The sequence below is a fragment of the Mycoplana ramosa genome, assembly GCF_041930185.1.
GTDB lineage: Bacteria > Pseudomonadota > Alphaproteobacteria > Rhizobiales > Rhizobiaceae > Mycoplana > Mycoplana ramosa.
On record NZ_JBHEEW010000007.1, the window covers coordinates 1 to 51,977 of the forward strand.

Genomic DNA, 51,977 nt, shown 5'->3' on the forward strand with positions numbered 1-51,977 from the left:
ATTTTTGACAGCCGATCCGGAATTTTTATTTTTCCAGTTTCTGCTGTCAAAATTCCGGAAATTCGCGGCGGGCTACACTGACAGCGCGCACGTCCGAACGCCAGGGCCGCATGATCGACAAGGACGAGGCCGGCTCGATGGAGAAGAAGAAGCGCGAGGGCTATTTCTGATGGAAACCGCAAACGTCTCAGCGGACAACATTGTTGCCTATCTGAATGCGCAGGAACACAAGTCGATGCTGCGCTTCCTGACTTGTGGCTCCGTGGATGACGGCAAGTCGACCCTCATCGGCCGCCTTCTCTACGACACGAAGCTGATCTTCGAGGACCAACTCGTTGCGCTCGAGAGCGACAGCCGGAAACACGGCACCGCCGGTGAGCTCATCGATTTCGCGCTTCTGGTCGATGGGCTGGAAGCCGAACGCGAACAAGGCATCACCATCGACGTGGCCTATCGCTTCTTCGCGACGGAGAAGCGCAAGTTCATCGTGGCCGACACGCCCGGCCACGAAGAATACACCCGCAACATGGCGACCGGCGCGTCCACGGCCGACCTCGCCATCGTGCTCGTCGACAGCCGGCAGGGCGTGCTGCGCCAGACGCGGCGCCATTCCTTCATCGCCTCCCTGCTCGGTATTCGGCACGTCGTGCTGGCGGTCAACAAAATCGACCTGGTGGAATACGACCAGACGGTATTCGACCGCATCGTCGCCGACTACATGGCCTTTGCCAAGGATCTCGGCTTCGAAACGGTTGCGCCCATCCCCATGTCGGCGCGCTTCGGCGACAACATCACGGCCCGGTCGCAGAACATGCCCTGGTATGCGGGGCCGGCGCTGCTGGAACACCTTGAAACCGTGCCGATCGACAGCGACGGGCTTGAAAAGCCGTTCCGCTTCCCCGTGCAGTATGTCAACCGGCCGAACCTGAATTTCCGCGGCTTTGCGGGTCAGGTGGCATCCGGCCGGATTGCCGTCGGCGACGAGGTCATGGTCGCCAAGTCCAGGCAATCGTCACGGGTGAAGGAAATCGTGACCCGCGACGGCAACCTTGATCAGGCCGTCGAGGGACAGCCGGTCACGATCGTCCTGGAAGACCAGATCGAGGTCTCGCGCGGAAATATCCTCGTCAAGCCGGAAGACGGTCCCCATGTGGCCGATCAACTGCAGGCGCATGTCATCTGGTTCGACGCCGACCCGATGATTCCGGGACGCAGCTACATCCTGCGCACCGAGACCGACAGCGTGAACTGCACGGTGACGACGCTGAAACACGAGATCGACGTGAACACCTTCGCCCGGGAATCCGTGAAATCGCTTCCGATGAACGGGGTGGGTGTCTGTAACCTTTCCCTCCAGGCTCCCATCGCTTTCGACACCTACCGTCAGAACCGGACCACGGGCAATTTCGTCATCATCGACCGCTATTCGAACGCGACGCTCGGAGCAGGCATGATCGATTTCCCGCTGCGCCGCGCCGAGAACGTGCACTGGCAGGCAATGGAGGTCAACAAGACGGCGCGCGCCGCACTGAAGCACCAGAAACCCGCCGTCCTCTGGTTTACCGGCCTCTCTGGCTCCGGCAAGTCGACGATCGCCAACAACCTGGAGAAACTGCTTCACGCCAATGGCAAGCACACCTACATGCTGGACGGCGACAACGTCCGGCTCGGGCTCAACCGGGATCTGGGCTTCACGCCGGAAGATCGCGTCGAGAACATTCGCCGCGTGGCGGAGGTGGCCAAGCTGATGGCAGATGCGGGCTTGATCGTGCTGGTCTCGTTCATCTCCCCGTTCCGCTCCGAGCGCCGGCTGGCGCGCGACATGATGGACGAGGGGGAATTCATCGAGATCTTCGTCGACACGCCCATCGAAGAATGCGCCAAGCGTGACCCGAAGGGGCTCTATCTCAAGGCCAAGGCGGGTCAGATCGCCAATTTTACCGGCATCAGTTCTCCCTATGAACGGCCCGAGGACCCGGATATCCACCTGCGCACGGTCGGCCACGACCCGCAGGAACTCGCCGTGCGGATCGCCGACTTCCTCCAGAAACGCGACGAGGGCTGAATTCCCGGTATGCGTGCGTTGGATGCAAGCCGCATCGACGCACGAGCCCATCCGCCATGAGTTCCTGGATGCTCTCCGACCCTTGACACGCCGTCCGAACTCGCCGATGACTGCGCGGTGCCATTCGCGGGTATGATGTAATGGTAGCCTGTCAGCTTCCCAAGCTGAACGCGCGGGTTCGATTCCCGCTACCCGCTCCAGCCTCATTTCTCAGGGCGTTGAGGGCTTTTTCAACCGGTCGTAAAATGCCCGGTTTTACAGCGAGTTTTACAGGTTGAGTTCGTGCTTTGATCCAGAGCGGTAGATGTGCATCGAGTTGCTGGGCCTTGAATGGTTCATTGGAGCGCCTATCTGTTGGCCAAAATGTCACATCCGCTTGTAGTAACTTTGGTGGATTGATATCTGAGTTGACATGTGCAACTCTTTTGGAAAAGAAGTCGCTGCATACTCGAATTACCCACGAATTTAACGCGGTGTTAACACGTTGGTAATGCGAAAAATGCCATCATTGTGGTGTGTTTGCCCGACAAGTATGGAACGCAACGCCGTTGGATCGCGTTTCCGCTCATATCTGCACCACGTTTCCGACGGGGGAGAAAGTATGTCAAGGATACCTCAGCCAGCTAATTACGGCTACGGGCACGATCGGCCGTGGAAACCAGTCGTGAATCCCTCAGACTACAGCGACGAAGTCACAGAAGAAGATATCGTAGCGCTCAAGAAGCTCGTGCAAGACGAGTGGTGCGAGGAAGACGCGCTGCTGGTAGATGGCCCCGCTTGGTGACAAGCCTTGGCGCTAGAATTCTATGCAGTTGCCACCTTGCCAAGCGCACTAGATATCGTTTGGTGTAGATTTCCAACAAATGAGATGCCCAATAAGCCCGGACCAAAATCAAGGCCCGGGCTTGTTCGTGCTGTGCAACTTCAGAAATCCCAGACGCAAGTCTGGGTGGAGATCGCATATGGCACGACAAAATATTCGCCATTCGACCGGCCGCTCGACCTGCATATCCAGAATTCATCAGAAATCGATAAATGTGGCCTCCTCCGCGCAACGTGCTTCATCTTGGATCGGGTAGTTTGGCTTCCATGGTCGCCGTTGTTTTTTGTTGTTCGTGAAGATGATGGGGTAGGGCCTATCGTTGGCTCCCTTTCCGATTCTGTGCGAATGCAGTTGGAGGCAGTTAAGGTCGCGCGGCGTAAAAACGGAGTTTGAAGGCTGATATTTCCGGCGCCGGCTTGGCGTTGACGCCGTCAGTCTCTGCGATGTCGTGCTTCATCTAGCTGCCGGATGACAGCATCGGTCGCTGCTGTGCGGCTCACATAGCGGCGAATAATCTTCGCGACGCTCTCTTCTTCCCATCCCAAAATCTCACCGATCACGCGCTCGGAAAGACCTGCCGTGTAGAACTTCGTTGCCGCCGTGCCGCGGAGGTCGTGGAAGTGCAGGTTGCGCTCGTCGAGACCGGCTTCGGTCTTGGCGTCGTTGAAGGACGATGAGAAGCCGTTAACCGTCCAGGGGCGCTTGCGGGTGTTCGTCAGGATCGTGACGGCTCGCTTCGGAATGCGGGTAAGCAGCTCCTGGAGGTCGGCGTAGAGTGGGATCACTGCTTCTCGTTTGTGGCCGCTCTTGCCGGTGGCGATGATGATCGCCTTGTCACGGACGTGCGTCCAGCTCAACCGGAACAGATCACCGGCACGCAGGCCGGTGTGCGCTGCCAGCTGGATCGCGAAGCCGACTTCCTCGGAGCTGACGGCAAGGATGGCGTCGATGTCTTCCTTCTCCCAGATGATCGCCGCGCGATCGTTGGTGTAGAGCTGCTTGATGCCCTCGCACGGGTTCGACGTGATCTTCGCCAACGGGTCGACCGCATAGGAGAGGATACGCGACAGCACCTGCATGCCGTAGTCTGCCGAGCGGGGCGTCGCCGCGTACTTTGCCCGCCATTTGCGGATGAGGGGGCGGATGCGCTCGGGACGATCGAACTGGGCAATACTGAGGTCGCCGAAGTGCTCGCTGATCCGGTCCAACCAAGGCGACCAATTCTTCTTCGTGCTGGCCGCCAGTTTCTCGTAGTCAGGACTCGCCCTGTAGAGGGTGACGAGCGCGCGGAACTTGCCGGCGTCGGGGATGCGGCGGTTCTCGATCGCCTCGTTGTAGGATGGCAGGAATTCGGGATCGCCTGGTGCACCCTTCAGCCGCGGGCCGCCGCGCCAAGCGTAATAATAGGTCTTGCCCTTGGCCTTGACCTTGTGAATGCCCTTCAGATCAACTGTAACCATGTTTCGCCTCGAACGCTGCCAGCTCCCGATCAAGATCGGATTCCGCGCTCGCGTCAACAGCGGGTTGCGAATGGTCGGGTGACACGCGGATAATCATGCCGTTGATTTCGAGCTCGACGCGAACGCCGTCGCGCTTGGCGACGGCCGCCAGCCGGCGCAGGTCGGACTGCCTAACGATCGCGGATGCGCTCATCGGCCGTTCCTCCAGTTGTCAAATTCCCCCCGCAACGACTTCCAGCGCTGGCGGGCGTCCTCGTCCGTGTTGACTTCGGCCATCGACTGGATGGCGAGGATGCTGCGGACGCGGGTCTTGACCCGCTCGGTGTCGGCGATGTCCGCGCCGTGCCGCTCCTGCAGGAAGCGAAGGAACGCCCGGTCGTTGGCGCACTTCATCGCGCATTCGGCGGCGTGGTCTTTCTGCTTCGGCGGCTTCGGCTGCAGCTCGCGGATGACGCGGAAGGCCTCGTCCAGGAGCGTCAGAAGTGCTGCGATGTAGACCGGAGCAGACTGCATCAGGCGCCGATCGTCATAGCTGCAGTCGGGCAGGAGGACCGCGATCGGCTCGACCTCGCCGGTGCGGCGATCGCGGGTGCAGATTTCTGGTCGGCCATTCGCGACGTCATAGCTCTCGCACCATTCGCCGCTGGCAAGTCCGCTCAGTTCGCGGATCTCCGGGAGCATGGCTTTTGCTTTGGCGAGGTCCATCACTGCGCCTCGACGCTCGGATGGAGGATGGCGAGACCAGCTGCAGTCGGCTTGTAGCCGGCACCGTAGGTTTCGCCATCCTCCGTGAAAGAGGATCGCACAAACTCGACTAGGCCTTTGCGAGCCAACCCGCGAACGGCGCGCCGTACCTTTGAGGCGTCGATTTCTGCGCGTGTTGCGATCGCTCGGAAGCAGAGCACGCCGAATTCCTCGGAGGCGTCCCGCCATGCCTGCATGGCCTTAGCTTCATAACCATGGAGTTTGATGTCCTTCATCGCCGCACCTCGTCGATGTTCTTCTGAATGACGGTGAAGGTGTAGGCGACGACCCAAGGGTTGGCGTTCCAGGCGCCGGCGCCATTAATCTCGTTCCAGAGATCCCGATACTCCTCACGCGGGCTTGGGTCCCATTCGTCAGGGAAATCGGAGTTGGGGCCGAGGCATCCGGTGCAGCCCTCGGCGATCGCGTCTTCCTCGCTGATGGCCTGCAGCCGCTCAATGCGGACGTTGGTGACGATCAGGGTGAGGCGAGATGCGCAGCGTGGCATGTGCATCGATGCGCGTAGCCGGCCGGGAGGGCTCTGCTGCCACAGATCGACGGAATGGCCGTCGCACTTTCTGTCGGCCTCATAGAAGGCCGGGCAGGATGCCGCCCCGTACTCGGCTTCGAACTCCGCACAGATTTCGGCGGGAGACTGACCGTCAAAGTGCTCCTGAGATCGCCAAGCTTCGCGAACCCAAAGTCGGTCACCCGTCGCGAACTTAGGGCGCAGCCAGTAGTGATGACCATCAGCGTCAATCGGCCAACGACGCAATGCACGCGGTGGCGTCTGCTCTTCCTCGCTCCAAGCCCACAGTCCGGAGGGCACCCACTGATGCATAATGTTCAGCGTCGACGGCTGCTGGCAGAAGGTTGCCCAATCTGGCGGCTGCGGATTGAGCGCGCGTCGCGTCTGCGTTTTACGGCCATCCAGCAATGCGCGCACCATCGGTGCGGAGAAGAGGATAGGGCGGTCCGTCACAGCAGCGATCCTCTCAGCTGGGCGGGCTTGCAGCTGGCGCAGAAGTGCAGCCACTTCGGGCCGCGTTTTGAGACGAGCCAGCCGGCGGCCTTCGCGTCGGCGATCATCGCGTCGAAGTCGTCGACGCCGTAGGTGTTCGGGTAGGAGGCGGGGCAGGCGTCGCAGACGACCTGGCGGTCGCGGCCGAGGGCTTCGATCGTCATGGCTCACCAGCCTCGTCTGCTTCGGCGGCCAGGACGCTCTTGATCGTGTTGTTGTAGGCGGTCAGGAGGTGCTCACGCATTTCGCGCCGAACCTTGCCGAGGCCTTCCTTCTGGAAGCCCTGAAGGTTCATCATCGCCAGAGCGATGCCAGTGCTGCGCCAGAGATGGACGAGGTTTGTCACCGGCGGCGTCTCGAACTTGTCTTCGCTGCGATTGAGGCCTTCGATCATTGCAACGCTGACCAGCCGAAACAGGAAGATCGACAGCCTTTCTTCGATCGGCAGGTGCTGCTGATCGCCGGCATACTCGACGAGTTCCTTGAACTGGGCGTAGCCATCGGCGAATTCGCCGTCCAGGAGGTCTGAGAGATTAACCGGCTTGCTCATCGGCGCACCTGCGGGAAGCCGTTGTGCTCGATGCCATCCAGTAGCCGGCCGGCTTCCTTCTTGGTGGCGGCAATCATGTAGCGGCCGTTGCAGTCCGATGTCGGCTTGTGGTTGCCCCACTGCTTGAACAGGAAGGGCACGTCGGCTGCGGCGCACTGGTCTCGCAGGCTCTCCGCCCATTCCGGCTGCATCGGCCGGGCGCCGGCGCCGCTCTCGCCACCGACGACAACCCAGTCGAGTTTTGGAAGGTGCCGATCGCACTCCTGATCGCCGCTGGCGGTGCAGCCATGGGCGCAGTATTGCGCGCAGGTGGGCAGGAAGTCGCGAAGTCTGAGTGCCCCAAGCAGTGGCTCGGCCGAGATCCAGCGGAGCGCGGCGGGCGTATCGAGCAGGACGGGGATGCGCTCGTCGGCGCGCCTCTGGTCCTCGACTGACACGCCGAGCCAGACGTTCGTCAGCGGCCAACTGCTGAAGGCAGCTATCGCGCGGGAGCGGCGCTTGCCGTTAGGCGCTTCTTTCTTCCAGCCCGGCAGATAGGCGTTCATGACGCCCGCCGTCACTTCCCATGCTAGATGGTTGCGCACGTCCGGCAGGCCGTTGCCTGCCGGTCTGGTGAGATATTCCCGCATCCGCTCCGGGCGCTTGGTCAACACCTGGAAGGTGTGCTGCGGGCAGAGCGCCATGACGGCGAAGACCTGGTCGATCCACGCGTCGGGCACGCCCTCGGCGAACAGATCGCCATGGGCGCAGACGAAGATCATGCGCGGGCGGCTCCAGCGCAGCGGCTGGTCGAGCCATTCGCTGTTCAGCCGCACCTCGCCGGTCCAGACCGGACCGGCCTTGCTGTCCTTCGTCAGGCCGACGCGGCTCGGATGATGCTTCAGCCGCGTTCCGGCGAGCTTCATGGCGTAGCAGTTGGTGCAGCCGGCGGAGACGACGGAACAGCCGGTGATCGGGTTCCAGGTGGCGTCGGTCCATTCGATCTTGGTGCCGTCAGCCATAGGTGTCGCCTCCATTCGGTACGTTGGCGGCGCGGGGCCATATCGTCACCGTCTCCCCATGCTCAAGCGCTTCTCGGACAAGCCAGATGATCTCTTCGTCCGCCTCAAATGGCGCGTGAGTGCGGCACAGATGGCCGTCAGCGTCGCGGGTTTCCGCCTGCCATTCGGCCTTACGAACTTGCTCGCTTGTTTGGAGAGTTATGGGGTTCGGGTTTTTCACTTACCGTCCTCCCGCATATCCTTCGCTGTGCTGGCGGGCTTCCGGGCCATGAGGTTTTCGCGGATGACGCTCATAGCCCCATCTCCGTCGAGATGAGCGCGGCTGCACCAAGTGAAACGACACCAAGGAAGAAAAAGAGCGAGGTGACTTCGCCATTGCCCATGGTGTGGTAGCCGCTGGACAGAAACCCGCCGGCCAAAAGGGTAAGTGCATATGACGGCTTCATTCTGCTCCTCCTTTTGTCTTGAGGTCGGAAGCGAGTTCGGGATTTGCTCTCAGAATCTTGATCTTCTTCACGAAGCTGCCGGGGCGGCGCTTTCGGGCTTCGGCCTCGGCCTGGGTGCTCGAGGCGGCGACGATGTCGAGGCTCTCCTCGTCCTCGTAGAAATGGACGCGGAAGGTGGGGAGGGTGTCAGACATGGCGATGCCTCTCTTCCAGGGCGCGGGCGTGCATGGTCACGTAAGGAAGCCGGATCGGCTTGATCGCCACGCCGCCGCTCTTGGTGACGAACGGCTGGTAGACGGTGAGCCTGCGGGACGACGCGGTGTCGTCGGCGGTGGCGGGGCGGGGGCGCCCCTCGGCCCGCCAGCGGCGGATGCGCTTGGAAACGAAGTTGTGCAGGCGCGTCCTGTCGGCGCCGAGGTCTTCGGCGATATCCGCGACGGTCTTGCCGGCGAGAATGCGGTTGCGGATTTCCGGCTCGAAGGCCGCGGGGACGTAGGCGGTTCCAGAGTCGCCGAACGGAATGGTGGGGTTCATGCGTGCATCTCCGCCGGAAGCAGGATCGGGTGCAGCACACCCATGCCGATCGCGGGGTCGTCGACGCGGCGGGCGAAGTAATTGGCGGCGGCTTCGGCAATCGCCAGCTCGGCCAGGTCCTCGATGCGGCGGTCGAGCTCGTCGGCTGCCTGGCGCAGCCGCGCCTCGGTGGCGGCATCGAGCGTGATGGTGATGTGGCTCATGTCAACTCCAGCAGAACGGAGAGGAGGATGGAGCCTGCGGCGATCGCCGGCACCAGCCAGTACATGACCAGGGTGCAGATACGGTCGGCGCGGGCGCGGGCGGCGCGCAGCCGGTCGATGTTCGACCAGTCGGCGTCGATCTGTTCGATCGGATAGCGGGGGAAGCGAGGGTGCCGCATCGGAACCCTCATGAAAAAACGAAGAGGAGGGCAGCGGCGAAGAAGGCGCACCCCGCGATGCCGAGGAGGCCGATGATCCGCCACTTGCGCTTGTCGGCGCGAAGGCGGGCGAGATCACCGGCGGTGCTGCGGGGGCATTCCGCATGGTCGCGGGGCGGCTGGAGCATGGCGGCCTCCGGTCAGGCGGCGCGGGAAAAGAGGTTTGCGGCCTCGGCCATGGCGGCCTCGCCCAGCGTCTCGATCTCGGCGGCGCTGTAGCCGCGGCGGATCAGATCCCGGGCGATCGCGCCTTCGCCGATATCGACGAGATCGCGCGCCATCGCGGAGGTGCGGGCTTTCTGTTTGGGGGTGCGGGTGTCTTGCATCGTCGTTCTCCGGTTTGGGGATGAGGCCGGGAAGGTGGGCCGCCGCCTGGGAGGAGGATCGACGGCGGCCCTTCGCGGCCGGAACGATGCGAATATATACGCATACGAATAATACACAACAACAAAAATACGTGTGTGTATAATTGCCAGCCGCGTGAATGCTGTCGGCGGGGCCGGCGTTCGTCAGCGATGGGTGGCGAAGATATGGCCGCTACGGCGGTATTTTAGGTGTCTGCTGTCCCGAGCAGGCGAACGGGTCGTAAGGGCGAGGTCGTCGCCCTGGAGCAGGCAGGTGACGAGCGCCGCGGATCAAGGTTGCCTTGCAACGTCAAGGCCGACAGGGCGAAAAGCCATTCTTGATGATGCCGACCTCAGTCGGAGATGACCAGCTCGATTCGGCAGGCCGCGCCCGCGGCGTCGGCTTGGAAGCTGATCGTTTTTGAGATCACTTCTTGACCCGGCGGGACTGCGTTCACAGCGCCACCGGTCGCATCAAATGGCGAGCCCGCAGAATCAAGAAGTGTGCAACCGTAGTTAGCATTGAAAGGTTTGCTGGAGCGGTTTGCAATCGCGACAACGACCTGTCGGTAGGAGCCGTCTTTCTCAATGCGTAGCGTCTTTATGACGGCGTCCTCGTTTGGTGAATAATCTGATGGAAAAAACTCGCCGGCCACTGCGTTTGAGCATAGAATCGCTGCAATTCCAGAGATCGTGAACCTGAGCATATTTCCTCCCTTGGTATGAAGCGCCGCGGACCAATGTCAGTATCGCCGCCATTCCTCGCGTGGGATACGGAATCGATAGGGCGCCGCCCACTCAACAACGACATCTTCAATGTCTGCCGCGTTAGAACTGGTGAGGGTGAATAGTCCCGGCGACGTGCCTCGTTTGATTTTTTTAATATACATGCGACCGTCGCCCAGGCGAACAACACACATCCGACCTATTAGGTCTGCAGGAGGACGACCCTCCTTGTGGTACCCGATCAAATCGCCGTCTTCAAAGATTGGCATTTGCGATTCGCCGCGAACGATCACTGCCCCAGTCCCGTCGGGAATGGGGAAATCGACTTCCACGGTGTCGAAGCCGTTATGTTCAACGTCGTTGAAGGGCAGAACTTCCGCCCCGGCGCCTACATATCCGAATATTGCCACGGTCTGCGTCCAGCCAGTTTCCCAGCCGGTCTCGGAGAGGTCGAACTCAAATTTGTGCTCATCGGCGAACGCCTTAAGCTTGGCGATCTGCTCGAATTCCGGCTTTGAGCCGGCTTCCCATCGAGACACAGTTGGTTGCGTCGTGCCGAGGGCCTCGGCGAACGCTTGTTGATTCATGCCTGCGAGCGTGCGCAGGCGGCGGATCGCAACCTTCAACTCCATACGCCAGCGCATATCAAGGGGTCCCTTAAAAGCAAAATACACGAACGCATATCCTCTTGCATCACTTCATGCGTATGCGTATAAATACGCCATGAGCATTATCGCCTTCATCCGAAAGACGGTCTTCCGCGTGAAACAGGACGAGTTCGCCAGCATTGCCGGCGTGACTCAGCCGACTGTCTCGCGCTGGGAGCGCGACGGCGGGGAGAGCATCACGCTGGAGCAGATGCAGCGCATCCGCGATGCGGCCGTCAATCGCGGTATTGCCTGGGATGATGGTTGGTTTTTCCATGTTCCGGAGGCCGCCGAATGAGCGCTGTCCTCTCGCACGTCCTATTTCTGCAAGGCGTCGTTCCCCTCCGGAGCGTCCCTCCCGGTCGCCTTGCCACCTGGGGCCGGAGCCGGCGGGCAATGCCTGCCGCTCCGGCCCGTTCTTTCCTTTCTCCGATCCGCGCGCAAATCCGCGCCGCGCGGTGCCCCGCGCCCGGCGGACGGCGGACCTCAATGTCCGCCGGGCGTCCCCGTTTTCGTTTTCGACTGGCATGCGGGCCTCCGTGAGTTTTTGTCCCGCCCGTAAGTGTCGCGCTCTGCGTTCACTGGCGGGTCCCTGGATGCCCTGAGTTTTCACAGTTTTGGACCCTTCCCGCCACGGGAAACCCCGACCGGATTTCCCGGCGCGGGAAAGGCTTTTTCTTGTCCGGAGGACAGCATGAGCGATGCAACGATGTACCGCCTGAAAGCAGCGCAACGCGACCTGGTGGAAGCGTGCGGCGGCGTGATGCGCGCGGCGGAGAAATGCGGATATTCGAAATCGAATGTCGGGCGCTGGTTCGATCCGAACGATCCGACCCTGATGCCCCTGCCGGCGGTCATCACGCTGGAGGCTGAGTGTCAGCGCCCGTTTGTCACTGCCGTGATGGCGGAAGCGAACGGCCGGCGTCTGGCCGATCCGCACCAGGAGCGCGCTGCCGACGTCTCGGTGCTGACCAGCCACGCCGAGGTGATGCGGCAGGCCTCCGAACTGATGAACGCCATGGCGCTCGCGATGGAAGACGGGCGGATCACGCCGGCAGAGGCGACGACCGTCGACCGGATCGCCTCGGCGCTGGATACGGCCTCGGCCAACCTGCGCAGCTCGCTCGCCACGGTGAAGGCGCGACAGGGCGCGGCGGCGCGCCTGCACGTGGTTGGCGGGGAGGGCGAGTGATGCGCTCGCTCGACGCTCTCAGTCTACCCGATATCGCCCCGGCGCCGGTTCCGGACTGGATGCCGGAGATCCGTCTTGTCGACCCGAAAACCCTCGTGGTCGACGAAAGCTACCAGCGCGCCTTGTCCGAGCGCTCGGTGCGGCTGATCCGCAAGATCGTCTCCCAGTGGGACTGGACCGCATTCAAGCCGCCGGTTGTCGTCGAGGTGGATGGCAGCCTCGAAGTGATCGACGGCCAGCACACGGCGATCGGCGCCGTCACCCATGGCGGCATTGTGCAGATCCCGGTGCTGGTCGTGCGGGCGTCGGAGCGCAAGAGCCGGGCCGGCGCCTTCGTGCGCCATAACCGTGACCGCATCCAGGTAACGCCGACGCAGCTGCACACCGCGCTGGTAGAGGCCGGCGACGAGGACGCGATGACGGTCGCGCAGGTCTGCCAGCGGGCCGGGGTGACGATCCTGAAAAACCCGCCGCCGATGGCACGTTTCAAGCCGGGCGAAACCATAGCTGTCTCGACGATCGGCGCGCTGGTCAATCGTCGCCACGCGGCAGGGGCCCGCAAGGTTCTCGAAATTTGCGTGCAGGGGGGGGCATGCCCCATTTCGGCCGACCTGATCAAGGCCGTCGAGCATCTGCTCCATGCCGCCGAATACAAAGGCGAGCTGCCGCCGGAGCGCATCGCGCTGCTGATCTCATCCCGCCTGTCCACCCTCGAAGGCGAGGCAAAGCGCTTCGCCGCGGAGCGGAAGTTGCCGCTGTGGCGGGCGCTTGCCTCGGTGCTCTTCATCAACCGCAGAAAGGCGCGCCATGACTGATCCAGCATTGGAACGCCTGCGAGACGAAGTGGATATGCTGCGGGAACGCGTCCGGCAGCTGGAAGCCGTTCTTGTGCCGGACGGAATGCAGATCCCGATCGAATGGAAGCTGACGGCCTCCGAGGCGCGGGTTTTCTCGCATATCGCTTCCCGAGACATGGCAACCAAGGATTCCATCCTGCTCGCCATGTACTCCGATCGCAACGATCTGCCGCCGGAGCCGAAGATCGTCGATGTCTTCGTCTGCAAGATCCGCAGCAAGCTGAAGCCCTTCGGCGTCGTCATTGAAACTGTATGGGGGCAGGGATACCGCCTGCTTGACCGCTCCCGCTTTTGCGAGAGGGCGGCAGCATGACCGGTCCCTTGCAGAAAATCCCCTATGCCGGCAAGGCGCCGCCGGTTGCTGCCACTCCACCGGGACCGATCGGGCTGCGCGGCGTGGCGCTGCTGCGCCGTGTCCGTGACGCGGCCGGCCCGTATCGCTGCGAGCGCAATGCCGATCACGCCGTCGCCTGGCGCTGCATCGAGGCCGGCATGGTTCGGCTCGACCGCCGCGATGACGACGTGCTGCACCTGACCGAAAAGGGCCGCGCCTATCTCGACCGGCTGATGAGGGCGACGTGATGGCGGCTTTGCAACAGATTAAACCTGGTTCCGATGTCAGCGCCTTACCTTCGATGATTGCCGCTGCGTCTGCTCGGTTGGCAAGAGCGAAGGAGCCCGCCGAAATCCTGATCGCGAGGGAAGCTGCTGGCGTTGTGTTCGATGCGGCGCGCCGAGCGGCGCGACTGGCGCGGGCAACGAAGTCCCATCACGAAATCGTGGACCTTGCGCGGCGAGCGCAGATTGACGCTCTTGAGATCGAGGCGATGGCAGATGCGCGCCTGGCTGATGAGGTTGACCAGGCGCAACAGGATGGCGGGTTCTGCCGCGGTCGTCCATCTGGTGATTCCCGCACGCTGGCTGACTTTGGACTTAGCCGAAAACAAGTCTTTGTGGCGCGCTCGATGCGCGCGTTGATCTCGAAACATCCAAAGGCGTTGAGAGCGGCACTGGAGGACCTGCTCCAGAGCGGCGCGGAGCCGACGCGCGCATATCTCCGTAGCGCGCTCAAAGGGCTTTCGCCCCGAAGCAACCGTAATGCGGCTCGTGGCGACCAGCCGTTTCGACTGCTGTCTGGCCGGGACGTGCGGGAGCTTAGCTTTGTTGAGATCGCTCAGCTGCGTCGCCGGGCTGAAGTCGAAACGGCGTTTCTGGCGCTTATCGAGGGCTATGCAGCAAACGTCGAGCCAGGCGAGCGGATCGGCGCTGTGATCGCCGACGATCGGCTGGCTGCAATGCTGGAATCCGTCTCACGATGTGATGGGGAGTCGGTCTGATGGCTGTCTCCCTCGCACACCTGAGCGCGGAGCAGCGGCGCGTGCTTTTGGCGGCTGCCGCAGATGGCACCTACCGTTGTTCCGGCGAGCCCGAGCAGGCCAAGGCCCGCAAGCTGAACAGCAAGGGGCTGCTTTCGCGCGATCCGCAAGACGGTTTCCTGTGGCGGCCGACCGACGAGGGGCGGCGGGTTGCGGCGGAACTCACCGGCGAGGCGTCGATCGGTCAGGGCGCGGAAGCATTGCCCACGGTGGATGCCGCGCCATCTCTGCCGGCGGAGGCGCAGCGCTTCGACGCTTCCGATCTGGCGGCGACCGTCGACCGGGCGCGGCAGCTGCTCGACGACGGCGACGTGATGGCGGCGCGGCTTCTGGCGGCCGGCGCCTACGACCAGGCCAAGGCTGCCGGCAACTTCGCCGCGCGCTATGGCGCGGCGCAGCGGCTGGTCGCCAAGGCGCGGCAGCTGCAGGGCGATGCGCTGCTGATCGAGACGCGGGCGAAGATCCGGATCGCGGACGAATGGGATGCGGCTCAAGCCGACGGCCGGGCGCTAAAGGGGCGTCCGAAAAGTATTTCCGGCGAAAATACTTTCAAGCAGCGCGAGGCAGGCCTTACCGCCCAAGATATCCACGACGCGCGCAAGCTGGCGCGGGCGGAGCAAAAGTCCCCGGGCATCGTCGAGCGCGCGATCGAGGCGCGGCTGAATGCCGGCCTGGAGCCGTCCCGCGCCTCGGTGCGGCATGCCATCGGCACGAAAACCGCGACGAAGGAAGAAAAGGGCGACCAGCTCTACGAGACGCCGATCGAGGCGGTGCGCACGCTGCTGGCGCTCGAAAGCTTTTCGGCGACCGTGAAGGAGCCGGCAGTCGGCAAGGGGGCGATCCTGCGCCCGCTGGAGGATGCCGGCTATGAGGTGATGATCGCCGATCTCGTCGATCGCGGCATTGCCACGCGACATGGCGAACTGCAGCAGGTCGGCGATTTCCTTCTGTCGGTGGCGGGCGGCTCGGCGGGCGTCGATATCGTCACCAACCCGCCCTATGCGGAACTTGCCAACGCATTTCCGGCGCATGCCCTGCGCGAGCACAAGCCGCGCAAGATGGCGCTGCTGCTGAACTGGAATTTCGCCGCCGGGTTCGACGATCCGAACCGCGTGTTCGTGATGGACGAGAACCCGCCGTCGCGGATCTACCTCTTCACCCGCCGCCTACCGATGATGCACCGCGAGGGCTGGGACGGGCCGAAGGCGTCGAGCCAGATGAATACCGCGTGGTTCGTCTGGGAGCGGAACGACGACGGCAGCTATGGCGACAGCTATCCGCGCCTGATCCGCGTCGACTGGAAGGATTTCGAGACCGCGCCGGCGCTGGCACCCGGCGCCGGCGGCAATGTCGCGCCGATGGGTTTTCGCAGCGCCCCGGAAGAGGACGAGTTTGCCCGCAGCACGCCGCGCAAGACGCTCGAGGAGCGCGTCGACGAGGCGCGGGCGCCGGGGCTGATCTGGATCGCCGAGCAGGACGGCTTCGATGCCGTGTCGCTGCGGCGGGGCATCGGCGTGCGGCCCTCGGTGGCCGAGGCGCTGATCGGCGAATTTTCAAGCCGCGGGCTGATCGTGCCCGCCGACGACAATCAATGGAGGATCACAGCTCAGGCGCTCGTGGCGGTGACGCTCACGGCGGCCGAGATTGTGATGGAAAGCGAGGCGGCATGACGATGCTCCGGAAGGGGCCATCCCCCAGACTCGACGCGAGGCAGGCGGAAATCTGCCTCGGGCTTTGGTCGACCAAGCAATACGACACGTTCGATATCGCCCGAATGCTCAAGGTCGGCGAGGACGCGGTTGCGAGGACCGTACAGGCATCGCGCGACGTCACGCGGCAGATGTATGCGGAGATGACAGCATGACGGAACTTCTCCCCATCATCGAGGAGCTTGCCAACGCCAGGTCCGACGCCGAGCGGGCGCGCTGGCTGCTGCGCTGCCCGCCGGGCTATCTCGGCAAGTACGAGATGACGATCCGCAATCGCCTGCGCGCCGCCGGCTTCCTGGCTGGCGTCGCGTATCTCGAAACCGAGCGCCTCGTCATCTGGATGCCGCGCAAGGGTGACGGCAGCCCCAGCGACAATGCGCTGGAACTGCTGCAGGGCGCCCGCGCCGAGATGATGGCGATCGCGGCGGGGGAGGGCTGAGGCATGGCGCAGCCTGTCAATTTCAGCGGCGCGAACATGCTGTTGCGCGCGCCTGAGGGTTCCGAGAACGTCAGCGACCTTGCGACCTACACCAACGGGTTCTGCTCGGTCTCCTGTTGGGAGTTTGACGCCGACGAGCTGGCGGAGATCCTCCGCACCGGGCGCGTGTTCCTCTCTGTCTTCAGCGGCAAGACGCAGCCACCGGTCTTTGTCGGCAGCGAGGCGTCTATGCGTTCGGTCGTCGTCGACTATGGCGGCGTGTGGAAGCGGGAGGAACGTTCCGATGGCTGATCGTTCCTCGCTTCGAATCCTCGTCGCCTGTGAGTTCTCCGGCACGGTGCGCAACGCCTTCCTGGCCGAAGGTTACGACGCCTGGTCGTGCGACCTGTTGCCGGCCGAGGATGGCAGCAACCGGCATATCCGCGGCGATGCGCGTGACCTGCTCGACAATGGCTGGGATCTGCTGTTCGTCGCCCATCCGCCCTGCACGCGGTTGTGCAATTCCGGTGTGCGTTGGCTCGACGAGCCGCCGACGAACGCGCCGGAGGCTGCAACCGACGAGGAAAGGAGCGCCTGGCCGATGCTTGGTCGCGAGGCGCGCCTTGCCATCATGTGGCGGCTTCTCGACGAAGGCGCCGCGCTGTTCTCCGCCTTCTGGAACGCGCCGATCGAGCGCATCGCGATCGAAAACCCGGTTATGCACCGACATGCAAAGGGGCGGATCGTCGACTTCCGGCCGCCAGCGCAGACAGTGCAGCCGTGGTGGTTCGGTGAGCCGTTCTTCAAGGCGACCGGGCTATATCTGCGCAACCTGCCGCCGCTGATCGCGACGAACCGGCTGACGCCGCCGTCGCGTGGCACGGCCGAGCACAAGGCGTGGTCGCGTGTCCACCGCATGCCGCCGGGACCGAACCGGGCAAAGGAACGCTCGCGCTTCTTCGCCGGCATTGCTGAGGCAATGGCGGCGCAATGGGGCGGGCATGCGTTTTCCCAGATCAGGAGGGCAGCGTGAGCGACGCACGTTTCTCGATAATCCCTGGCTGGATCGTAACCGATCCGCGCCTGAAGGGGCGTGACCTGCAGGTGCTCTGCCTGCTCGGCCGCCACACCAGCCGCAAGCATGGCTGGTGCCGCCGCAGCCAGGTGAAGATGGCTGAGGAGCTTTCCTGCGCCCGCTCCACGGTGCAGGCATCCATCGACAGGCTCGTCGAGATCGGCGGCGTGGAGCGCCGGGAGGTCATCAGCGAAAACGGTCGCGACAGCGCACACTGGTATCGCGTTGTCTATGACATCGAGACACCGGAGGCCGTATTCGACGGTTGGGACCGTTCCGACGCAGAGGAATTCAATCCTATTTCGGCAGAAGGAGAGGGGGCCACCCCTGCCGGTATACCGGCACCCCCTGCCGATATATCGGCACCCCCTGCCGGCTCTGGGTCGGCACCCCCTGCCGACTCTGGACCGGCACCTATTAACGACTCCTGTTTAACTCCTGATGATCTTCCGAGAGAGAAAGCGCATGCGCGCGATGAAACTGATGAGGAAGAAAGTCCAAAAGCACTTGAACGTCGATTTCGGCAATGGTGGTCCAGATGGCCAACCTTTGAGGCTGACGACGAGACGCGTACCAGGAGCGCCTGGAACTCGCTATCGCCACAGCAAAGACGGGAATGCGAGGAAAAGACGCCAATTTGGCTGGAGCGCGTGCTTGGCAAGGGCGGCAAGGGCGGAATGGGCCGCACGATGGTGAAGAAGGCCTCGACGTACCTGACGCAGCGGATGTGGGAGCGTGTGCCTGATGCGGTTTTGCAAGCGGCTACCAACCCTCCGACGCTGCATAAGCCATTCTCCAAGGCATGGCAGGGGCGCGTCTATGCCGTTTTGCTCGGCCCGGAGCGCTCACCACCGCCTATGACGAGGACTCTTGAGGCGGTCGTGAGGGGCGGCGGGCCAATGGCAGACCTCGTCCGCAAGCAGCATCGGCAGCAGCACGCCTGGCCGGATGTCGCGCGGATGTATGGAGAACGTCAGGGGACTGCCATCCCTGCCGACATCGTCGCTATTTCGGAGGACTTTCGGAGCTATCACGTTGGCTCTCCGGAGGTGGCCGCGTGGCGCCGCTTGCATGATCGCATGGGCTGGGCATGGCCAGACATGGGCAAGGCTGAATGGATCTGTCTGCCACCGACCAGTGGCGGCGATGACGATGCGGCGCTCGCCGCGCTGGAACGATACCGAGACAAGCTGAGAGAGGTGCGAGGCGATGAACATGCAGCATAGGTTCCGTGGATCGAAGATCGGATATCGCCCGCTTATCGAAGCCGAGCTTTCGGCAGGAGAGCGCGACCGGGCCTATGCGCGCCAGCAGCGAGCGGAGCAACGGGCGCGGATGGTGGTGCGCGATCTGCGCGCCGCATCGCGCTCCGTGACCGAATCGGCAGTTGATTCGGGCCGCTGGCTCTGCCTCCATGTCGAGACGGGCCGAGAATTTGCAGTGGAAAACATCCTGTCGGATGCGGATGTCGAGGCGCTCGCGCCACGCGAAAAGGGGCAATTCGTGATGCGCAGGGGCGTCCGCATCCAAGCTCCGGATCGTGCCTTCATCCCAAGCTACGTGTTCGTTCGCTGCCGGTTTTCGGCGGAGGCGTTCTATGGTTTGCGGCGCGTCAAGCACGTCTTTGACATCGTCGGCGGGGCCAATGGGCCGCATGTGATTCACGATGAGGATATTTCTGTATTCAAGCGGATAGCCGCTGGCCTGGAGGCGCCGCGCGTGGCGACCGACAAGACGTTCAAGGATGGTGACAGGGCCGACATCGTGCTGGGGCCGTTCGCCGGGTTCACCTGCCTCGTCCTGTCGGTGAAATGGTCACGACATGCGCGGGCGCGTGTCCTGATCAACGTGGGTGGCCGTCCGTTCGAGATCGACTCCATGCCTCTTGCGTTTCTGAAGAAGCTATGAGACGAGTTCCATCAGCGGACGAGCTGGACGCGACGCCCCTCCGATCCCTCGATGACCAATCGAGGCAGAGCAGGTAAGGACCTGCAGGGACCCGTCCACCAGCCCCCGCCCTGACAGCCTCGATCGCGAGGCACCGATTCAGGGCCAGTGCGCAAGCTATGATCTCTTGACTGTTGGTGGTGATGCGAGGTGCTGTTCCGGGATAGCAGCCATCTGTACGAACCTTGCATCTTGCGCGGCCCGGCGGTCGCCACGGTGAGCAGCGAGGCGGCCGAGAGGCCGCCTTTGTTGTTTATAGGGTATGGGAGCCGAACTTCATTTCGACGCATCCGAACTCGAACTGCTCGGGCGGGCGATTGCCCGTTTGCCGGGCGAGGTCAAGGCCAAGGCGTTTGCCCGGGCCATGAGCCGGATGCGGACGATGGCGCGAACACGCGTCGTCAAGCGCTCCAGCGAGCGGACAAAAGTTCCGGTTCGCATGGTGCAGGCACTGACAAAGGCGCACCTCAATGCCGGTGGTAATACGATCGAGGTCGTCGAGAAGTCGGGTTGGATCGGCCTCTACAAGCTGGGCGCCCGGCAGACATCAACGGGGGTGACGGTCAAGTCTCGCGGCTCCTACAAGTCCGCGTTCATCGCCAAGATGGCAAGCGGTCACACCGCCGTCATGATGCGCGATGGGAAGAGCAGGCTGCCGATCCATGAACTGTTCGGCGCCAACCCGGCCCACGACGTGACGAACAACCCGGACGAGTTCCTCGAGGTGCTGGCGGAGCTGATCAAAGACCACCTTGCACCCCGCGTCCTTCACGAGATCGAGCGCCTCATCGCCCGGTGACCCCCGGAGGGGTCAATGGGTCCTTCCCGGGCACCTCCCCCAAACGGGCCGGGGCGACCCCGGGGTTTTGCTAGTAACCGGGTCCGAAAAGCTGACCTGACAACCCTGACAAGGCCCTTACAAACCTGACGAGACCTGACGAGCACGAACGATGGATACCAACAGCGGGCCTGACGGCGTCTGGATCAGCGTTGCACAGCTCGCGCAGCAGAAGGGTGTGTCGCGGCAGTCGCTCTCCGAGCGCATTGACAGGCTCGAGCGAGAAGGGCGGCTGATCACCCGACGCGACGGCCGCAAGCGGCTCGTTGAGCTTGCGACCTATGACCGGATCGTCGGTCAGATCGGCGACGGCGCGCGGGAGATTGGCGCGGAGACGAAGCGGCAGGGGGCGGCGCCGCAGTCCATCAACGGCACGCTCCGCGATGCCCAGGCCGATCGCGCCCATTACGAGGCGAAGTTGAAGGCGCTCGATTTCGCGGAGCGCACCGGGCAGCTGGTGCCGCTTCGCGGCGATCACGGCATCGAGACCGCACTGATGAAGGTCTCCGAGCTCGTCGTGCGCGACCTTGGCGCGCCGCTGAACTGGGTTTCGGAACTGCTTGAGGCAGCGCGGGAAGGGGAACCGGCGTTGCGCCGGCTCCTCCGGCGCAAGATCCGTGAACAGCGTGAGTTGATCGCCGGCAGGCTTGCTGCCCTGGCGGGGGAGGCCGAGCAGGCAGAGAAGACGGGGATCCAGATCGACATCGATTTCGAGGACGAGGCATGAAGCTTTCGCTTCGCAAGTCCGCCATTGCCGTCATTGCGGCCGGGCTGTCATCGACGATCATGCCGGCCGAGCAGGTGTCGGCGGTGGAGTTCGCCCGCAAAAATCTGGTGGTTCCGGACGGGCCGCGCGCCGGCGAGCTGTGGGACGACAGCCTGACGCCCTACATCGCAGAGCCGCTCATGCTCTCGATGACGGAAAGCGGCATCAACGAGATCGCCGTGCGCAAGTCGGCGCAGACCGGTTTCACGACGCTGCTCCTGGCATCGGTGTCGCACTTCATCGCGATCGATCCGTGTCGCATGATGATCGTGCAGCCGACGACTGGTGCGCTGGCCGAGTTCAACCGCGAGAAACTGTCGGTTGCCATCCAGCAGTCACCGACGCTGAAGCGGCTCGTCAAGGACCAGACGTCCCGTTCCGGCGAAGGCTCGACGGCGCAGGCGAAGCGGTTCCCGGGCGGATCGCTGAAGCTCGCGATTGCGAACTCCGCGGCGGATCTCCGCTCGTCGACCATCCGAAAAGCTTTTCTCGACGAGGTCGACGAGTACCCGGACGATCTCGACGGACAGGGCGACCCGATCGGGATGGTGGAGGCGCGTCAGGAAAGCTTCCTGATGTCCGGCGAATGGCTGCGGATGTACATCTCGACGCCGACCGTCAAGGGCTCGTCGAAGATCGAAAGCTACTTCGAGGGCGGCGACCAGCGTTACTGGAAGATGCCGTGTCCGGGTTGCGGCGAGCCGTTCAAGTTCGTCTTCGACCGGAAGTATTTCAAGTTTGCCGACGAGTTCCCGCACGATCCGTACTATGCGACACCGTGCTGCGGAACGGTCATCCTGCCGCATGAGAAAATCGGGCTGATGAAGAAGGGCCAATGGGTGCCCGAGGCCTCGCGGCCGGGCGCCTATCCGTCCTACCATTTCGACGCCCTGACCTCTCCCTTCGTGCCGTGGGAGAAGATTGCATCGCGGTTTGCCGAGTGCAACGGCGATCCGCTCAAGCTGAAGGTGTTCTACAACCTGACGCTCGGTATGGCGTTCGACATGAAGGGTGACGCGCCCGATCACGTCCGGCTGATGGAGCGCCGCGAGCCTGACCTGAAGCGCGGGCATATTCCGGCCCATGGTCTCGTCTTCGTCGGCACGGCGGACGTCCAGATGAACGGCATCTGGTATCTGTTCAAGGCGTTCAGCCCGGATCGGCAGAGTTGGCGGGTGGACGCCGGCTATATCGAGGGGGCGACGGACGATCCCCACGCGGGCGCCTTCCTGAAGCTCGAGGAGCTGCGGACGAAGCAATGGCCGGATGCGTTCGGTCAGCGCCGCACGGTGGACGCCTTCGGGATCGACTCCGGATACCGGAGCCATGTCGTCTACACCTGGTGTCGCGGCAAGGCCGGCGTTTTCGCACTCGATGGTCTGGACGGCTGGTCCAGGCCGCCAATCGGCCAGCCGAAGCCGGTCGATATCAACTACAACGGCCAGCGCATCCGAAACGGCGTCATGCTCTGGGGTGTCGGCACCTGGTCGCTGAAGGGGGCCTTCTACTCGAACCTTCGCAAGGAGGGTAGGGCCGCGGGACAGGATACCGATCCGCCGGGGTATTGCCACTTCGGCGGATGGATGGACGAGGTCTATTTTCGGCAGATTACCTCCGAGTATCTGGGAACGGAAAAGTTCAAGGGGCGCAGCCGCCAGAAGTGGATACCGCGGGTCGGCTACGAGAATCACCTGCTTGACTGCGAGGTCTATGGCGACGCGCTCGGCGAATACCTCGGGATCTCGCGAATGACGCCGCAGGAGTGGTCGCAGCTGGCATCGATCCGGGGTGTTCCCGCAGACGCGATCGATGCCGACTTGTTCGCGCCGGCCCCGATCATCGCAACTCATCAGGTCCGGGCGGCCGCGCCGAGCACCGAGGCTGCCGAGGTGCCTGCCACCGCCGAGCCGCAGGACGCGGGCCGTGATGAAGGCTGGTACTCGACTGACAATTCATTCTGGGATCGTTGAACATGGCTTGGACGCAGGCAGACCTCGACGCGATCAACACCGCGATCGCGACCGGAGCGAAGCGCGTCCGGTTCCAGACGCATGAGGTCGAATATCAGAGCGTGACCGATCTCTTGCGGGCCCGCGACATCATCAAGGGCGAACTCGAGGGCGGCGCCAATGGTGGCGGTGCGATCTTCTCCGAATACCACGGCGGTTACTGATGAACGTCCTCGACCGGTTCGTTTCCTTCTTCAACCCGCAGGCCGGCGTTCAGCGCGCCGCTGCACGCCAGGTGCTGAGCGCCTGGCATCGCGACTATGCGGCCGCCCAGCATGGTCGCCGCAACCGAAGCTGGCGGGCGCGCGGGACGTCGGCCAATGCGGAAGTGGCAACCGGGTTCGTCACGCTGCGCGACCGCGCCCGGGATTTCGTCCGCAACAGCTGGGCGGGGCAGCGTATCCTCGATGTCATGACCTCGCATGTGATCGGAACCGGCATCATGACGGTCCCGAACACCGGCTCGGATCGTGACGACAACCGCTACAAGCTGCTTCGCGAAGAGTGGGAAGCACAATCGGACGTCGAGGGCGTTCTCGATTACGGCGGGCAGCAAGCCTTGCTGCTGCGCTCGATGATCGAAGGCGGCGACAGCGTCCAGCGGATGATCCCCATCAGTCTTGCCGATGCCGGCAGGGGAGTGGCACTGCGGCTGCAATCACTCGAGGGCGATTCGATCGATACCAGTCGAGATGCCGTCCCGGATGGAACGGTGCGCCTTGGCGTCAAGCTGGGCGACTGGGGTGCGCGGCAGGGGCTTTACCTGCACCGCTCGCACCCGGGTGAGACCGGGCTGGCCAGCATCGAGCCGTCGCAGTTCGTCGAGTGGGAGGACCTTTGTCACCTTTATCGACCGCTTCGCATCGGCCAGGTCCGTGGTGTCACCTGGTTCGCGCCGATCCTTCTCCCGGCCAAGGAGATACAGGATCTCATGGAAGCGGCGATCGTCCAGCAGCGAACCCAGGCGAGCTTCGCCGGGTTCATCAAGCGGCAGCCGGGCGGGGTGAGCCCGTTCGCGGCAAAAGCCGATAGCAGCGAGCCCGGCAGCAAGGTGACGCGCATCGAGCCCGGCCAGATTCAGGACATCGGGGACGCCGAAATCGTCTTCGCCAATCCGTCCTCACAGTCGGTATTCGGTGATGCCTACAAGGCGGGCCTGATGGCGATCGCCGCCGGCGCCGGGTTGACCTATGACCAGCTCACCGGCGACCTGAGCCAGGCGAATTACTCGTCGTTGCGGGCCGGCAAGATCGAATTTCGACGCATCGTCGAGCAACTCCAGTGGGGCGTGTTCGTGCCGATGGTCTGCCGGAAGGTGGACCGCAGGTTCGAGGAGCTGGCCGTCATGGCCGGTAAACTCCGGCCGCGCAAGGATGGCTACAGGGTCGACCATGTCATGCCGGCAGTCGAGCCGATCGATCCGAAGAAGGATCTCGAAGCGGACATTCTCGCCGTCCGCTCCGGCCGCATGTCCCCTCAGGAGTTTATCTCCGCCTGGGGTCGGGACTGGCGCAAGGTCGTCACCGACTTCGACTCTTTCTTCAGTTTCGTCGACCAGAACAGCGTTCCGCTCGACATCGATCCGCGGCGCCCATGGAAGGGCGGCGGAAGTGCAACGCCGGCAGTTCCGGCTGGGGGTAATCAGGATGAGTGAGATCATCAGGCTTCCGCAGATGACGCGTGACGCCGAGGTCCGTGCGGCCTCTTTCAATGAGGCGGACAATACCGTCGAGGTCGTCTGGACCGCCGGTGCCACCGTTCGCCGCGTCACGTGGATGGACGGCGAGTTCGACGAGGAGCTGATCGTCGATGCAAACAGCGTTCGGCTCGATCGCCTCAACGCCGGCGCGCCGCTGCTCGACACCCATGGCCGCTGGAGCCTGTCCGATGTGATCGGGTCCGTCGTCAAGGGGAGCGCGCGCCTCGAGGGGGGGAAGGGGTATGCCAGGGTTCTACTGTCGTCGGCCCCCGATACCGTTGATCGCGTCGCGAAGATCAAGGAAGGAACGGTCAGCAACATTTCGGTCGGCTACCGGATCTATGCGGTCGAGAAGATGGAGCGCGAGGGCAAGATCCCGCTGCACCGGGTGATCGACTGGGAGCCCTTTGAGATTTCCGCCGTTCCGGTTCCTGCCGATCCGGGGGCACAGGTCCGATCGGGTGCGGGCGATGCCCTGTACAGCTGCCGCGTCATCCATCCCGCTTCGGAAGGCAATTCCATCTGCCGCATGCGCATGAACCTCATGCAGCGGCAAGCCGAATTGGCACGATAGCGTCCGAGCTATCACCATATCCGCCATGCAGGCGGCGCCCGTTCCTGCCTGTGGGCTAGGCTCTTTCCTTAGGAAAACACGATGAAAAAGATGAACGTACTGGCGATCGCCTGCACGCTGGCTGTCGCTGCCCTCGCATTCGTCGCCATGGCTCCCGCCGTTTATGCGGCGGTGCCTGCTTCGCACGCTCCCGGTTTCTCGCTGGGCGACCTCCTGAGCAACAATGCCAACTACTTCGCCAGTGCGCTCGTCGCGATGCGCGTTGATCTCGAAGGGCTCATCAAGCGGGCATCCGACAAGATTGCCGAACTGAAGGACGACACGCCAGCGGAAGCGGCACGTGCCATCGAGGAAGACCACAAGAAGATCCTCGCCGACATCGAGAAGCTCCGCGCCGACATCGCCGCGAAGGAAGCCGAGGAGGCTGCGGCCAACAATTCGCCAGCGCAGCGGTCTGCAGAAGCAGCGCGTGCGGCCGATATTCTCGACGTCGGCACCCGTGCCGGCATGGACACCGACGCCATCCAGACCGCCATTCGCAACGGTGACAGCCTCGACGCCTTCCGGGCCCGCGCCTTCGACTTCATGGCCGAACGCGCCAGCGGAACCCAGACGAGCCCCGGCCGCGTGATCCGCGACGAAGTCGAGACCCGTCGCTCGGGTATGCTGACGGCGATGACCTTCCGCATGGGCGGCGCCGAGCAGCCGACCGGCGACGCGCTCTCCATGGCACGCGGCTTCATGGACAATCAGGACCTGGTCGACTTTGCCGCGGCATCGATCGGCCATCGCGGTTCCGTCCGGTCCGTGCGCGAGCGTGAAGAAGTCCTCACCCGTGCCTTCCACAGCGGGAGCGATTTCCCGGCCATCTTCTCCAGCGCCATCAACACGGTGCTGGAGCGCCGCTACGCGCTGGCCGAGCCGACCTATCGCCGCATTGCCCGGCGTCGGGATTTCGTCGACTTCCGTCCCCACTATGCGGTCTCCGTCGGTGAATTCCCGATGCTGGAGAAGCTGACGGAATCCGGCGAGATCAAGTTCGGCACGTTCGGCGAAAGCAAGGAGCAGATTGCCGTCCTGCCGTATGCCAAGGGTATCCGGGTTAGCCGTCAGATGATGGTCAACGACCGCCTCGGTGCGATCGGCGAAGTGCTGGGCGGCTATGGCCGTACCGTCGCCCGCTTCGAGGAGATCACCTTCTACGCGATGAAGCTCTCCGCCAACACGAAGCTCTCCGACGGCAAGGTGGTGTTCCACGCCGACCATGGCAACCTGGCCGGAGCTGGTGCGGCGATCACCGTCGCCAGCATCGGCGCGGGCAAGGCTGCGATGCGCAAGCAGAAGGGCCTCGACGACGCGACGCTGAACATCCAGCCGTCGATCCTCCTCGTCTCGCCGGACAAGGAAACCGAGGCGCTGCAGTACCTGGCGCCGATCCTGGCCAACGACTCGGTCAAGGTCAATCCGCACGTCGGCACGCTTGAGCCCGTCGTCGCGGCCGAACTGACCGGCAATGCCTGGTATCTCTTTGCCAGCCCGGATGAGGCGCCGGTCTACCAGTGGGGCCTACTCGACGGCTACACCGCGCCGCGTATCCGCATCGAAGAGCCGTTCGGAACGCAGGGCGTTGGGATGACCGTCGAGCACGACATCGGTTTCGGCGCCGTAGACTTCCGCGGCGGCTACAAGAACCCCGGCGCATAAGCCGGGGCGACCCCTTTCCATCGCTGTCCGATGCGACGGCAATTCAGACATCAAGAGGATACGGACATGAAAAACTTCATTCAGCCCGGAAAGTCGATCGACATTTCGGCGCCCGCCGGTGGCGTGACTTCCGGTCTCATCGTCGTGATAGGCTCTCTCGTCGGCGTGACGGCTGCCGCGGCGCTCGAAGGCGAGGCGGTTTCCATATCGACTGAAGGCGTATTCGAGCTTCCGAAAGTTTCGGCGCTGGCAATCGCGGTCGGCGACAAGGTTTACTGGGACGCCGCAGCCAAGGTCGTCACCAAGACCACCACCGGCAACACGCTGGTCGGCATCGCCGTCGAGGCGGCAGCCAATCCGTCACCGACCGTCAAACTCAAACTCGGTGCGACGACGGTCTAACATGGACGGTGTGTTTCAGAGGCTGGCGCGGGCAAGCCGCGCCGTTGTTGAGAGCGTTCATGGCGATGCCGTGAAGGTGGTTCCGCTCGTACGTTTGGGCGGCGTCAACGCCAAGGCGGAGCCAGATCTCGCGTCAGCCTTTGAAACTGTCGCCTGCTTCTTCGAAAATACCCTTTCCGAAACGGACGCGACACTGCGGCCGCTGACAGGGCAGGGCAGGATGCTGCATGCATCACCTGCCATCACTGCGTCGATCCGCGAAGTGGAAGGGCGGGAGTTATCATCCGAGACCGTTCTCGTCCGTCTTCGTGACGGGCAAGCGTTTCAGATTTCCAGTTCCAGGCCCGATGGCGTCGGAACGATCCTTGCCACGCTCAATCGCGTGCAGCCTATTGCGGAATCAACCTGATGCTCGCAGCTGAAGCCGTTCGGCTCGCCGCTATTGAGGTGCTCTGCCCCACTGCTGCAATCAAAGGCGGCGCCGGCTACCCTACTTTGGCAGGTGGACGGGTTTACGACAGTCGTGCTGTCCCGCTGCAGGATCTCTTGCCGCGCGCGCCTTTCACGCCGGTGCTCGCACTCTACTCGGTCGAAAGCGGGTCGCGCTTGCGAAGCGCATTGTCGGACGCTGCTGATCGAGAAGTCGACGCGGTTATCGATATCGTCGCGGAGCTATCGGTCGGTATGAACGATGGCGGCGAGCAGTTCACAGATGCACTTGCTGAAGATGATCCCGATGCGCGCCTGGTGCTGGCCGCGCTGACGTCGCAGGTGCGTTACCTGCTCGAACATGCGCCGTCTGGATCGCTGTTTCGCCGGATCGTGAGGGCCGTGACCAATGTCGAGGTCAAGACCTTCGCCGCGCCAGAGCTTGGGCTGCGCTGGCAGCGGCAGACGATCCGGCTGCACTGCGACATCCGTGACGACGATTTCGACGTTCCGGACGGCGAGCTGCCGGAGCCGTGCCGGACGCTGCTCAAGCACCTGCCGGCGCAATCCTATGCGCGGGCCAAGCTGACGGCGCTGGCGGCGCATTTCGCGCAGCAGTCCGTCCCGTGGCTCGAAAATGCCGTGATCCAGACGTCGCCTGACGTGACGGGCGAAGCCTTTCCGCAACCCTGATCCATCCGGAGGTCCGCGATGTCCACTCTCTATCGCCCGGCGCCCGGCCGGCGCGTCGCCGTGCCTTTCAGTAACTCCGACTGGCCGGCCGACGGCCTGCCGGTCGATTTCTCCAACCCCTACCAGGCGCGGCTCGTCAAGGACGGCGACCTCGAGCTGGTGCCCGATGATACGGTCACCCCGGCGGACCCACCGGCCGGAAAGCCGAAGAAGTAAACCCGTCACCCTCAGGAGCTTACAGCCATGAATATTCCGGCCAACCTGACCGCGCCGATCCTCGCCTTCGACGTGACGAGCGGCGGGCAATTCGAGAATGAGAGCCGCGTCATCCTGCTCGGCCATGCCAATACCGCCGGTGCTGCGCTCGCAGCCGGGTCGATCGCGCCCTGCAACAGTGAACTTGATGCACGCCTTCTTTGCGGCGCAGGCTCAATGCTGGAGTCGATGTATCTTGCCGCGCGGCGCAATGCGCCGGCACAGGAGATCTGGATCGGTAACGTCGCGGCGTCGGGCACGCCGGAGGTCCGCACGATCACCATCGCCACCGTGCCGGCTTCCGGCGGCCAGGGTACGATCCTCATCGCCGGCCGGCCGATCACGGTCACCATCGCCGCGGGTGCCACAACGACGGTAGTCGCCGCGGCGCTCGCGGCGGCGATCAACGTTTATTACGACCGGCTGTCGAAGCGCTCGCTGCCGTTCACGGCGACCGCGGCTGCCGCTGTCGTTACACTGACGGCGCGCCATCCCGGTGCGTTTGCATCGGGGATCGATATCTTCGTGCCGGTGACCGACGGGGTGAACGCGTTCGCCGGTGCCAATGTCACGTTGGCGACGACGACGCCAGGGGCCGGGGTGCCCTCGATCGCCAACGTGCTGGCGTCGATGAGCGACAATCCGTTCGAGACAATCATTTCTGCCTTCGGCGACACGGCGAACCTGACGCTCGCCTCAAGCTTCCTCAACAACATCGCCGGCCGCTGGTCCTATGCCCAGCAGCTCTACGGGCACTTCTTCTATCCGAAGACGGGCACCAGCTCCGATATCACGACCGCCGGTCTCGCCAGGGACGACTGGCACCTGACGATGGTGCCGCGGTTTACAGCGGGCGGCCATGCCGAGCCGGATTATGAGTTCATCGCCGCCGTCGTCGGCCGCGTCGCTCCCTGGTTTGGCGGCGGCGCCAATGGCGACGTGTCGCGCAACCAGACCGGCCTTGTCGTCGACGGTGTCACAGCGCCGCGCGACCGGGCCTACTGGCCGGACTACGCCACCCGGGACGCCTTCCTCAAGAACGGCGTTTCCACCTGGAAGGTCGACCGCACCGGCAGTGTGATGATCGACAAGCTGATCACGCAGCAGCAGACGACCAACGGCGCGCCCGATACGACGTTTCGTGACATCCAACGGCCGTATCAGCTGATGTACGCGCTGAAGAAGTTCCGCGCGGACCTGGCGGCGGAGCACTCCAACAAGGGGCTGGCCGACGACAACCCGGATAATCTCGAAGCGATCACGACGCCAAAGGATATCAAGGCGACACTGATCCACTCCTACATCGAGATGAGCGGGGTGCTGGAGAATGTCGACGCTGCGACGCAGGCGCTGGTTGTCACGCGTGACAAAGACAATCCGAACCGCGTCAACATCCACCTTGAACTCGACTTCGTCAACGCGATGGACATCTTCGCGGGGCTCGCGGTCGCCAACAGCCAGCTTAGCGCCGTCTCTGCGGCCTGACGCCGAACCGAACGAAAGGACAGGCACACATGGGCAAGAAAGATTTCGGCGGGCTGATCCGCATGAAGCTCTCCAGCGGCGAGGTGATCTCGCTTCGCGGCACACTGAACATGAACACCTCCGGCGTCTCCAGTGAAGCCATCGCGAACCAGGACGGTTCGGTTGACCGGACGATGACGCCGCAGCCCCGCCGGGCCGAATTCACCTTCGCCGACCGCGGACTCAACCACGACAAGCTGATGAAGTCGGATCGCTTCAACGTGACCTTCATCGAGGACACGACCGGGGTGACGCACTTCTTCACCAAGGCATTTCTGGTCGGAGATCCGCAGAAGAACCGCATCAACGGCGAGGTCACCGGCCTGTCGATCGCGGCCGAAGGTTATCGAAAGACCGAGGAGTAGACCGTGGCGAACGTCACCGTGAAACTGTCGCGCAGCTATCAGGCGCACGAAGGCGCCTTCGACAGCGTCACGCTGCGCGAGCCGACCTACAAGGACATCTTCATGGATGGCCTCGGCGAGCCGCAGCAGTGGCAGCCAGGACCGCACGGATCGGCGGTGCTGATCACACTGCCGGATGTCGTCGACGGTTACGTGCAGAAGCTCGCCGTCAAGCCGACGGCGGAGGAGTTGACGGGGCTAGGCGCGCGCGATGCGGTGGCCCTGCAAAAGGCGGTGCTCGATTTTTTTCGGGAGCCGCCGGAGCCCGCGAAAACGCCGACTGGCTCGTCTTCCGATTCGGCTGGGACGCAAGCCGGGTCGAGCAGATGACCGTGCGGCAGATCCTCTACTGGTCGAGCCGATTTCTTGAGTTTCGCGAAAGGGTGAGCTGATGCGCGAAGTCGAAGCCAGGCTGAAAATTTCGGCGGTCGACAGGACCGGCAAGGTGTTCCAGTCGCTGGCAGGGCGTCTGCAGCAGGTCAATCGCCAAGCGGCGTCTCTCAACCGCCAGCAGTCGATGGTCGGGCGCGGCGCGGCCTCGATGGCGGCAGCAATCGGGCGCTACGCCGCGCCGGCTGTGCTCGCCTACGGCGCCAAGCAGGCAATCACCGACTTTGCCTCGGTCGAGCGGCAGATGACGCGCATCGGGATTACGGCGGACGCGAGTGCGGATGAGACCGAAGCGGCCTTCACCCGGATGCAGGACGTCTCCAAGGACCTGGCGTTGCCCGTCCAAAGTGCGATCGACGCTGTTGACACTCTGGTTTCGTCCGGGCTGTCTTTGCGCGAGGCGATGGATTTTCTGCCGTCCGTTCTGGCGACTGCCCAGGCGTCTGGATCGGCAACGCAGGATATTGCCAACACCGCGATCAAGGCCGCGTCTGCGCTGAAGATCGAGACTTCGCAAATGCAGCAGGCCTTCGACGTCATGGTGACCGGCGGCAAGGCCGGCCAGTTCGAGCTGAAGGACATGGCGACCTATATCCCTGAGCTTGCGAACTCGTTCGCATCACTCGGCTATGAGGGCGAGGACGGCCTCAAGAAGCTGATTGCAATCCTGCAGACCTTGCGTGAAGACACCGGCAGTGCAAGTGGCGCGGCGACGCAGGCTCAGAACGTCTTCGACAAAATGTTCACCGCCGACACATCCAAGAAGTTCGCGGAATTCGGGATCAATCTCCGCAGGGAGATGGAGGCGGCGCGGAAGAATGGCGAGGACGCCGTTGCGGCATTTGTCCGGCTGTCGAAAGAGGCGATCAAGGGTGATCTGTCCAAGCTGCCGCTGCTGTTCACCGACCAGGAGTTCCGTCTCGGCATGCAGTCCCTGATGACGAGCGCCGACAGCTACAAGCGGTTCATCGATGCCGTCAACTCGTCTGAAGTCGAAGGAACTGTGCTGCGCGATCTCCAGAGGGTGACCGGCGACACGCAGGCCAGCATCGATCGCCTCGGCAACAGCTGGGACAAGCTGAAAAACAGCATCGGCCGTGGCGTCGCTGGCATGGGCGGCGTTACGGCCATGGATGCGGTCTCGAACACCGTCGACTATCATACCGCCGTAAACGTTGGGCTGGAAAAGCGCGGCCTGAAAGGTTGGTGGGAACGGACTGCGTGGGGCGTGACGAGTTCGCAGGCCGACAAGGACCAGGCCGCGATCGAGGGCGGATATAGCGACCCTGAATTCGTCCGGCGCCATCGCGCGCAACAGTATATCGATGGCAAGAACAAGACTTCCACCGGGCGGCAAGGGAGCCGGGTTGTCATTCCGGAGTTCCCGGGCAGCAGCGGGATGGGAACACCGGTTCCATTCTCGCGCCCGAACGACGACTTCCCGTCGATGCCGCAGCGCCTGGACGGCTTGCCTGTTGGCTTAAGGCCAGCACCGGCCGTCGCTTCCATGGGGCAGGTGACCGGGGATCTTTTCCGCACGCCGTCGAAAGCGGAATGGCAGGAGGCCCTCAAGATCGACGCCACCGGCCTGAAACAGTCTGGCGCCGAGGCAGCGCAGAAGGTCGCCGAGAGCGGTCGGGAGGCAGGACAGGCGATCGAGGACAGCGCCGCCTTCTTCAAGGTTGCTGGGGTCGACGTCGGCGCTGCGATCATGGCGGCTGCCGAGAAGCTGCACCAGGCGGCCAATAGGTTCAACAACGCGCAGATCACGGTTGCGAACGCGGCGGTGACTGGCAAGCCCAAGGTCAACGCGGATACCGGTCGCAGCATGCCTGAGGTCTCGGGTGCGACCGGCGGTGGTGGAGGCTACTGATGCGCGACTGGACGAAAACGCTCCTGCCGGCGTCGTTTCGCGGCATCAGATTTTTTGTCGAGCGCGAGGATCTCGCCGGCGGTCGGCGGGCGGCGGTGCACGAGTTTGCCGGCGGCGAGACCTCGGTGATCGAAGACCAGGGCCGGCGTACGCGGATCTTCGACGTCACCGCCTATGTGACGAGCGATCTCGTCGACGTGCGGGCGCATGCCCTGGCGAATGCGCTCGACGCGCCGGGGCCCGGAATGCTCGTGCTGCCGATCGATGGCGGCCAGATGGTACACGTGCTCGAATGGCGACGCATGCGCGAGCGCGATCGCAACGGCTTCATCGCCATCGACTTTCGTGCGGTCGTGCCCCGCCCGGGAACAGCGGCAGGGCTGACGATCGGCGACGTGGGGGCTGCGTTTTCGAACGGGCTTTCGCTTGTCAAATCCGTCTTCGGGGGACTGTTCTGATGGCCGCCGACCGGACTGCAATCCTGGCCTGGATTTCGGCGGCGGCCGCCGAGATCGTCACCGACGCGGATGATGCCGCCGATATTGCCGTTCGCATCGACGCCGCCGACACGCTGGGCGTCGCCGCTTTCGCGGCGGAAACCATCGACCTCGTCAGGATCATCGGAGAAAGCGTGCGCGACGGGCGCGGCTTCGCCGCCCTTGCCCTGCCGGAGACCGCCGGCGAGACGCGCGACGCGCTGGCCCTGCTTTCGGCCATCGGGCAGGCTCTGGCGATCGGTCGGGTCGCCTGGCCGTCGCGTCCGGCGGCGCGCGCGGCGCGAACACGGCTCGGCAACGCCGCCGAGCTAGCCTATGCGATTGCGGCGCGACTGGATGCCGGCCTTTACGCCTGGCTGCGGGCCCTGATGCAGGTCGCCATCCGGCTTGTGTCCGAAATCGCCGCCAACTCGACGCCGATGGCGCGGGTGACGACCAACACGTCATTGCCGTCGACGGCGTTGGCCTACCAGCTCTATGGCGACGCGACGCGGGCGGGGCAGCTCATCGACACGGCGGGATCGGCAACGCCGATGCTGATGCCGGGCAGCTTCGACGCGCTCGCCGGCTGACGAGTTTTAGGGAAAGGCAAGATGCTTGAAACTGTGACAGTCGCCGGACTGCCGCCGATCCTGACGGTGTCCGTTTCGATGTCGGTCGAAGAGGCGGTGCGGACGGCAACACTCAATGTCGTGCCGGCCGGTCTCGGCGTGCCGGTCTCGGTCGGCCAGCCTGTGGTCTTGCTGGCAGGCAGCACGACGGTTTTGACCGGCTATGTGCGGGATGTGAACCCGTCGCACGATGCGGAGACACGCGCATTGTCGGTGGCGCTCGTTTCGCGCACGGTGGACGCGACCGAATGCTCCGTGCTCCATCCGACCGGCGAAGTGCGCGACAAGTCGATCGCCGATATCGCCCGCGAATTCGATGGGCTTGGCATCGGTGTCGAGGATGACGGCGGGTTGCCAACCGAACCGGTGCACCGACTGCGCGTCGGCGAAAGCCAGTTTCATACGATCGAGCGGCGGGCGCGGGGGCGAGGCATCCTGATCCACGACACGGCCGAGGGCAAGCTGAAGCTGGCGACGCGGCCGGCGGGCACGCATGCCGGGGGGCTGGTGCGCGGCAGGAACATCAAGCGGGCGGCGGCAACCTTCAGCGAGCGCGGTCGCCACTCCAAGGTGCATGTGCGCGGGCAGGCGTCCGAGGGTGTCGACGCGCAGCAGATGCGCGGCCAGGCGGTGGCCACCGATCGTGGCGTATCGCGCGAGCGGCCCTTGGTGCTGCAGCACGAGGGGGAAGCCACGACCGAGCGAATGAAGGGGCGGGCGGAGTGGCGAGCGAAACGCGCCGCTGGCAATGCGGCCACGGCGGAAGTCACCGTCATGGGATGGCGGGATGATGGCGGCATCATCTGGACGCCGAACTATCTCGTCCATGTCCAGGACGACTGGGTCGGCATCAACGGCATGATGCTGATCAAGTCCGTGACCCTCGAGCAGGAAGGCAATGACGGAGACGGCACGACGGCGACACTGTCACTGGCCGATCCGCGCGGCTATGGCGGCGAGAACCCGCGCGGCCATTCCGCCGACGCCTACACGGCGCCGGGCAACATCAAGGCGACATGGGAACAGGAATAGACGCGGATATGAACGGTGCGCGCTTTGAGTTCGACGGCAAGATCGAGGAGAAGAACGGTCAGCAGTTCGTCGACGGTCGCGGCCGCTACGGCCAGGGCTTTACGCGGCTGCACCGTCCGGAGCCGCACGGCTTTGCCTCGCAGCCGATCAAGGGCGCCAAAGGATTGCTGGTTTTCCCGAATGCGGAGAGCGACGAGGGTTATGTTCTCGGCGGCGAGCATCCGGAAAAGCGGCCGGCCGGCCTGCCGGATGGTGCGACGGCGATCTACGACGCGAACGGAAACATCATCAAGCTGCTGATGTCGGAGGTGATCATGGACTTCGCGAGCCGGACCATCACCATGATCGGCGGCGAGTGGAAGATCTCCGGCAACGTGACGATTTCCGGCAATCTCGAAGTCGACGGCAATATCCACGCCACCGGGTCGATCATCGACGACGGCGGCAACACCAACCATCACAGCCATTGAGGCGCCTTCGGCGCTCAATCATGCCGGAGTACCGGCTCACCTCCAGCATGGTCCTTCGCAGCCGCTCAACAAGGAGAAGACACATGAGTGCACCCGTCGTAAGAGCAAAGTTCCAGTGCCTGTCGATCACCAATCACCATCAGCATGATCCGTCCGCAGTCCAGGCTGAGGTCCGGCTCATTCCGGTTTATGGCAACGGAGAGGCCAATAAACAGTGGTCGAAGTGGACACCCTCCGGTGAGCTGAAAATGCTCATCACCAACCCGTCGGCCGTCGACCAGTTCGAACTCGGCAAGGAATACTTTGTCGACTTCACGCCAGCTTTCTGAGCGTCATGCTGAGAATCGTACCGCTCGACGACGGCGAGGAGCCTTATCGCTCGCCCGATCTCGGCTGGGATGGGGTCGCCGGTGACCTCATCCTCAACAGCCTGTTGCATCCGACCGCGCCCGGTGACTTTCGCGCTGAACAGGGGCTGGCGACGCAGGTGCTGATCTGCCTGATGACCGATCGCCGAGTCGAGCCATACGAGCTGCGTGACGGCGACGTCAATCGCGGCTGGATCGGCGACAGCTTCGACCTCGGTCCCGGCGAAACACCGATCGGCTCGCGCCTCTGGCTGCTGCGTCGCTCGGCGCTCCATGAAGGAATCGAGACGCTGGTCGAGGCCTATGCGGCCGAGGCGCTGCAGCCGCTGATCGACCAGGGTGCGGCGGTTCGGGTGACGGCGACGGCCACGGCCGATCGTCCCGCGAGCCGGCTGACCCTCGACATTTCGCTCTACGGGCATGACGGCGCGCAGAGCTTCAACCGCAAATTTGAAATCCTCTGGAGGCAGATCGATGGCGTGGACCGTCCGCTCGCTCGCTGACATTTCCAGGCGCGTGCGCGGAGCCTTCCGCGAATACTTGCCGGGGACCGATTCAGCGCTCGCGACCAACTTCGTCACCGTCACCGCGAAGGTGCTTGCCGCGCTCGGGCACGAGTTCGAGCTGCGGATGGCCTACCTGACGCGGCAGCTGTTTCTTTCGACGGCGGACGCACAATTTCTCGTGCGCCATGCCGCCGATGTCGGAATTTACCGAAAGCCCGCGGCCTCGGCCGCGGGGCAGATTTTCGGTCAGGGTGAGCCGGATGCCATCTATCCCGCGGGAGTCCGGTTCGTCTCCGGGAGCATGACCTACACATCGACCGCGCCCGCCTCTGCCAGCCCGACCGGGGTGATTTCGCTCCAGGTGAGGGCCGAGGCCAAGGGGGCGGCGACGAACCGTGACGCCGAAGGCGTGCTGGCGCTGGCCGACCCGGTGCTCTGGCCTGAGCTTTCGACCGAATGGACTATCGGCGGCGATGGCCTTGGCGGCGGCGCGGATGCTGAGACTGACGAGGCTCTTCGCGCCCGGGCGCTGGTCCGCAAGCGAAATCCGCCGAGCGGCGGTTCGCTGACGGACTACGAGCAGATCGCGCTTTCGGTTCCGGGCGTGGCCAAGGCATGGGCGTTTCGCGACCCTGCCGCGCCCGGGTTCGTTGCGGTGCTGTTCCTTTTTGCCGAACGGCCGAACCTGATGCCGACCAGCGGCGACGTCGCGGTAGTGCAGGCGGCAATCGACGCCCGGCGGCTGATCCGCGTCGATGACAGTGTGGCAGCCGCCCCGATCGCGCGGCCGGTCAATCTCGTTATCGCCGGCCTGTCTTCCGACACGACGGCGGTGCGCAGCGCGATCTCCGAAGCCGTTGCGGCCATCCTGTTTGAACGCGGCAGGCCGGGCGTGCGCGGCGATGTGTTCATGCTGTCGCGGTCGTGGATCGAGGAGGCAATTTCCGGCGCGGTCGGAGAGGACCGTCACGTGCTCATGGAGCCGGCCGGCGACCTGATGCTGACGGAGGGCGAATATGCCGTCCTCGGGGATGTCGCTTATGTCGCGTAACCCGGTGTTTCACACCACCTCGCGCGGTTTTCCCGCGAACAGCGGCGTTGCGGTCGACGAGCCGTTTGACGCGCTGGCGCGGCCATCGAATGACGACCTGATCACCGCGGCGCTGTCATTGTGGCCGCAAGGGGCTGCCTGGGGCTCGCCCGATGGCGAAGCCGTGCCGCTCTCTTCGGTGCTGGCACGCTTCACCCGCGTGCTGATCGACGGGTTTGCCTGGCTCTACGGTCGCGCTTTCCGTCTGGCGCTCGAGGCGAGCCCGCAAGGAGCGGCCGAGCTGCTGCCGGAATGGGAGCGGGATCATGGGCTGCCGGAACCCTGCTTCACAGGCGACCGGTCGATCGCAGAGCGGCTGTCGGCGCTGGCGGAGATGGTTCGCGGCCGGACGGCCATCCATCCGCAGGATTTCATCCGCATCGCCGCGATCTTCGGTTTCGAGATCGAGATCGAGGAGCCGGCCGTGTTCGGTTGCGGCTTTTCCGAGTGCGGCGGCTATCACGAGACGGCCTCCGGCGATCAGGAGACTTACTGGGTCGTGCGGGTGCGCGATGCGGCGCTCGGCTTTTTCGAGGCGGCGACCAGCGAGTGCGGCTATGACCCGCTGTTTTCCACCGGTGAGGCGGAGCAGATCCTGTGCCTGCTGCGCAAGCTCGCGCCCGCCTGGACGTTGCCGATTCTCATGCCGTGGCGAACGCACGGTGTCCTGACCACAGAGACCGGCCAACTCCTTACTGACGAATTCGGCAACGTGCTGATCGTCCCCCTATAGTTTCATCTGCGAAAGGCGCACCATGAAATACAACCAGCCCTATGGCAACCCGGACGCAAATGCCGGCTATGTCGATCGCAATGCCGCGGGCGCCGTTGCCGGCTCCAGGGTACCCGCCATGGCAATCGAGGCACCGCAGCGCGAAATCATGGCGGTAATCAACGCGGCCGGTATCGCTGGCTCGAATTCCGACCTGACGCAGCTCCTCCAGGCCATCCAGCAATTGATTGCCGCGGCAACGGGCGGGGCCGGCGATCCTAACTACGTGCTGATGACGCAGGCGCGAACGCGCATCCCGATCTTTCCGCAGGTGCTTACCGCAACCGGCGTCCTGCCGGTGGTCGCGCCGACGACCGGGCTGGTGCGGGTGCCGGCCGGCTACGAGTTCCTGCATCGCGGTATTTTTCTGATAACGACGGTGCAGACGGATTTCGTCACCGTCGCCAACAAGACCTATCACCTGCGCTGGTCGCCATCGGCGGGCTTTGCGCTCAAGGACCTGGCCAGCGCCGCCTACAACCCGTCGGCGTTTGGCGAGGGGAACGAGGCCTTCGATTCCAGCTATGACGACATGCTGGTCTCGCGCGTCGTGACGAGCGCCGCAAACGTGCCGACGGTCACAAACCTCGCCAACAAGGATCGGCTGTCGCAGATGATCGCGGACGCCGGGCCTATGACGACCTCGCCGGGCGCCAGCGGCGCTCTGCGGACGGCGACGCTCAGCTGGAACTGGGCACGACGCCCGCTGTTGCAGGTCACGCCGGTGTGGTTCCAGATCGGGCCCGGTGGACCTGGCTATTTCGCCGCGAGCCAGATCCATGACCATGACTTCTCGATCGCGAAAATCAGCCTGACCCGGTACGGCGCCTCGGTGAACATCTTCCGGGATTACGCCACGGAAGCCAACATCGAAGCGTTCATCACCGCCTGAGGAGACCCCCATGGGATCGATCATGATTAACGGGGTGGAGTTCCCGGCCGTGCGGATCGACGAGCTTCCGGCGATCGCCAGCCCCGCCATTGGCGGCGCCGCCGGACCGGTGATGCTGGGCGGCCAGGCCGGTCGCCTGACGCCCGACCAGATCAAAGATTACCTCAATGGCCTTGGAGGTATTGCCAGCGAGGATGACGTTGCCGCTGCCTTGCTGGCCACGTTTGGGGCCGGCATTGGCGGGATGTGGCGCAACGGCGTGATGCCGACGCTCGATCTCGACTTTACCAGTCGCAACGGTGCGCCGTTCAAGGGCAACCTTACGCGCTCTTCGGTCGGCGGCTACGTCCGCAATAGCTCGGGCGCCATGGTGCCGACCGCAAACAGCGAGCCGCTTGTCGATTTCGGCGCGGATGGGAAGCCACTCGGGACCGGTTTTTTTGGGCCATACACCCAGCTCCTGCTCAACAGCGGTGCGCTGTCGACGCAGAACGTCACCACAACCGCGCAGAGCTACACGCTGTCATTCTGGGGAACAGGTAGCGTCACGCTTTCGGGCTCAGCAACCGGCACGCTCGTCGGGACCGGCACAGATAACCGCGTCAGCCTGACGGTAACGGCGACTGCAGGGGCGCTAACCTTGACGGTCTCCGGTACGGTCACGCGGGCGATGCTGACGGCTGGAAACGTCGTGTATCCGTATGTCGAGAGTGCGGGCGCTACTGTCGCCCGAAACCTGGACAGCATGCTGATTGGCGGCGCGGATTTTGCAGACTTCTGCAATCCGAACGAGGGCACGGTATTCGCCGAGTTCATGGTGCCGAGCTCGAGCAGCGGTGGCTATATACTGAGCCTTTCCGATGGGGGCTCCATCAACTTAAGTCTGGTGCGCACATCGGCAAACCTTATCAGTGTCCAGTCTTCGAGTGGCTGGGCCGCCACCGTGATCGGCCCCGCCATCACCCCAACGGCAATGATGCGGGCGGCACTAAGCTATAAGGCTGGAGAGGTTCGGCTCGGCGTGAATGGGGTCGCCACCTATGTCGATACGTCCATTACGCTGCAAGCGATGACGACCCTCTACATCGGGAGAACGCAAGCCGGAACTCAGCACCCCAACGGATACATCCGCCGCCTGACCTACTGGCCAAAGGCGCTCACCCAGGCACAGTTGGAGGATATGACGCGATGAACACCGCCACCAAGAACCGCCAGGGCCTCATGGGGCCAGAGCACGTCAGGAGCCTAGCGGCCGTTGAGACCGCAATAGACCTGCGACTGCGGGTGGATTCTGCGCAGGGCCTTTCGGCTGTCCAGCAGGCACAGGGACGAGCGAACCTGGGAGCGGCAGGGAACCTGATCGGCTATCAAATCTTCACCGCGTCGGGCACCTACACCAAGTCCGCCAACGTGACCAAGATCCTCGTTGAACTCGTCGGCGGAGGCGGCGGCGGTCGCGGTCCCACAGGCACAAGCGGCAACGACGGCATCACCGCCGGTGGCGGCGCCGCGGGCGGCTATTCGAGAAAGCTGATCGATGCGACTGCGATCACGACTGTCGCTGTGACGATTGGTGCAGGCGGTGCTGGCGGGGCGGCCGGCGGCAACAACGGCCTCATCGGCGGCACGACCTCCTTTGGCGCGCATTGCAGCGCAACTGGTGGAACCGGAGGGATCAACGCCGGCGGCGACGGTGGCGTCGGATCGGGTGGCGATCTCAATTGCCAGGGCCAGCCCGGGGAATCCCGCAGCGCGCAGGAAGGGACACTTGTGTCTTCCGGAGCCGGAGGACCCAGCGCGTTTGCCGGCGGCGGCAGAGGTGCACGGTTCGGCGGTACGGCTGCGGGAGCGGGGGAAAAAGGTTCTGGCGGCGGTGGCGGATACAACAACACTGCAGGCGGCAATGGCGGCAACGGGCTTGTGATCGTTTGGGAGTTTGCATGATGCGCAGCGCAATCATCGAAAATGGCGTCGTCGCCAACGTCATTGTCGGATCGATCGAGGGGAGCATTCCTTGTGCCGACGCGATCTCGATTGGCTGGAGCCATGACGGGGAGGCGTTCGCGCCGCCGGAGCCTGAACCGGTGGATCTAGCCGCCTATGCCCGCGAAAAGTCCTGGCAGGTGCGAGTTGGCGGCACCACGGTTAATGGGGCGCCTATCCAGACGGATGGTGAGAGCATCGCGCTCATCACGGCGATGGAGCGGTTGGCCGAGCGAGATCCGGAGCGCGTCTTCGAGTTTGATAGCCTTTCAGGCCCGATCACTCTTACGTCGACCCAGGCGATTGCCTTCTCCGTCGCGGCCGGGGACTGGGTCCAGGCCACCTTCGACCGTCGCGCCGCTGTCCTGCGAGCGATCGAGGCGGGCCACGTGACCACGACAGCGGAGATCGATGCGGCTTTTGTGGACGTTATCATGCCTTGGCCAAGCTGAGGGACAGCCTACTCCGTCGTAAACGGCCATCGATCGTCAGGCCGTAACGGCCCGCCATAACCATCAAGGACATCATCATGAACACGACCGTGCAGGATCTGCAGCGGCGCTTGATCGCGCTTGGCTATAACCCCGGCGAGGCAGACGGCATTGCCGGGCCGAAGACGGAACGGGCGGTGCGCGTGTTCCAGATCGCGGAGGGATTGACCGTCGATGGCGTTGCCGGGCCGACGACCTTGGCCCGGCTGCGCGACAAGGAAACCAAGCCCGCTGCATCTGGTAATGCTGCCGCCGTCGTTGCCCGCCAGCCGAAGGCCTCACGCTCGATCACCGAGATCATCGTCCACTGCACCGCCACGCCGGAAGGCAGGGATGTTTCCGTCGACACGATCCGCTCGTGGCACCTCGCCAACGGCTGGAAGGACATCGGCTATCACTACGTCGTCATGCTGGACGGCGCGATCGAGGCGGGGCGCCCCGAGCCACAGGTCGGATCGCATGTCGCCGGCCATAACACCGGGACACTCGGCATCGTCTATGTCGGTGGCGTGGCGGCGGACGGCAAGACGCCGATGGACACCCGCACCCCGGCCCAGCGGGCCGCGCTGCTCGATCTCGCCCGCGCGTTGATCGCCAAGTACCCGACCGTCCGCAAGGTCACCGGCCACAACCAATATGCCGCCAAGGCCTGCCCTTCGTTCGACGTCCGCCAGGACGATCTCGGCCGGCTCGTCTGATGCTCTCTCCAAAGCAAAGAAAGGAAACACCATGCAAAAGATCTCGAAGGCCATCGGCGCGGCTGTCGGCGGCGCTGCAACAGGCACCGTCGCCATTCCGTTCATGCCGGCCGACACGCCCTGGTATGGCTATCTCGCCCTTTATGCCCTGACGATCGGGCTGCCGGCGGTGCTGGCCTATCTGGCTCCCGCAAACAAGGCCTGACCGGGTTTTTCCGGTCTTGATCTCTCGCATCGCATTGGAGCGGAAATGACGCCTGCAGAATTTTTCGACTTCCTCGGCATCAGAGCGAGCGTTGTCCTCGCCGGCTTATCCGGCGGCATCCTGCGGGCCTTGTCCCGTCGCTCCTATAAAATGCGAGAAATGATTGCGTCACCACTCTGTGGAGCTCTGGCGGCCGGCTATCTGACGACGCCGACCGTTCACTATCTCGGCGTTGTGAACTGGCCGCTGCCCCCAGACCAGATCGCCACGCAGCACGCGGCTGCGTTCTTGATCGGCGTCTCGGCCATGTGGATAGCCGATGCGGTGTTCGAACACGTCATGCGAAGGCTCAAACAGAGTGAGGGGGCCGGCTGATCACCACCACCCGACCAGTTGCCCGGTGCGAATGACCATGCCGGCAACCGCAGCGATGGCGCCGGCGACAACGAGGAAGTACAGGGCGAAGTCGCGAAACATCCCTGACACTCAACTCTGCTGCCGTTCGCCAATGATCTTCACTGTCGACAAGAGCGCATCCCCGACACTTCTAACAAGTTCGGGATCTGTGGCGGGCTGTTCTTCACTATCATCAAGAAGCATATCATCGAATCTGTAGAAGGTTTCTCCTTCGACAAGCGACCACTCATTGAGCAGCTTCTGGTGATCTTCACCGTAAGCTGAGTGAACCGCGTGACGGTCACTGATCGGCAGTTCTGGCACCTTTCCGATGAAATTTTTTTGGATGACGGCCCTCAGCAGATTGCGATTGGCCGGAAGAACCTCTTGCAGATTGATGTAACGCATTACCTCAGAGCCGAACTGATTAACTGACAGGTTTCTCTGTTCAGTTCTCAATCCGTCACGGAATGGGATCCCGGTGCGGGCGAGAAAATCATTTACGACATCACCATCCGTGAGAAGGTCCTTCTGATATGGAGCTACAATGAAGTTATCCGCTCCAAACGCGTTGATCCATGGGCGAATTTTGCTCGAATATAGTTCCGAGGAAACGCATTTATCTTTGATAAACTCTTCGCGAGTGCAGCGCTCTCCAGCCCTTACCAGTTGATAATAAATGCTATTCAGATATTGATCTGGACGTCTCAAGTAGCAAACAACAAGCGCGCTCTCGAAGTGCCTCTGCGAAAAAGCGAACGCCTCCTCCGCTAAGCCATTGCTGCCGAACCGAAACAGCGCCTCGTCACTAATAACCACGGACGCATCATCCGGTAGAGAGCTCAGTTCTTCCTTGAATTCCGCCAGAACATTCTCACGCAGTTGGCGCCTGCGATCGCTATCCTCATATTGCGTGGCTAGCGGCGGTCCGCCTAGCGGCAATCCGCCTGGCGTCATGGCGAAGCGAAATATCAGATGACGGACGTGGTCGCGTCCCGCCATGACACGCCCCGTTTGAGGATATATGATTCCACGTTGGGTACTCGAATAGGCCTTCAGCGCATGTTGGATGGAGGTAGTGCCGGTTTTTGGCGTACCGATATGAAGAATGAGGCGCACAATTCACCCTTGATGCTATTAAAAATGCGCATACCAGTTCGTAAGTTCGCGCGAAAATTGTCACGTTGATGCTCGGCGTCAAGTCGGCCTTGGCATGCCGGATAATCCCTTAGTACTAGCTAGCGTGGCTGGACGCTCGCTTTGGGATTGGGACCAAGAAAGGCCGGGCTTCCCCGACCTTCTGAGCGCCTTGCCGAATGAACCGGTTAGAGGATGAAATCACCCGCTCTCAGCGTGATTGCGTCATCGAGATGGATCGAGAAGTCTGCCTTCTTGTCTCCGTTCAAATCGGCAAAAATGTACGTGTCCGAGGACATCTTTTTATACATTAGTTGGCCAGCCTTGCCGGTGAACGCGTTCGTACCGATGAATGAAAACGCCTGATTTCCCGTCAGTTTGGTGTTGGCGTCGATTGTTGCAAGGTGGATCACGTCTTCGCTGGTGAAGTCGTAGATCGTGTCCCGGCTGGTCGGTGATGCGGTGCTGTGCTTGAAGGACGTGAAGATGAAAGTGTCGGCGCCACTCTCGCCATACAGACGGTCACGTCCAAGTCCGCCATTGATCTTGTCGTTGCCGCTACCCGCGAACAGGAAATCGTCGCCGCCGTTGCCAAGCAGTGTGTCGTTGCCTGCGTACAATTTCACGTAGTCGGTGGCGTTACCTCCCGTGAAGCTGTCACTGCCCTTCAGTCCGCTTGCGATTACTGACATGTCATCGCTCGTGGAATAGGTGTTTGCGGCCTTCACGATGCTCGTCGCGGAGATGCTAAAGCCGTCGACGATGAACGCTCTGGTGCCTCCGGCGAATGCAGCATAGCTGGTCACCGTGCCGGCTGTCGGCTCTCCGTATGAATTGTACTTGAAGCCGGAACCACGAAACTCATCGGCATAACCGCTTCCGTAGTCGGCCCGAAAGAGCGAATTGGTTCGCGTGTATGAGTAGCCGTAGTAAATGCTGCTGAAGTCCAGCTCTCTCACATCCAGCCCGTAGCTGGCGTGTACGGTAATCTTAGCCATGGAATGCTCCCCGAGTCCCCAATTGCAGAAGAAACCCTAGTGCTGGGAGCGGCTCAATTCAATGGGCGAATGGGGGAGCTGTCGATACTCGCCTTGGCATCCGTATCAAAAGGAAGCCCGGGCCACGTGGCTTCGGCCCTGCAGTCGCTCAGCGAGATTGGAGCGGCAGACGCTCGTGCTCCCGGATGCCTTCTACATCCTCCGGCGTCATCCCGAACAGCTTTCCTGCCATCGCGGCATCATAGGCGTCCTCACAGGCCTTGGCGGCAAGCCTGGCGCTGTCCTCGCTTCCATGCCAGCCGGCGAGCTTGGTGATGTCCTTCACGCCAGCAAGACACGTCAGGTTCCAGTCCCATAGGCTCGGCCGGTTCGCCGGTTGGATCAGACGGCCGAACTGCCTCTCCCCATGCCATCCCGAAAAGAGCGGGCTGATGTGCTCGTCCTTGATCCAGCGGTAGCGGGGGCGGGGGCAGTCTTCGTCGGTCATATGTCCTCGGTCATGCATGGGTGAATAGGATAGTGTGCTGGCCGGGAGTTTTACAGTACGCCCTTAACTCATTGATGTTGTTTGGGCCGGATCGGCGGTGTTTTACATTCAAGCCGTTGATGAAGAACGAAGGTCGCGAGCTTCCCAAGCTGAACGCGCGGGTTCGATTCCCGCTACCCGCTCCACGCGTGCTCCTCCCCGCCCGTTGCCGCAGACGGATCCGGCGCCCGGCCGGGCCTGGATGGGGCGCCGGTTAGGGGCGCCGTCGGTCTGTGTGCGGTCTTGTTCCAGAAGAACGGGTTGTTGCGCAACTCCGCCACCGCGCGCCAGGCGGCGAGCGAGATCAGCATCCAGTAGGGCGCGACCAGGCCCCATCGCCAGCCGACGGCGGTCCGTTCGTGTTGGCCCATCGCAGCGCGGCCGAGGGCGATGAAGACCGCGTAACTGCCGAAGATGTTTACGATGTCGATGACGAACAGCGTCAGATGGAAGGCGTCCGCCGCGTAGGGCCCGTCGCCCATCATCCGCCAGGCGACATGGCCGACATAGGCAATCAGCAAGGGGTGGGTGAGCGAAGACAGCAGCAGGCCGCCGATCAGCACCTGGAACACGGCAAACGGGACGACGCCGATTTCCCGGATGAGGCGGACGGGTTGGCGCATCAACACGAGCCAGGTCTGCAGCCAGCCCTTGAACCAGCGGGTGCGTTGACCGAGCCAAGTCCGGACGTTTTCCGGGGCATCCTCCAGCGTCGGCAGGTCCAGCGTGCCGCTTGTGTAGCCCATCCGATACAGGCGCAGGCCAAGGTCGGCGTCTTCGGTGACGTTGTGCGGATCCCAACCGCCGCAACGCCTCAAGACCGCCGTGCGGAAATGGTTGGACGTGCCGCCGAGCGGCATGGGAAGCCGCTTGGCGGCCAGCAGCGGCAGCAGGCGCCGAAAGAGGGCGGCGTATTCCAGCGCGAACAGCGCACTGATCCACGATGCATGCGCGTTCGAGATCACCAGCGGGGCCTGCAGACAGGCAAGCTCGGCGGGCGCCGAGCGGAAACGCTCCCAGGCCTCCGTGAGTTGACCAGGATGCGGACGGTCCTCGGCGTCGTAGATGACGAGGAATTCGCCGCGCGCGGCTGGCAACGCATAGGACAGGGCCTTCGGCTTCGTCCGCGGCAGGCCGGGCGGCACCATGACGATCTCGAATTGCGGCGGAAGCGGTCGACGGCGCAGCGCCGCGAGCGTCGCCGCGTCGTCGGCCTCGCAGATCAGCTTGATGTCGAGGCGGGAGCGTGGCCATTCGAGGCGCTCAAGCACGCCGACCAACTGGTCGGCAACATCGGCCTCGCGGTAGAGCGCGACGAACACCGAGTAGACGGGGCGCACCTCGCAAGGGGCAGCGCCTCGCCTCGCCCTGGCTGCACGGTGCCGTCCGAAAAGGGCGGACAGGCGAATGACCAGCGTGGACAGAAAAAACAGCGACACGATCACGTGCAGCACTGCGATCGCGATCAACGGTGCCACGGCCGTGGCGAACAGCGCCGTTGAAATGCTCACCCCCGTGTAAAATCCCTGCCGTCCCCAGAAGGTCAGCCGCGCACTGTGCTCGGGAGCCGTGTCGAACAGCTGGCGGGTCGTCTCGCGCGCACGCCGCGTCGCGCCAGCACTCCAGATTGCGTCGCGGATTGCCTGCGGCGTCGTGACCGCCAGGCGAGAGCGCAGCATTGGAAAGCGCTCAAGCGTGGTCTGCAGTTGCGTGATCCTCGCGGCCGTTGGCACGATCGCGGTCAGTGGCGGCTGCGACTGGAATGTCAGGCGCACGATCCCGGGCCGCACGAGCTGGGTATCGATGCCTTCGATGTCAGCGATGCGGGCCGGATCGATGGTGCGCAGGAACGGCAGGCCGAGGATTTCGGCGAACGCCTCGTAGTGGACTTCCGCGCGCACCGATCCGCCGGACAGAAGTTCCGCCTCCAACGACGTGTGGTTGCGTGTCGCCTGCAAAAGCAGATCGGAGATCAACGGTTTGCCGAAGCCGAGCCGGCGCAGCACCCTGGCCTCGGCCAGGAGTTCCGGCGCGATCGCACCGAGCGGCGCGGACGCGTCCGTGGGCTCCACGGCAGGCGGAATTGCTGTGGAACTGGACGTCTGATCGGGATAGTCTGCCAGTCGCATGCGGCCAGCGTCGCACCCTCATGATGCGGCGTCCCCTTCTAAACCCCAAGTTGATGATAATGCGGCAAGGCGGAATTTCTTCAAGAAAAATTTGCGTACTCGTCGCGCTATGCGTGCTGATGGGCAGTGCCCTCGGCAGGGCGGCAGCCGCTGACACGGCCCGGCCGGCCGCGTTTCCGACGAGTTTCGACAGTCGGGAACGGATTCCGAAGCCAGATCTGTCCACGGTCGCACGGGTTCGGTTTCTGACGACGGTCGATTTCCCGCCGTTCAACTTCATCGACCAGACCGGCAAGCTTGCGGGGTTTCACATCGATCTCGTGCGCGAGATCTGCAAGGAACTGGATATCATCGCAAAATGCCAGATCCAGGCGTTGCCGTTTGCGGAACTGCGCGGCAGCCTGACGGAAGACGCGGGCGAGGCGGTTGTCGCGGGCATGGCGGTGACAACGGGATTGCGGCGCGATTTCGCCTTTTCCCGACCCTATCTGCGGCTGCCGGCGCGCTTTGCCGTGCGGGCCAACGCCGCTCCGGCCACCGGAACTGCGGCGGCGTTGGCGGGACGGCCGGTGGGGGTCGTGGCGGGCAGCGTGCACGAGGCGATGCTGAAGGCCTATTTTCCGACGCTGAGCCCGGTGCCGTTCGCTACCCTGGCGGACATGCAATCGGGCCTGGCGGCGGGCAAGGTGGATGCGGCGTTCGGCGACGGCCTGCAAATGGCTTTCTGGATCGGCGGTCCGGGTGCCGGCAATTGCTGCCGGTTGTTCGATGGCCCCTATTTTTCCGATGCCTTCCTCGGCGAGGGCCTGACGATCATGACGCGCAAGGACGAACCTGCGATCGGCGGCGCGATCGATCACGCGCTCTTGGCGCTGTCGCGCAGCGGTCGGCTCGCGGAAATCTACCTGCGCTACTTTCCGATCGGCATCTACTGAGGGCGCCGGTTGCAGCCGGAAGGCGGCGCGCCGTCAGTGCCGGCGCAATCGGGCGATGGCGGCGCGCTCGATGGCCGCGCAGGTGAGCTTGTCGAGACCGAGCCGGTCACGCAGCATCTGCAGCAGGCGGATTTCCTCGTTGCGGATGCGCTGGTCGGCGGCCGCGATCTCCACGGCGACGGCATAGGCCGTGTCGGCGAAGCGAGCGGGTATGCGCTCGCGAATGACCTCGAGCGTGACGTCAAGACCCTCCGGGGCCGCAAGCAGGACCGTGCATTCGCGGGCGGCGTGCAGGATTTTCGCATCGTCGTACCCGTCGAAAACGGGCAGGGAACGCGCCAGGCGGCCGATACGGGCCAGTTCGGCATCGGTCATCGCATTGTCCACAGCCGACATGATCACCATCACTTGGACGAGGGCTTCCTGCAGGTCGTTACGTTCGGTCATGAGGTTCTTTCACGGTTGCTGGCTATCGCTCATCGGGTTTTCAGGACTGGTGGTGTCTTGCGACTTGGTTTTGCGGCGGCGCGGGTCGGGACTGAACAGCCCGAGGCCTGCCCGCCGTGCGGTTTCGGCGCTAGCGGTGAGCGGCGAGCCAGGCTGGGCTTCGGCCCAGCCGTTCTCCACCAGCCACTGCGAAAGATCCTTGCCCGCGAGCGTGCAGCGGGCAATGGCCGTGCCGCTCCAGTCTGCCGCTGGCACCTCGCAGTCGATCGTTCGGCCGCGCACGAGATTGGCAAACGCCGTGCGCGCCATCCGCCCGCATGGCCATCCCTCACCGGATGTGTCGGTGCATTGGCGATTGACGGAGACCGGAACGATCCGGTCGAGTTCCAGAACCTTGCCGCCAAAGCTGAAGCGGCCGGCGGCGAGCACGATCGGACGCGCCAGCGCCACCGGTGCGGCCGCCGGTGGCGGCGAGGCGGCCGGAGACCTGTTTGCCTGATCGGGCTGCAACTCGGCTGGGCCTGCCGCCGGCGCCGCTTGCGCGGCGCTGTCGGCTCGCTCCGTCGTGCCGGCTGGTGTCGCACCTCCCGCCGGCTCGGGCATGGGAATATCGTCCTCGCCCGCCGGTCCGCCCACCGATCCGCCCACCGATCCGATGGTGCTGGCGTCCGGCACCTCCAGGGTGAACTGCGCACCGCCGGCGGCTTCGCGGTCGCGGATCTGGGCGGCGCCGAGGGCAATAATCAACGCCGCCGCGCCGATGCAGGCAAGGCCCCCGGCAAACGCCTGGCCTTGAGACTTTGCCGCAAACCACGTCACGGAAACCTCCGCATCACTGGCTGGCCCAGATGATCCGGGCGATCCACTCGATGTCCCGGATATCGAACGACCGATTGGGGTGCTCCGGATTGAGCGACAACAGTTCGATCGCGCGCGGGGTCTGCCTGTGCAGGACCTTTGCCATCACCTCGCCCTCCCGGGTCTTGACCACGACGCGATCGCCCCGGCGCACCTGCGCGCCCGGCTCGACGATCAGCACATCGCCGTCACGATAGAGCGGCATCATGCTGTCACCCTGGACTTCGAGGGCATAGACGCCTGGCTTGCGCTCCGGCGAGGCGGGAAAATCGACGACATCCCAGCCCTGACCGGCGGGAAATCCGCCATCGTCGAAGAAGCCGCCGGCGCCGGCCTGAGCGAAACCGAGCAGCGGAATAGAGCCCGACTGGGGCGGAAAGGTGCCCTGGGGCAGATTGGCGGTGCGGTTGTAGCCTACGGTTTCGAGGCCGATGAATTCATCGATCGTAGCCCCCGTCGCATCCAGAACCTTGGCGATCGATTCCGTCGAGGGCCAGCGCAGCCGCCCGTCCGTGCCCAGCCGTTTGGACTTGTTGAAAGATGTCGGATCAAGCCCGGCGCGCCGGGCAAGCCCCGACGGCGAAAGCCGGTGGCGTTCGGCCAGGGCATCGATTGCCGCCCAGATCCTTTCGTGGGAAAACATTGTTGTTCGTCCTGCTCAGCGGCGCAGGTGGACCCGCACCGGTTGAGGCCGAGCATAGCGAAATGGCCGTCTCTAGTAAAGAAAAAAAAGGAAAATAATCCTCACGGTCCGGCGACCGTCCTGCGCCGGGCCGCGACGCTCTCGCGCCAGATGGTGAAGATGCCCGCGCCGACCACCACGGCCGATCCGACGACCAGATTCGGCGTCAGCCGCTCATCGAACAGGGTCACGCCCATGAGGCCGGCAAAGACCAGCTGCAGATAGGTCAGCGGCTGGACGGCGGTCGCATCGAGCAGATCATAGGCGCGGATCAGGAAATAGTGGCTGGCCATGCCGGTGATGCACAGCAGCGCCATCCAGCCCCAGTCGACCGCAGCAAGCCCTGTCCAGTAGAACGGACCGATGAACGAGAGGGTGATGGCGCCGACGGTCCCGATATAGAAGAAGCTGGTCGTGGCCGAATCGTCGCGGCTGACGAGCCGGGTGGCGATGACATAGAGCGAGAAGACCGCGGCCGCGGCCAGCGGGACCAGCAGCATCGGGTCGATGCCATCCCGACTCGGCTCGAGAATGACGAGCACGCCGACGAGCCCGAGAAGGATGGCCGTCCAGCGGCGCCAGCCGACCTTCTCGCCCAGCAGCGGCACGGAGAGCAGGGCGACGAACAGCGGCGTTGCGGAAAAGATCGCCTGCGAATGCGCCAGTCCCACCATGGCCAACGACGTGATGACGATGACGATCTGTCCTGCCAGCATGACGCCGCGCAGGATCTGCAGGACCGGCCGCCTGGTCGCTGCCGCCGCCCGCAGCCCGCCCTTGGAGCGCGCGGCCATCAGGACGGCAAAGGCGCCGAAGGCCCAGAAGCGGATCATCGCGATGAAGGCGGGCGGGTAGAGACCGCCGAGATGCTTGGAGATGCCGTCCTGTATGGCGAAGATGACGACCGCCAGAAGGGTGAAGATGTAGCCGCTGCGTTTCATATCCATGGCCCCGCCATATACCGCGGCCGCCCGGAATGCACCTGCTATAAGCTCCTTCAGGGAAAACGGAGGCAACCGCCGGGCAACGGGACGCTTCCGGCGCAAGATGAGGAAAGCAGCCCAGGAGATCGCGATGGGCTAATTCTGGCCTCTTTCGCAGCGCCGCCGCCGGCGCTATCAGTGGAGCGGGCGCAATCGGTCTCGCGCCCGGAGTCCCACCCGTGCAAAAGCGCATCCTTTCCGGCATCCTGCTGACGAGCTTTTCCTATTTCCTGTTTTCGGTGCAGGACGCCTCGGTCAAGTGGCTCGTGGCAGCCCTTCCCGTCTGGCAAGTCCTGTTCGTGCGCAGTGTGACGATCTTTGCGATCTGCGCCGTGATCGGGCGGGGGCCGCTTCT

The 51,977-nt window shown here is 63.6% G+C and carries 72 protein-coding genes, 1 tRNA gene and 1 pseudogene (1 of these 74 running past the window's edge); 48 read left to right on the plus strand and 26 right to left on the minus strand.

The genetic code is table 11. The features are described from left to right. Positions 1 to 77: 77 nt before the first annotated feature. The 3 genes and pseudogenes from JNC62_RS10235 to JNC62_RS10245 all read left to right on the plus strand — a co-directional run. Positions 78 to 170 (plus strand): annotated as a pseudogene (locus JNC62_RS10235) (sulfate adenylyltransferase subunit CysD); the annotation flags it as partial. Continuing rightward, positions 170 to 2,065 (plus strand): bifunctional sulfate adenylyltransferase/adenylyl-sulfate kinase NodQ, encoded by a 1,896-nt coding sequence (gene nodQ, locus JNC62_RS10240; protein WP_374838398.1) that lies wholly within the window; start codon positions 170 to 172, stop codon positions 2,063 to 2,065. The pseudogene JNC62_RS10235 and the gene nodQ, both read left to right, overlap by 1 nt. 126 nt (positions 2,066 to 2,191) lie before the next feature. Further along, positions 2,192 to 2,265, plus strand: a tRNA-Gly gene (locus JNC62_RS10245). Between the two features lie 1,054 nt (positions 2,266 to 3,319). On the opposite strand, the gene JNC62_RS10250 is transcribed toward JNC62_RS10245, so the two are convergent. From JNC62_RS10250 to JNC62_RS10335, 18 genes are all read right to left on the minus strand, one after another. After that, a complete protein-coding gene (locus JNC62_RS10250) occupies positions 3,320 to 4,348 on the minus strand; it encodes a tyrosine-type recombinase/integrase (RefSeq protein WP_374838400.1) in 1,029 nt (342 codons plus the stop codon). Further along, positions 4,335 to 4,541 carry a hypothetical protein gene (locus JNC62_RS10255; RefSeq protein ID WP_374838402.1) on the minus strand — a complete coding sequence of 69 codons (207 nt, stop codon included), beginning with the start codon at positions 4,539 to 4,541 and terminating at the stop codon, positions 4,335 to 4,337. Before JNC62_RS10255 ends, JNC62_RS10250 begins: the two co-directional genes overlap by 14 nt. Further along, positions 4,538 to 5,053 (minus strand): hypothetical protein, encoded by a 516-nt coding sequence (locus JNC62_RS10260; protein WP_374838404.1) that lies wholly within the window; start codon positions 5,051 to 5,053, stop codon positions 4,538 to 4,540. Before JNC62_RS10260 ends, JNC62_RS10255 begins: the two co-directional genes overlap by 4 nt. After that, complete coding sequence (locus JNC62_RS10265; protein ID WP_374838406.1) at positions 5,053 to 5,328, minus strand: hypothetical protein; 276 nt, start codon at positions 5,326 to 5,328, stop codon at positions 5,053 to 5,055. Before JNC62_RS10265 ends, JNC62_RS10260 begins: the two co-directional genes overlap by 1 nt. Continuing rightward, positions 5,325 to 6,074: an ASCH domain-containing protein gene (locus JNC62_RS10270; protein ID WP_374838408.1), complete on the minus strand. Its 750-nt coding sequence runs from the start codon at positions 6,072 to 6,074 to the stop codon at positions 5,325 to 5,327. Before JNC62_RS10270 ends, JNC62_RS10265 begins: the two co-directional genes overlap by 4 nt. After that, entirely contained in the window at positions 6,071 to 6,277 is a 207-nt protein-coding gene (locus JNC62_RS10275; RefSeq protein WP_374838410.1) for a hypothetical protein, read from the minus strand. Before JNC62_RS10275 ends, JNC62_RS10270 begins: the two co-directional genes overlap by 4 nt. Continuing rightward, the gene (locus tag JNC62_RS10280; RefSeq protein WP_374838412.1) at positions 6,274 to 6,663 is read right to left on the minus strand and encodes a hypothetical protein; all 390 of its coding nucleotides are present in this window, start codon (positions 6,661 to 6,663) and stop codon (positions 6,274 to 6,276) included. Before JNC62_RS10280 ends, JNC62_RS10275 begins: the two co-directional genes overlap by 4 nt. Further along, entirely contained in the window at positions 6,660 to 7,664 is a 1,005-nt protein-coding gene (locus JNC62_RS10285; protein WP_374838414.1) for a phage Gp37/Gp68 family protein, read from the minus strand. The genes JNC62_RS10280 and JNC62_RS10285 overlap by 4 nt, the downstream gene beginning before the upstream one ends. Further along, positions 7,657 to 7,884: a hypothetical protein gene (locus tag JNC62_RS10290; RefSeq protein ID WP_374838416.1), complete on the minus strand. Its 228-nt coding sequence runs from the start codon at positions 7,882 to 7,884 to the stop codon at positions 7,657 to 7,659. The genes JNC62_RS10285 and JNC62_RS10290 overlap by 8 nt, the downstream gene beginning before the upstream one ends. 70 nt (positions 7,885 to 7,954) lie before the next feature. Further along, positions 7,955 to 8,110: a hypothetical protein gene (locus JNC62_RS10295; RefSeq protein WP_374838418.1), complete on the minus strand. Its 156-nt coding sequence runs from the start codon at positions 8,108 to 8,110 to the stop codon at positions 7,955 to 7,957. Continuing rightward, the gene (locus JNC62_RS10300; RefSeq protein ID WP_374838420.1) at positions 8,107 to 8,304 is read right to left on the minus strand and encodes a hypothetical protein; all 198 of its coding nucleotides are present in this window, start codon (positions 8,302 to 8,304) and stop codon (positions 8,107 to 8,109) included. Before JNC62_RS10300 ends, JNC62_RS10295 begins: the two co-directional genes overlap by 4 nt. After that, complete coding sequence (locus JNC62_RS10305; protein WP_374838422.1) at positions 8,297 to 8,644, minus strand: hypothetical protein; 348 nt, start codon at positions 8,642 to 8,644, stop codon at positions 8,297 to 8,299. The genes JNC62_RS10300 and JNC62_RS10305 overlap by 8 nt, the downstream gene beginning before the upstream one ends. Next, entirely contained in the window at positions 8,641 to 8,847 is a 207-nt protein-coding gene (locus tag JNC62_RS10310; RefSeq protein WP_374838424.1) for a hypothetical protein, read from the minus strand. The genes JNC62_RS10305 and JNC62_RS10310 overlap by 4 nt, the downstream gene beginning before the upstream one ends. Then, positions 8,844 to 9,026, minus strand: coding sequence for a hypothetical protein (locus tag JNC62_RS10315; RefSeq protein ID WP_374838426.1), 183 nt, complete (start codon positions 9,024 to 9,026; stop codon positions 8,844 to 8,846). The genes JNC62_RS10310 and JNC62_RS10315 overlap by 4 nt, the downstream gene beginning before the upstream one ends. Before the next feature lie 8 nt (positions 9,027 to 9,034). After that, positions 9,035 to 9,193, minus strand: coding sequence for a hypothetical protein (locus JNC62_RS10320; RefSeq protein ID WP_374838428.1), 159 nt, complete (start codon positions 9,191 to 9,193; stop codon positions 9,035 to 9,037). A 12-nt stretch (positions 9,194 to 9,205) separates the two neighbouring features. Next, a complete protein-coding gene (locus JNC62_RS10325) occupies positions 9,206 to 9,391 on the minus strand; it encodes a hypothetical protein (RefSeq protein WP_374838430.1) in 186 nt (61 codons plus the stop codon). Positions 9,392 to 9,762: 371 nt separating this feature from the next. Beyond that, positions 9,763 to 10,116, minus strand: coding sequence for a hypothetical protein (locus tag JNC62_RS10330; RefSeq protein WP_374838432.1), 354 nt, complete (start codon positions 10,114 to 10,116; stop codon positions 9,763 to 9,765). A gap of 36 nt (positions 10,117 to 10,152) precedes the next feature. Continuing rightward, positions 10,153 to 10,809, minus strand: coding sequence for a helix-turn-helix domain-containing protein (locus tag JNC62_RS10335; protein WP_374838434.1), 657 nt, complete (start codon positions 10,807 to 10,809; stop codon positions 10,153 to 10,155). 49 nt (positions 10,810 to 10,858) lie between these two features. Here JNC62_RS10335 and JNC62_RS10340 point away from each other — a divergent pair, with 49 nt between their 5' ends. The 43 genes from JNC62_RS10340 (at position 10,859) to JNC62_RS10550 (ending at position 42,906) form a co-directional block, all read left to right on the plus strand. Continuing rightward, the gene (locus tag JNC62_RS10340; protein WP_374838435.1) at positions 10,859 to 11,080 is read left to right on the plus strand and encodes a helix-turn-helix domain-containing protein; all 222 of its coding nucleotides are present in this window, start codon (positions 10,859 to 10,861) and stop codon (positions 11,078 to 11,080) included. A gap of 396 nt (positions 11,081 to 11,476) precedes the next feature. Continuing rightward, entirely contained in the window at positions 11,477 to 11,974 is a 498-nt protein-coding gene (locus tag JNC62_RS10345; RefSeq protein WP_374838437.1) for a phage regulatory CII family protein, read from the plus strand. After that, positions 11,974 to 12,789 carry a hypothetical protein gene (locus tag JNC62_RS10350; RefSeq protein ID WP_374838439.1) on the plus strand — a complete coding sequence of 272 codons (816 nt, stop codon included), beginning with the start codon at positions 11,974 to 11,976 and terminating at the stop codon, positions 12,787 to 12,789. The genes JNC62_RS10345 and JNC62_RS10350 overlap by 1 nt, the downstream gene beginning before the upstream one ends. Beyond that, positions 12,782 to 13,144 (plus strand): helix-turn-helix domain-containing protein, encoded by a 363-nt coding sequence (locus JNC62_RS10355; protein WP_374838441.1) that lies wholly within the window; start codon positions 12,782 to 12,784, stop codon positions 13,142 to 13,144. Before JNC62_RS10350 ends, JNC62_RS10355 begins: the two co-directional genes overlap by 8 nt. Next, positions 13,141 to 13,413: a hypothetical protein gene (locus JNC62_RS10360; RefSeq protein ID WP_374838443.1), complete on the plus strand. Its 273-nt coding sequence runs from the start codon at positions 13,141 to 13,143 to the stop codon at positions 13,411 to 13,413. The genes JNC62_RS10355 and JNC62_RS10360 overlap by 4 nt, the downstream gene beginning before the upstream one ends. After that, positions 13,413 to 14,168: a hypothetical protein gene (locus JNC62_RS10365; RefSeq protein ID WP_374838444.1), complete on the plus strand. Its 756-nt coding sequence runs from the start codon at positions 13,413 to 13,415 to the stop codon at positions 14,166 to 14,168. Before JNC62_RS10360 ends, JNC62_RS10365 begins: the two co-directional genes overlap by 1 nt. Then, positions 14,168 to 15,877 (plus strand): hypothetical protein, encoded by a 1,710-nt coding sequence (locus JNC62_RS10370; RefSeq protein ID WP_374838446.1) that lies wholly within the window; start codon positions 14,168 to 14,170, stop codon positions 15,875 to 15,877. The genes JNC62_RS10365 and JNC62_RS10370 overlap by 1 nt, the downstream gene beginning before the upstream one ends. Then, a complete protein-coding gene (locus JNC62_RS10375) occupies positions 15,874 to 16,071 on the plus strand; it encodes a hypothetical protein (protein ID WP_374838448.1) in 198 nt (65 codons plus the stop codon). Before JNC62_RS10370 ends, JNC62_RS10375 begins: the two co-directional genes overlap by 4 nt. After that, positions 16,068 to 16,355, plus strand: a complete 288-nt coding sequence (locus tag JNC62_RS10380; RefSeq protein ID WP_374838450.1) for a hypothetical protein — start codon at positions 16,068 to 16,070, stop codon at positions 16,353 to 16,355. Before JNC62_RS10375 ends, JNC62_RS10380 begins: the two co-directional genes overlap by 4 nt. A 3-nt stretch (positions 16,356 to 16,358) precedes the next feature. Then, positions 16,359 to 16,646, plus strand: a complete 288-nt coding sequence (locus tag JNC62_RS10385; protein WP_374838452.1) for a hypothetical protein — start codon at positions 16,359 to 16,361, stop codon at positions 16,644 to 16,646. Beyond that, the gene (locus JNC62_RS10390) at positions 16,639 to 17,367 is read left to right on the plus strand and encodes a hypothetical protein (protein ID WP_374838454.1); all 729 of its coding nucleotides are present in this window, start codon (positions 16,639 to 16,641) and stop codon (positions 17,365 to 17,367) included. Before JNC62_RS10385 ends, JNC62_RS10390 begins: the two co-directional genes overlap by 8 nt. Next, complete coding sequence (locus tag JNC62_RS10395; protein ID WP_374838455.1) at positions 17,364 to 18,635, plus strand: LvrA C-terminal domain-related protein; 1,272 nt, start codon at positions 17,364 to 17,366, stop codon at positions 18,633 to 18,635. The genes JNC62_RS10390 and JNC62_RS10395 overlap by 4 nt, the downstream gene beginning before the upstream one ends. A 109-nt stretch (positions 18,636 to 18,744) precedes the next feature. After that, on the plus strand, positions 18,745 to 19,317 hold the full coding sequence (gene nusG, locus JNC62_RS10400) for a transcription termination/antitermination protein NusG (protein WP_374838457.1): 573 nt from the start codon (positions 18,745 to 18,747) through the stop codon (positions 19,315 to 19,317). 301 nt (positions 19,318 to 19,618) lie between these two features. Continuing rightward, complete coding sequence (locus JNC62_RS10405) at positions 19,619 to 20,155, plus strand: hypothetical protein (RefSeq protein WP_374838459.1); 537 nt, start codon at positions 19,619 to 19,621, stop codon at positions 20,153 to 20,155. Positions 20,156 to 20,306: 151 nt separating this feature from the next. Next, positions 20,307 to 20,921 carry a winged helix-turn-helix domain-containing protein gene (locus JNC62_RS10410; protein WP_374838460.1) on the plus strand — a complete coding sequence of 205 codons (615 nt, stop codon included), beginning with the start codon at positions 20,307 to 20,309 and terminating at the stop codon, positions 20,919 to 20,921. Continuing rightward, complete coding sequence (locus tag JNC62_RS10415) at positions 20,918 to 22,930, plus strand: phage terminase large subunit family protein (protein ID WP_374838462.1); 2,013 nt, start codon at positions 20,918 to 20,920, stop codon at positions 22,928 to 22,930. Before JNC62_RS10410 ends, JNC62_RS10415 begins: the two co-directional genes overlap by 4 nt. A gap of 2 nt (positions 22,931 to 22,932) precedes the next feature. Then, positions 22,933 to 23,133 carry a phage head-tail joining protein gene (locus tag JNC62_RS10420; protein ID WP_374838464.1) on the plus strand — a complete coding sequence of 67 codons (201 nt, stop codon included), beginning with the start codon at positions 22,933 to 22,935 and terminating at the stop codon, positions 23,131 to 23,133. After that, on the plus strand, positions 23,133 to 24,623 hold the full coding sequence (locus JNC62_RS10425) for a phage portal protein (RefSeq protein ID WP_374838466.1): 1,491 nt from the start codon (positions 23,133 to 23,135) through the stop codon (positions 24,621 to 24,623). The genes JNC62_RS10420 and JNC62_RS10425 overlap by 1 nt, the downstream gene beginning before the upstream one ends. Beyond that, positions 24,616 to 25,242, plus strand: a complete 627-nt coding sequence (locus tag JNC62_RS10430) for an HK97 family phage prohead protease (protein WP_374838468.1) — start codon at positions 24,616 to 24,618, stop codon at positions 25,240 to 25,242. The genes JNC62_RS10425 and JNC62_RS10430 overlap by 8 nt, the downstream gene beginning before the upstream one ends. A gap of 81 nt (positions 25,243 to 25,323) precedes the next feature. Continuing rightward, positions 25,324 to 26,946 (plus strand): phage major capsid protein, encoded by a 1,623-nt coding sequence (locus tag JNC62_RS10435; RefSeq protein WP_374838469.1) that lies wholly within the window; start codon positions 25,324 to 25,326, stop codon positions 26,944 to 26,946. A gap of 66 nt (positions 26,947 to 27,012) precedes the next feature. Further along, positions 27,013 to 27,348 carry a DUF2190 family protein gene (locus tag JNC62_RS10440; RefSeq protein ID WP_374838471.1) on the plus strand — a complete coding sequence of 112 codons (336 nt, stop codon included), beginning with the start codon at positions 27,013 to 27,015 and terminating at the stop codon, positions 27,346 to 27,348. A gap of 1 nt (position 27,349) precedes the next feature. Continuing rightward, positions 27,350 to 27,757 (plus strand): hypothetical protein, encoded by a 408-nt coding sequence (locus JNC62_RS10445; RefSeq protein WP_374838473.1) that lies wholly within the window; start codon positions 27,350 to 27,352, stop codon positions 27,755 to 27,757. After that, entirely contained in the window at positions 27,757 to 28,470 is a 714-nt protein-coding gene (locus JNC62_RS10450; RefSeq protein WP_374838475.1) for a hypothetical protein, read from the plus strand. Before JNC62_RS10445 ends, JNC62_RS10450 begins: the two co-directional genes overlap by 1 nt. An 18-nt stretch (positions 28,471 to 28,488) precedes the next feature. Beyond that, on the plus strand, positions 28,489 to 28,686 hold the full coding sequence (locus JNC62_RS10455) for a hypothetical protein (protein ID WP_374838477.1): 198 nt from the start codon (positions 28,489 to 28,491) through the stop codon (positions 28,684 to 28,686). A gap of 27 nt (positions 28,687 to 28,713) precedes the next feature. Beyond that, positions 28,714 to 30,210 (plus strand): phage tail sheath subtilisin-like domain-containing protein, encoded by a 1,497-nt coding sequence (locus tag JNC62_RS10460; RefSeq protein WP_374838479.1) that lies wholly within the window; start codon positions 28,714 to 28,716, stop codon positions 30,208 to 30,210. 29 nt (positions 30,211 to 30,239) lie between these two features. Then, positions 30,240 to 30,614: a phage tail tube protein gene (locus tag JNC62_RS10465; RefSeq protein WP_374838481.1), complete on the plus strand. Its 375-nt coding sequence runs from the start codon at positions 30,240 to 30,242 to the stop codon at positions 30,612 to 30,614. 3 nt (positions 30,615 to 30,617) lie between these two features. Beyond that, positions 30,618 to 30,983, plus strand: a complete 366-nt coding sequence (locus tag JNC62_RS10470; protein WP_374838483.1) for a hypothetical protein — start codon at positions 30,618 to 30,620, stop codon at positions 30,981 to 30,983. Positions 30,984 to 31,044: 61 nt separating this feature from the next. Beyond that, a complete protein-coding gene (locus JNC62_RS10475) occupies positions 31,045 to 32,916 on the plus strand; it encodes a phage tail tape measure protein (RefSeq protein ID WP_374838485.1) in 1,872 nt (623 codons plus the stop codon). Further along, positions 32,916 to 33,374 (plus strand): DNA circularization N-terminal domain-containing protein, encoded by a 459-nt coding sequence (locus JNC62_RS10480; protein ID WP_374838487.1) that lies wholly within the window; start codon positions 32,916 to 32,918, stop codon positions 33,372 to 33,374. Before JNC62_RS10475 ends, JNC62_RS10480 begins: the two co-directional genes overlap by 1 nt. After that, positions 33,374 to 33,985 (plus strand): hypothetical protein, encoded by a 612-nt coding sequence (locus JNC62_RS10485; protein ID WP_374838489.1) that lies wholly within the window; start codon positions 33,374 to 33,376, stop codon positions 33,983 to 33,985. Before JNC62_RS10480 ends, JNC62_RS10485 begins: the two co-directional genes overlap by 1 nt. 21 nt (positions 33,986 to 34,006) lie before the next feature. Beyond that, positions 34,007 to 35,056: a phage baseplate assembly protein gene (locus JNC62_RS10490; RefSeq protein WP_374838491.1), complete on the plus strand. Its 1,050-nt coding sequence runs from the start codon at positions 34,007 to 34,009 to the stop codon at positions 35,054 to 35,056. An 8-nt stretch (positions 35,057 to 35,064) separates the two neighbouring features. Next, entirely contained in the window at positions 35,065 to 35,526 is a 462-nt protein-coding gene (locus tag JNC62_RS10495) for a phage baseplate assembly protein domain-containing protein (protein ID WP_374838492.1), read from the plus strand. Between the two features lie 83 nt (positions 35,527 to 35,609). After that, positions 35,610 to 35,855 carry a hypothetical protein gene (locus JNC62_RS10500; RefSeq protein WP_374838494.1) on the plus strand — a complete coding sequence of 82 codons (246 nt, stop codon included), beginning with the start codon at positions 35,610 to 35,612 and terminating at the stop codon, positions 35,853 to 35,855. Between the two features lie 5 nt (positions 35,856 to 35,860). Next, a complete protein-coding gene (locus JNC62_RS10505) occupies positions 35,861 to 36,397 on the plus strand; it encodes a phage GP46 family protein (RefSeq protein WP_374838496.1) in 537 nt (178 codons plus the stop codon). Further along, entirely contained in the window at positions 36,369 to 37,451 is a 1,083-nt protein-coding gene (locus JNC62_RS10510) for a baseplate J/gp47 family protein (protein WP_374838498.1), read from the plus strand. The genes JNC62_RS10505 and JNC62_RS10510 overlap by 29 nt, the downstream gene beginning before the upstream one ends. Continuing rightward, positions 37,441 to 38,223, plus strand: coding sequence for a hypothetical protein (locus JNC62_RS10515; protein WP_374838500.1), 783 nt, complete (start codon positions 37,441 to 37,443; stop codon positions 38,221 to 38,223). Before JNC62_RS10510 ends, JNC62_RS10515 begins: the two co-directional genes overlap by 11 nt. Positions 38,224 to 38,245: 22 nt before the next feature. After that, complete coding sequence (locus JNC62_RS10520) at positions 38,246 to 39,154, plus strand: hypothetical protein (RefSeq protein WP_374838502.1); 909 nt, start codon at positions 38,246 to 38,248, stop codon at positions 39,152 to 39,154. Positions 39,155 to 39,164: 10 nt separating this feature from the next. After that, positions 39,165 to 40,346 carry a LamG-like jellyroll fold domain-containing protein gene (locus JNC62_RS10525; protein ID WP_374838504.1) on the plus strand — a complete coding sequence of 394 codons (1,182 nt, stop codon included), beginning with the start codon at positions 39,165 to 39,167 and terminating at the stop codon, positions 40,344 to 40,346. Then, a complete protein-coding gene (locus JNC62_RS10530; protein ID WP_374838506.1) occupies positions 40,343 to 41,098 on the plus strand; it encodes a glycine-rich domain-containing protein in 756 nt (251 codons plus the stop codon). Before JNC62_RS10525 ends, JNC62_RS10530 begins: the two co-directional genes overlap by 4 nt. Beyond that, a complete protein-coding gene (locus JNC62_RS10535; RefSeq protein ID WP_374838508.1) occupies positions 41,098 to 41,589 on the plus strand; it encodes a DUF4376 domain-containing protein in 492 nt (163 codons plus the stop codon). Before JNC62_RS10530 ends, JNC62_RS10535 begins: the two co-directional genes overlap by 1 nt. 77 nt (positions 41,590 to 41,666) lie before the next feature. Next, the gene (locus JNC62_RS10540) at positions 41,667 to 42,326 is read left to right on the plus strand and encodes a peptidoglycan-binding protein (protein WP_374838510.1); all 660 of its coding nucleotides are present in this window, start codon (positions 41,667 to 41,669) and stop codon (positions 42,324 to 42,326) included. A 31-nt stretch (positions 42,327 to 42,357) separates the two neighbouring features. Then, positions 42,358 to 42,531, plus strand: a complete 174-nt coding sequence (locus tag JNC62_RS10545; RefSeq protein WP_374838512.1) for a hypothetical protein — start codon at positions 42,358 to 42,360, stop codon at positions 42,529 to 42,531. Between the two features lie 45 nt (positions 42,532 to 42,576). Further along, complete coding sequence (locus tag JNC62_RS10550; protein WP_374838514.1) at positions 42,577 to 42,906, plus strand: hypothetical protein; 330 nt, start codon at positions 42,577 to 42,579, stop codon at positions 42,904 to 42,906. A gap of 111 nt (positions 42,907 to 43,017) precedes the next feature. Here JNC62_RS10550 and JNC62_RS10555 read toward each other — a convergent pair whose 3' ends face one another. The 4 genes from JNC62_RS10555 to JNC62_RS10570 all read right to left on the minus strand — a co-directional run bounded on the left by JNC62_RS10555 (position 43,018) and on the right by JNC62_RS10570 (position 47,717). Beyond that, positions 43,018 to 43,929: a hypothetical protein gene (locus tag JNC62_RS10555; protein ID WP_374838516.1), complete on the minus strand. Its 912-nt coding sequence runs from the start codon at positions 43,927 to 43,929 to the stop codon at positions 43,018 to 43,020. Between the two features lie 323 nt (positions 43,930 to 44,252). Next, positions 44,253 to 45,062, minus strand: coding sequence for a calcium-binding protein (locus JNC62_RS10560; RefSeq protein ID WP_374838518.1), 810 nt, complete (start codon positions 45,060 to 45,062; stop codon positions 44,253 to 44,255). 148 nt (positions 45,063 to 45,210) lie between these two features. Next, entirely contained in the window at positions 45,211 to 45,549 is a 339-nt protein-coding gene (locus JNC62_RS10565; RefSeq protein ID WP_374838519.1) for a hypothetical protein, read from the minus strand. Positions 45,550 to 45,722: 173 nt separating this feature from the next. Then, entirely contained in the window at positions 45,723 to 47,717 is a 1,995-nt protein-coding gene (locus tag JNC62_RS10570) for a glycosyltransferase family 2 protein (RefSeq protein WP_374838521.1), read from the minus strand. Positions 47,718 to 47,776: 59 nt separating this feature from the next. Between JNC62_RS10570 and JNC62_RS10575 the strand changes: the two genes are divergently transcribed. Next, positions 47,777 to 48,652 (plus strand): transporter substrate-binding domain-containing protein, encoded by an 876-nt coding sequence (locus tag JNC62_RS10575; protein WP_374838523.1) that lies wholly within the window; start codon positions 47,777 to 47,779, stop codon positions 48,650 to 48,652. Between the two features lie 33 nt (positions 48,653 to 48,685). Here the strand turns inward: JNC62_RS10575 and JNC62_RS10580 are convergent, their stop codons facing one another. The 4 genes from JNC62_RS10580 to JNC62_RS10595 all read right to left on the minus strand — a co-directional run bounded on the left by JNC62_RS10580 (position 48,686) and on the right by JNC62_RS10595 (position 51,586). Continuing rightward, complete coding sequence (locus JNC62_RS10580) at positions 48,686 to 49,099, minus strand: tellurite resistance TerB family protein (RefSeq protein WP_374838525.1); 414 nt, start codon at positions 49,097 to 49,099, stop codon at positions 48,686 to 48,688. A gap of 9 nt (positions 49,100 to 49,108) precedes the next feature. Continuing rightward, entirely contained in the window at positions 49,109 to 49,918 is an 810-nt protein-coding gene (locus JNC62_RS10585; protein ID WP_374838527.1) for a thermonuclease family protein, read from the minus strand. 13 nt (positions 49,919 to 49,931) lie between these two features. Then, on the minus strand, positions 49,932 to 50,600 hold the full coding sequence (locus JNC62_RS10590) for a S24 family peptidase (RefSeq protein WP_374838529.1): 669 nt from the start codon (positions 50,598 to 50,600) through the stop codon (positions 49,932 to 49,934). A gap of 101 nt (positions 50,601 to 50,701) precedes the next feature. Beyond that, a complete protein-coding gene (locus tag JNC62_RS10595; protein WP_374838530.1) occupies positions 50,702 to 51,586 on the minus strand; it encodes a DMT family transporter in 885 nt (294 codons plus the stop codon). 215 nt (positions 51,587 to 51,801) lie between these two features. Here JNC62_RS10595 and JNC62_RS10600 point away from each other — a divergent pair, with 215 nt between their 5' ends. Then, positions 51,802 to 51,977, plus strand: the start of a protein-coding gene (locus tag JNC62_RS10600; protein ID WP_374838532.1) for a DMT family transporter. It continues 709 nt past the right edge of the window; 176 of the gene's 885 nt are visible here — the first part of the coding sequence; the start codon lies at positions 51,802 to 51,804; its stop codon lies off the right edge, out of view.

Coding starts and splice junctions, on each gene's coding strand:
- nodQ (WP_374838398.1), top strand. CDS start 170: ATGGAAACCGCAAACGTCTCAGCGGACAACATTGTTGCCTATCTGAAT.
- JNC62_RS10250 (WP_374838400.1), bottom strand. CDS start 4,348: ATGGTTACAGTTGATCTGAAGGGCATTCACAAGGTCAAGGCCAAGGGC.
- JNC62_RS10255 (WP_374838402.1), bottom strand. CDS start 4,541: ATGAGCGCATCCGCGATCGTTAGGCAGTCCGACCTGCGCCGGCTGGCG.
- JNC62_RS10260 (WP_374838404.1), bottom strand. CDS start 5,053: ATGGACCTCGCCAAAGCAAAAGCCATGCTCCCGGAGATCCGCGAACTG.
- JNC62_RS10265 (WP_374838406.1), bottom strand. CDS start 5,328: ATGAAGGACATCAAACTCCATGGTTATGAAGCTAAGGCCATGCAGGCA.
- JNC62_RS10275 (WP_374838410.1), bottom strand. CDS start 6,277: ATGACGATCGAAGCCCTCGGCCGCGACCGCCAGGTCGTCTGCGACGCC.
- JNC62_RS10280 (WP_374838412.1), bottom strand. CDS start 6,663: ATGAGCAAGCCGGTTAATCTCTCAGACCTCCTGGACGGCGAATTCGCC.
- JNC62_RS10285 (WP_374838414.1), bottom strand. CDS start 7,664: ATGGCTGACGGCACCAAGATCGAATGGACCGACGCCACCTGGAACCCG.
- JNC62_RS10295 (WP_374838418.1), bottom strand. CDS start 8,110: ATGAAGCCGTCATATGCACTTACCCTTTTGGCCGGCGGGTTTCTGTCC.
- JNC62_RS10300 (WP_374838420.1), bottom strand. CDS start 8,304: ATGTCTGACACCCTCCCCACCTTCCGCGTCCATTTCTACGAGGACGAG.
- JNC62_RS10305 (WP_374838422.1), bottom strand. CDS start 8,644: ATGAACCCCACCATTCCGTTCGGCGACTCTGGAACCGCCTACGTCCCC.
- JNC62_RS10310 (WP_374838424.1), bottom strand. CDS start 8,847: ATGAGCCACATCACCATCACGCTCGATGCCGCCACCGAGGCGCGGCTG.
- JNC62_RS10315 (WP_374838426.1), bottom strand. CDS start 9,026: ATGCGGCACCCTCGCTTCCCCCGCTATCCGATCGAACAGATCGACGCC.
- JNC62_RS10320 (WP_374838428.1), bottom strand. CDS start 9,193: ATGCTCCAGCCGCCCCGCGACCATGCGGAATGCCCCCGCAGCACCGCC.
- JNC62_RS10325 (WP_374838430.1), bottom strand. CDS start 9,391: ATGCAAGACACCCGCACCCCCAAACAGAAAGCCCGCACCTCCGCGATG.
- JNC62_RS10330 (WP_374838432.1), bottom strand. CDS start 10,116: ATGCTCAGGTTCACGATCTCTGGAATTGCAGCGATTCTATGCTCAAAC.
- JNC62_RS10340 (WP_374838435.1), top strand. CDS start 10,859: ATGAGCATTATCGCCTTCATCCGAAAGACGGTCTTCCGCGTGAAACAG.
- JNC62_RS10345 (WP_374838437.1), top strand. CDS start 11,477: ATGAGCGATGCAACGATGTACCGCCTGAAAGCAGCGCAACGCGACCTG.
- JNC62_RS10350 (WP_374838439.1), top strand. CDS start 11,974: ATGCGCTCGCTCGACGCTCTCAGTCTACCCGATATCGCCCCGGCGCCG.
- JNC62_RS10355 (WP_374838441.1), top strand. CDS start 12,782: ATGACTGATCCAGCATTGGAACGCCTGCGAGACGAAGTGGATATGCTG.
- JNC62_RS10360 (WP_374838443.1), top strand. CDS start 13,141: ATGACCGGTCCCTTGCAGAAAATCCCCTATGCCGGCAAGGCGCCGCCG.
- JNC62_RS10365 (WP_374838444.1), top strand. CDS start 13,413: ATGGCGGCTTTGCAACAGATTAAACCTGGTTCCGATGTCAGCGCCTTA.
- JNC62_RS10370 (WP_374838446.1), top strand. CDS start 14,168: ATGGCTGTCTCCCTCGCACACCTGAGCGCGGAGCAGCGGCGCGTGCTT.
- JNC62_RS10375 (WP_374838448.1), top strand. CDS start 15,874: ATGACGATGCTCCGGAAGGGGCCATCCCCCAGACTCGACGCGAGGCAG.
- JNC62_RS10380 (WP_374838450.1), top strand. CDS start 16,068: ATGACGGAACTTCTCCCCATCATCGAGGAGCTTGCCAACGCCAGGTCC.
- JNC62_RS10385 (WP_374838452.1), top strand. CDS start 16,359: ATGGCGCAGCCTGTCAATTTCAGCGGCGCGAACATGCTGTTGCGCGCG.
- JNC62_RS10390 (WP_374838454.1), top strand. CDS start 16,639: ATGGCTGATCGTTCCTCGCTTCGAATCCTCGTCGCCTGTGAGTTCTCC.
- nusG (WP_374838457.1), top strand. CDS start 18,745: ATGGTGGTGCGCGATCTGCGCGCCGCATCGCGCTCCGTGACCGAATCG.
- JNC62_RS10405 (WP_374838459.1), top strand. CDS start 19,619: ATGGGAGCCGAACTTCATTTCGACGCATCCGAACTCGAACTGCTCGGG.
- JNC62_RS10410 (WP_374838460.1), top strand. CDS start 20,307: ATGGATACCAACAGCGGGCCTGACGGCGTCTGGATCAGCGTTGCACAG.
- JNC62_RS10415 (WP_374838462.1), top strand. CDS start 20,918: ATGAAGCTTTCGCTTCGCAAGTCCGCCATTGCCGTCATTGCGGCCGGG.
- JNC62_RS10420 (WP_374838464.1), top strand. CDS start 22,933: ATGGCTTGGACGCAGGCAGACCTCGACGCGATCAACACCGCGATCGCG.
- JNC62_RS10425 (WP_374838466.1), top strand. CDS start 23,133: ATGAACGTCCTCGACCGGTTCGTTTCCTTCTTCAACCCGCAGGCCGGC.
- JNC62_RS10430 (WP_374838468.1), top strand. CDS start 24,616: ATGAGTGAGATCATCAGGCTTCCGCAGATGACGCGTGACGCCGAGGTC.
- JNC62_RS10435 (WP_374838469.1), top strand. CDS start 25,324: ATGAAAAAGATGAACGTACTGGCGATCGCCTGCACGCTGGCTGTCGCT.
- JNC62_RS10440 (WP_374838471.1), top strand. CDS start 27,013: ATGAAAAACTTCATTCAGCCCGGAAAGTCGATCGACATTTCGGCGCCC.
- JNC62_RS10445 (WP_374838473.1), top strand. CDS start 27,350: ATGGACGGTGTGTTTCAGAGGCTGGCGCGGGCAAGCCGCGCCGTTGTT.
- JNC62_RS10450 (WP_374838475.1), top strand. CDS start 27,757: ATGCTCGCAGCTGAAGCCGTTCGGCTCGCCGCTATTGAGGTGCTCTGC.
- JNC62_RS10455 (WP_374838477.1), top strand. CDS start 28,489: ATGTCCACTCTCTATCGCCCGGCGCCCGGCCGGCGCGTCGCCGTGCCT.
- JNC62_RS10460 (WP_374838479.1), top strand. CDS start 28,714: ATGAATATTCCGGCCAACCTGACCGCGCCGATCCTCGCCTTCGACGTG.
- JNC62_RS10465 (WP_374838481.1), top strand. CDS start 30,240: ATGGGCAAGAAAGATTTCGGCGGGCTGATCCGCATGAAGCTCTCCAGC.
- JNC62_RS10475 (WP_374838485.1), top strand. CDS start 31,045: ATGCGCGAAGTCGAAGCCAGGCTGAAAATTTCGGCGGTCGACAGGACC.
- JNC62_RS10480 (WP_374838487.1), top strand. CDS start 32,916: ATGCGCGACTGGACGAAAACGCTCCTGCCGGCGTCGTTTCGCGGCATC.
- JNC62_RS10485 (WP_374838489.1), top strand. CDS start 33,374: ATGGCCGCCGACCGGACTGCAATCCTGGCCTGGATTTCGGCGGCGGCC.
- JNC62_RS10490 (WP_374838491.1), top strand. CDS start 34,007: ATGCTTGAAACTGTGACAGTCGCCGGACTGCCGCCGATCCTGACGGTG.
- JNC62_RS10495 (WP_374838492.1), top strand. CDS start 35,065: ATGAACGGTGCGCGCTTTGAGTTCGACGGCAAGATCGAGGAGAAGAAC.
- JNC62_RS10500 (WP_374838494.1), top strand. CDS start 35,610: ATGAGTGCACCCGTCGTAAGAGCAAAGTTCCAGTGCCTGTCGATCACC.
- JNC62_RS10505 (WP_374838496.1), top strand. CDS start 35,861: ATGCTGAGAATCGTACCGCTCGACGACGGCGAGGAGCCTTATCGCTCG.
- JNC62_RS10510 (WP_374838498.1), top strand. CDS start 36,369: ATGGCGTGGACCGTCCGCTCGCTCGCTGACATTTCCAGGCGCGTGCGC.
- JNC62_RS10515 (WP_374838500.1), top strand. CDS start 37,441: ATGTCGCGTAACCCGGTGTTTCACACCACCTCGCGCGGTTTTCCCGCG.
- JNC62_RS10520 (WP_374838502.1), top strand. CDS start 38,246: ATGAAATACAACCAGCCCTATGGCAACCCGGACGCAAATGCCGGCTAT.
- JNC62_RS10525 (WP_374838504.1), top strand. CDS start 39,165: ATGGGATCGATCATGATTAACGGGGTGGAGTTCCCGGCCGTGCGGATC.
- JNC62_RS10530 (WP_374838506.1), top strand. CDS start 40,343: ATGAACACCGCCACCAAGAACCGCCAGGGCCTCATGGGGCCAGAGCAC.
- JNC62_RS10535 (WP_374838508.1), top strand. CDS start 41,098: ATGCGCAGCGCAATCATCGAAAATGGCGTCGTCGCCAACGTCATTGTC.
- JNC62_RS10540 (WP_374838510.1), top strand. CDS start 41,667: ATGAACACGACCGTGCAGGATCTGCAGCGGCGCTTGATCGCGCTTGGC.
- JNC62_RS10545 (WP_374838512.1), top strand. CDS start 42,358: ATGCAAAAGATCTCGAAGGCCATCGGCGCGGCTGTCGGCGGCGCTGCA.
- JNC62_RS10550 (WP_374838514.1), top strand. CDS start 42,577: ATGACGCCTGCAGAATTTTTCGACTTCCTCGGCATCAGAGCGAGCGTT.
- JNC62_RS10555 (WP_374838516.1), bottom strand. CDS start 43,929: ATGGCGGGACGCGACCACGTCCGTCATCTGATATTTCGCTTCGCCATG.
- JNC62_RS10560 (WP_374838518.1), bottom strand. CDS start 45,062: ATGGCTAAGATTACCGTACACGCCAGCTACGGGCTGGATGTGAGAGAG.
- JNC62_RS10565 (WP_374838519.1), bottom strand. CDS start 45,549: ATGACCGACGAAGACTGCCCCCGCCCCCGCTACCGCTGGATCAAGGAC.
- JNC62_RS10570 (WP_374838521.1), bottom strand. CDS start 47,717: ATGCGACTGGCAGACTATCCCGATCAGACGTCCAGTTCCACAGCAATT.
- JNC62_RS10575 (WP_374838523.1), top strand. CDS start 47,777: ATGCGGCAAGGCGGAATTTCTTCAAGAAAAATTTGCGTACTCGTCGCG.
- JNC62_RS10580 (WP_374838525.1), bottom strand. CDS start 49,099: ATGACCGAACGTAACGACCTGCAGGAAGCCCTCGTCCAAGTGATGGTG.
- JNC62_RS10590 (WP_374838529.1), bottom strand. CDS start 50,600: ATGTTTTCCCACGAAAGGATCTGGGCGGCAATCGATGCCCTGGCCGAA.
- JNC62_RS10595 (WP_374838530.1), bottom strand. CDS start 51,586: ATGGATATGAAACGCAGCGGCTACATCTTCACCCTTCTGGCGGTCGTC.